48 protein-coding genes and 2 pseudogenes (1 of these 50 running past the window's edge) are annotated in these 57,671 nt (G+C 65.8%); 22 read left to right on the top strand and 28 right to left on the bottom strand.

Annotation, left to right across the window (positions count from 1 at the left end; translation table 11 throughout):
- Both DIE16_RS22065 and DIE16_RS22060 read left to right on the top strand, forming a co-directional pair.
- Window positions 1-399, top strand: the end of a protein-coding gene (locus DIE16_RS22065; protein ID WP_260434424.1) for a hypothetical protein. The gene continues 594 nt to the left of window position 1, outside the view; only the last 399 of its 993 coding nucleotides appear in the window; the start codon falls outside the window, past its left edge; its stop codon occupies window positions 397-399.
- An 85-nt stretch (window positions 400-484) separates the two neighbouring features.
- Window positions 485-751 (top strand): hypothetical protein, encoded by a 267-nt coding sequence (locus DIE16_RS22060; RefSeq protein WP_124487036.1) that lies wholly within the window; start codon window positions 485-487, stop codon window positions 749-751.
- Between the two features lie 85 nt (window positions 752-836).
- Here DIE16_RS22060 and DIE16_RS22055 read toward each other — a convergent pair whose 3' ends face one another.
- Complete coding sequence (locus DIE16_RS22055; RefSeq protein ID WP_124893394.1) at window positions 837-1,712, bottom strand: LysR family transcriptional regulator; 876 nt, start codon at window positions 1,710-1,712, stop codon at window positions 837-839.
- 226 nt (window positions 1,713-1,938) lie between these two features.
- On the opposite strand from DIE16_RS22055, the gene DIE16_RS22050 reads away from it, so the two are divergent.
- From DIE16_RS22050 to DIE16_RS22030, 5 genes are all read left to right on the top strand, one after another.
- Window positions 1,939-2,877 carry a LysR substrate-binding domain-containing protein gene (locus tag DIE16_RS22050; RefSeq protein WP_011356424.1) on the top strand — a complete coding sequence of 313 codons (939 nt, stop codon included), beginning with the start codon at window positions 1,939-1,941 and terminating at the stop codon, window positions 2,875-2,877.
- A 336-nt stretch (window positions 2,878-3,213) separates the two neighbouring features.
- Window positions 3,214-4,638, top strand: a complete 1,425-nt coding sequence (gene aldA / locus DIE16_RS22045; RefSeq protein ID WP_124893393.1) for an aldehyde dehydrogenase — start codon at window positions 3,214-3,216, stop codon at window positions 4,636-4,638.
- A 128-nt stretch (window positions 4,639-4,766) separates the two neighbouring features.
- A complete protein-coding gene (locus DIE16_RS22040; protein ID WP_185735499.1) occupies window positions 4,767-6,098 on the top strand; it encodes a nitrate/nitrite transporter in 1,332 nt (443 codons plus the stop codon).
- Complete coding sequence (locus DIE16_RS22035) at window positions 6,095-7,312, top strand: mandelate racemase/muconate lactonizing enzyme family protein (protein ID WP_124893391.1); 1,218 nt, start codon at window positions 6,095-6,097, stop codon at window positions 7,310-7,312. The genes DIE16_RS22040 and DIE16_RS22035 overlap by 4 nt, the downstream gene beginning before the upstream one ends.
- Before the next feature lie 15 nt (window positions 7,313-7,327).
- Window positions 7,328-8,995 carry a GMC family oxidoreductase gene (locus tag DIE16_RS22030; RefSeq protein ID WP_124893390.1) on the top strand — a complete coding sequence of 556 codons (1,668 nt, stop codon included), beginning with the start codon at window positions 7,328-7,330 and terminating at the stop codon, window positions 8,993-8,995.
- A gap of 109 nt (window positions 8,996-9,104) precedes the next feature.
- Here the strand turns inward: DIE16_RS22030 and DIE16_RS22025 are convergent, their stop codons facing one another.
- Both DIE16_RS22025 and DIE16_RS22020 read right to left on the bottom strand, forming a co-directional pair.
- Window positions 9,105-9,404: a barstar family protein gene (locus DIE16_RS22025; protein WP_124893389.1), complete on the bottom strand. Its 300-nt coding sequence runs from the start codon at window positions 9,402-9,404 to the stop codon at window positions 9,105-9,107.
- A gap of 149 nt (window positions 9,405-9,553) precedes the next feature.
- Window positions 9,554-10,453, bottom strand: coding sequence for a LysR family transcriptional regulator (locus DIE16_RS22020; RefSeq protein ID WP_124893388.1), 900 nt, complete (start codon window positions 10,451-10,453; stop codon window positions 9,554-9,556).
- Window positions 10,454-10,573: 120 nt separating this feature from the next.
- Between DIE16_RS22020 and DIE16_RS22015 the strand changes: the two genes are divergently transcribed.
- Complete coding sequence (locus DIE16_RS22015; protein WP_124893387.1) at window positions 10,574-11,605, top strand: NAD(P)H-quinone oxidoreductase; 1,032 nt, start codon at window positions 10,574-10,576, stop codon at window positions 11,603-11,605.
- A gap of 14 nt (window positions 11,606-11,619) precedes the next feature.
- Here the strand turns inward: DIE16_RS22015 and DIE16_RS22010 are convergent, their stop codons facing one another.
- From DIE16_RS22010 to DIE16_RS22000, 3 genes are all read right to left on the bottom strand, one after another.
- Window positions 11,620-12,441, bottom strand: coding sequence for a glycine betaine/L-proline ABC transporter ATP-binding protein (locus tag DIE16_RS22010; protein WP_124487045.1), 822 nt, complete (start codon window positions 12,439-12,441; stop codon window positions 11,620-11,622).
- A 14-nt stretch (window positions 12,442-12,455) separates the two neighbouring features.
- Window positions 12,456-13,421: a proline/glycine betaine ABC transporter permease gene (locus DIE16_RS22005; RefSeq protein ID WP_044848041.1), complete on the bottom strand. Its 966-nt coding sequence runs from the start codon at window positions 13,419-13,421 to the stop codon at window positions 12,456-12,458.
- 70 nt (window positions 13,422-13,491) lie between these two features.
- On the bottom strand, window positions 13,492-14,529 hold the full coding sequence (locus tag DIE16_RS22000; RefSeq protein ID WP_124893386.1) for an ABC transporter substrate-binding protein: 1,038 nt from the start codon (window positions 14,527-14,529) through the stop codon (window positions 13,492-13,494).
- Between the two features lie 573 nt (window positions 14,530-15,102).
- Between DIE16_RS22000 and DIE16_RS21995 the strand changes: the two genes are divergently transcribed.
- Window positions 15,103-16,254 (top strand): porin, encoded by a 1,152-nt coding sequence (locus tag DIE16_RS21995; protein ID WP_124893385.1) that lies wholly within the window; start codon window positions 15,103-15,105, stop codon window positions 16,252-16,254.
- Window positions 16,255-17,139: 885 nt separating this feature from the next.
- Window positions 17,140-18,516 carry an acetate kinase gene (locus DIE16_RS21990; RefSeq protein WP_124570822.1) on the top strand — a complete coding sequence of 459 codons (1,377 nt, stop codon included), beginning with the start codon at window positions 17,140-17,142 and terminating at the stop codon, window positions 18,514-18,516.
- A gap of 96 nt (window positions 18,517-18,612) precedes the next feature.
- Here the strand turns inward: DIE16_RS21990 and DIE16_RS21985 are convergent, their stop codons facing one another.
- The 8 genes and pseudogenes from DIE16_RS21985 to DIE16_RS21950 form a co-directional block, all read right to left on the bottom strand.
- A complete protein-coding gene (locus DIE16_RS21985) occupies window positions 18,613-19,323 on the bottom strand; it encodes a hypothetical protein (protein WP_124893384.1) in 711 nt (236 codons plus the stop codon).
- A gap of 8 nt (window positions 19,324-19,331) precedes the next feature.
- Window positions 19,332-20,024 (bottom strand): C39 family peptidase, encoded by a 693-nt coding sequence (locus DIE16_RS21980; protein WP_124487050.1) that lies wholly within the window; start codon window positions 20,022-20,024, stop codon window positions 19,332-19,334.
- A gap of 3 nt (window positions 20,025-20,027) precedes the next feature.
- Complete coding sequence (locus DIE16_RS37180; protein WP_124520865.1) at window positions 20,028-20,516, bottom strand: hypothetical protein; 489 nt, start codon at window positions 20,514-20,516, stop codon at window positions 20,028-20,030.
- A gap of 230 nt (window positions 20,517-20,746) precedes the next feature.
- Entirely contained in the window at window positions 20,747-21,991 is a 1,245-nt protein-coding gene (locus DIE16_RS21970; protein WP_124487052.1) for a hypothetical protein, read from the bottom strand.
- 713 nt (window positions 21,992-22,704) lie between these two features.
- Window positions 22,705-22,824: pseudogene (locus DIE16_RS37175) on the bottom strand (glycine betaine/L-proline ABC transporter ATP-binding protein); the annotation flags it as partial.
- Window positions 22,825-22,964: 140 nt separating this feature from the next.
- A complete protein-coding gene (locus DIE16_RS21960) occupies window positions 22,965-23,555 on the bottom strand; it encodes a class I SAM-dependent methyltransferase (protein WP_124893383.1) in 591 nt (196 codons plus the stop codon).
- Between the two features lie 344 nt (window positions 23,556-23,899).
- Window positions 23,900-25,621, bottom strand: coding sequence for a ubiquinone-dependent pyruvate dehydrogenase (gene poxB, locus DIE16_RS21955; protein WP_124893422.1), 1,722 nt, complete (start codon window positions 25,619-25,621; stop codon window positions 23,900-23,902).
- A gap of 257 nt (window positions 25,622-25,878) precedes the next feature.
- Window positions 25,879-26,406, bottom strand: coding sequence for an Lrp/AsnC family transcriptional regulator (locus DIE16_RS21950; RefSeq protein WP_124487053.1), 528 nt, complete (start codon window positions 26,404-26,406; stop codon window positions 25,879-25,881).
- Window positions 26,407-26,571: 165 nt separating this feature from the next.
- Between DIE16_RS21950 and mdeB the strand changes: the two genes are divergently transcribed.
- On the top strand, window positions 26,572-29,304 hold the full coding sequence (gene mdeB, locus DIE16_RS21945) for an alpha-ketoglutarate dehydrogenase (RefSeq protein WP_124893382.1): 2,733 nt from the start codon (window positions 26,572-26,574) through the stop codon (window positions 29,302-29,304).
- Window positions 29,305-29,555: 251 nt separating this feature from the next.
- A complete protein-coding gene (locus DIE16_RS21940) occupies window positions 29,556-29,759 on the top strand; it encodes a hypothetical protein (protein ID WP_124487056.1) in 204 nt (67 codons plus the stop codon).
- Window positions 29,760-29,800: 41 nt separating this feature from the next.
- Here the strand turns inward: DIE16_RS21940 and DIE16_RS21935 are convergent, their stop codons facing one another.
- Window positions 29,801-30,301 (bottom strand): Lrp/AsnC family transcriptional regulator, encoded by a 501-nt coding sequence (locus tag DIE16_RS21935; RefSeq protein ID WP_124893381.1) that lies wholly within the window; start codon window positions 30,299-30,301, stop codon window positions 29,801-29,803.
- A gap of 191 nt (window positions 30,302-30,492) precedes the next feature.
- On the opposite strand from DIE16_RS21935, the gene DIE16_RS21930 reads away from it, so the two are divergent.
- The 4 genes from DIE16_RS21930 to atsR all read left to right on the top strand — a co-directional run bounded on the left by DIE16_RS21930 (window position 30,493) and on the right by atsR (window position 35,374).
- Window positions 30,493-31,509 carry a 1-aminocyclopropane-1-carboxylate deaminase gene (locus DIE16_RS21930; RefSeq protein ID WP_124487058.1) on the top strand — a complete coding sequence of 339 codons (1,017 nt, stop codon included), beginning with the start codon at window positions 30,493-30,495 and terminating at the stop codon, window positions 31,507-31,509.
- Between the two features lie 613 nt (window positions 31,510-32,122).
- Window positions 32,123-33,004 carry a helix-turn-helix domain-containing protein gene (locus DIE16_RS21925; protein ID WP_124487059.1) on the top strand — a complete coding sequence of 294 codons (882 nt, stop codon included), beginning with the start codon at window positions 32,123-32,125 and terminating at the stop codon, window positions 33,002-33,004.
- A gap of 48 nt (window positions 33,005-33,052) precedes the next feature.
- Window positions 33,053-33,553, top strand: coding sequence for a molybdopterin-dependent oxidoreductase (locus DIE16_RS21920; protein WP_124487060.1), 501 nt, complete (start codon window positions 33,053-33,055; stop codon window positions 33,551-33,553).
- A 9-nt stretch (window positions 33,554-33,562) separates the two neighbouring features.
- Window positions 33,563-35,374, top strand: a complete 1,812-nt coding sequence (gene atsR, locus DIE16_RS21915; RefSeq protein ID WP_124893380.1) for a hybrid sensor histidine kinase/response regulator AtsR — start codon at window positions 33,563-33,565, stop codon at window positions 35,372-35,374.
- A 58-nt stretch (window positions 35,375-35,432) separates the two neighbouring features.
- Here the strand turns inward: atsR and DIE16_RS21910 are convergent, their stop codons facing one another.
- Complete coding sequence (locus DIE16_RS21910) at window positions 35,433-35,852, bottom strand: secondary thiamine-phosphate synthase enzyme YjbQ (RefSeq protein WP_124520877.1); 420 nt, start codon at window positions 35,850-35,852, stop codon at window positions 35,433-35,435.
- Window positions 35,853-35,862: 10 nt separating this feature from the next.
- Window positions 35,863-36,189, bottom strand: coding sequence for a thioredoxin family protein (locus DIE16_RS21905; protein WP_124487063.1), 327 nt, complete (start codon window positions 36,187-36,189; stop codon window positions 35,863-35,865).
- A 286-nt stretch (window positions 36,190-36,475) separates the two neighbouring features.
- Here DIE16_RS21905 and DIE16_RS21900 point away from each other — a divergent pair, with 286 nt between their 5' ends.
- The 3 genes from DIE16_RS21900 (at window position 36,476) to DIE16_RS21890 (ending at window position 39,058) form a co-directional block, all read left to right on the top strand.
- Window positions 36,476-37,204 (top strand): flavin reductase family protein, encoded by a 729-nt coding sequence (locus DIE16_RS21900; protein ID WP_124893379.1) that lies wholly within the window; start codon window positions 36,476-36,478, stop codon window positions 37,202-37,204.
- Window positions 37,205-37,257: 53 nt separating this feature from the next.
- On the top strand, window positions 37,258-37,590 hold the full coding sequence (locus DIE16_RS21895) for a DUF2322 family protein (protein WP_124893378.1): 333 nt from the start codon (window positions 37,258-37,260) through the stop codon (window positions 37,588-37,590).
- A 424-nt stretch (window positions 37,591-38,014) separates the two neighbouring features.
- Complete coding sequence (locus tag DIE16_RS21890; RefSeq protein WP_124893377.1) at window positions 38,015-39,058, top strand: acyltransferase; 1,044 nt, start codon at window positions 38,015-38,017, stop codon at window positions 39,056-39,058.
- 354 nt (window positions 39,059-39,412) lie between these two features.
- Here the strand turns inward: DIE16_RS21890 and DIE16_RS21885 are convergent, their stop codons facing one another.
- The 7 genes from DIE16_RS21885 to DIE16_RS21850 form a co-directional block, all read right to left on the bottom strand.
- Window positions 39,413-39,991, bottom strand: coding sequence for a hypothetical protein (locus tag DIE16_RS21885; protein WP_311769726.1), 579 nt, complete (start codon window positions 39,989-39,991; stop codon window positions 39,413-39,415).
- 145 nt (window positions 39,992-40,136) lie between these two features.
- Window positions 40,137-40,685, bottom strand: a complete 549-nt coding sequence (locus DIE16_RS21880) for a hypothetical protein (protein WP_124893376.1) — start codon at window positions 40,683-40,685, stop codon at window positions 40,137-40,139.
- 8 nt (window positions 40,686-40,693) lie between these two features.
- Window positions 40,694-41,692 carry a hypothetical protein gene (locus tag DIE16_RS21875; RefSeq protein ID WP_124893375.1) on the bottom strand — a complete coding sequence of 333 codons (999 nt, stop codon included), beginning with the start codon at window positions 41,690-41,692 and terminating at the stop codon, window positions 40,694-40,696.
- A gap of 427 nt (window positions 41,693-42,119) precedes the next feature.
- Complete coding sequence (locus tag DIE16_RS21865) at window positions 42,120-42,599, bottom strand: hypothetical protein (protein WP_124893373.1); 480 nt, start codon at window positions 42,597-42,599, stop codon at window positions 42,120-42,122.
- Complete coding sequence (locus DIE16_RS21860) at window positions 42,590-43,276, bottom strand: pilus assembly protein (protein WP_185735498.1); 687 nt, start codon at window positions 43,274-43,276, stop codon at window positions 42,590-42,592. Before DIE16_RS21860 ends, DIE16_RS21865 begins: the two co-directional genes overlap by 10 nt.
- Entirely contained in the window at window positions 43,273-45,441 is a 2,169-nt protein-coding gene (locus DIE16_RS21855) for a TcfC E-set like domain-containing protein (protein ID WP_124893419.1), read from the bottom strand. The genes DIE16_RS21860 and DIE16_RS21855 overlap by 4 nt, the downstream gene beginning before the upstream one ends.
- Window positions 45,442-45,675: 234 nt before the next feature.
- Window positions 45,676-46,203 carry a CS1 type fimbrial major subunit gene (locus tag DIE16_RS21850; RefSeq protein ID WP_124893372.1) on the bottom strand — a complete coding sequence of 176 codons (528 nt, stop codon included), beginning with the start codon at window positions 46,201-46,203 and terminating at the stop codon, window positions 45,676-45,678.
- Between the two features lie 415 nt (window positions 46,204-46,618).
- On the opposite strand from DIE16_RS21850, the pseudogene DIE16_RS37565 reads away from it, so the two are divergent.
- Window positions 46,619-46,882 (top strand): annotated as a pseudogene (locus tag DIE16_RS37565) (ISAs1 family transposase); the annotation flags it as partial.
- Window positions 46,883-47,001: 119 nt separating this feature from the next.
- Here DIE16_RS37565 and DIE16_RS21840 read toward each other — a convergent pair.
- Window positions 47,002-50,121, bottom strand: coding sequence for an ATP-binding protein (locus DIE16_RS21840; RefSeq protein WP_124893371.1), 3,120 nt, complete (start codon window positions 50,119-50,121; stop codon window positions 47,002-47,004).
- 177 nt (window positions 50,122-50,298) lie between these two features.
- Window positions 50,299-50,967 (bottom strand): response regulator, encoded by a 669-nt coding sequence (locus DIE16_RS21835; protein WP_124893370.1) that lies wholly within the window; start codon window positions 50,965-50,967, stop codon window positions 50,299-50,301.
- Window positions 50,968-51,140: 173 nt separating this feature from the next.
- Here DIE16_RS21835 and DIE16_RS37560 point away from each other — a divergent pair, with 173 nt between their 5' ends.
- Entirely contained in the window at window positions 51,141-51,470 is a 330-nt protein-coding gene (locus DIE16_RS37560) for a hypothetical protein (protein ID WP_185735497.1), read from the top strand.
- Window positions 51,471-51,550: 80 nt separating this feature from the next.
- On the opposite strand, the gene DIE16_RS21825 is transcribed toward DIE16_RS37560, so the two are convergent.
- The gene (locus DIE16_RS21825; RefSeq protein ID WP_124893368.1) at window positions 51,551-54,655 is read right to left on the bottom strand and encodes an ATP-binding protein; all 3,105 of its coding nucleotides are present in this window, start codon (window positions 54,653-54,655) and stop codon (window positions 51,551-51,553) included.
- Window positions 54,656-55,238: 583 nt separating this feature from the next.
- Window positions 55,239-57,308 carry a GLUG motif-containing protein gene (locus tag DIE16_RS21820; RefSeq protein ID WP_260434423.1) on the bottom strand — a complete coding sequence of 690 codons (2,070 nt, stop codon included), beginning with the start codon at window positions 57,306-57,308 and terminating at the stop codon, window positions 55,239-55,241.
- Between the two features lie 40 nt (window positions 57,309-57,348).
- Between DIE16_RS21820 and DIE16_RS37165 the strand changes: the two genes are divergently transcribed.
- Window positions 57,349-57,671, top strand: a 323-nt coding sequence (locus tag DIE16_RS37165; protein WP_260434422.1) for a hypothetical protein, incomplete at its 3' end; no start/stop codon positions are given.

The raw sequence follows: 57,671 nt of genomic DNA, 5'->3' as shown, positions 1-57,671 counted from the left end.
GCTATGCTCTGGAGAATCGTTCGAGCATGTGATACGTTGGGCATCGCCCGGATCACCGCCTTCGCGATCGGCGGCCGCAAAGCGCCGCCGGAGTCGGGCGGCCAGCGGCTCTACGGATACTACGCGTGGCCGAGGTTCGGCTTCGACGCTTCCATTCCTGGCGCGCACGCAGACGAAGCCGCGCTGTTCCAGTTCTTTCGGGGATACCCGGTCGGGCTGGCCGATGGCTCGCTTCGATCACTACGCATGCTTTATACGACTCGAATCGGACGAGACTTCTGGCGAGCCGCCGGATCACATCGGTGGATGACATTCGACGTTGCATCGCATGGCGCATCCGTGCTGGCGCTACGCGATTACTTGATCAAGAAGGGGATTTACGATGCCAGAAAAGCATAGCCCGATAACCCGATTCCGGATTGCGCGGCCGTCAGCGGCACGCAGGCGCACGACGAACGGGAATCGTGTCGTCCGGCGCGCGGAAATGCGACGACTCCTTGAAGAGTTCCTCGCATACGAACTCCGTCGCAATCTCGCGCGTGCGTCCTCCGCCGAACTGGCCGCACCGCCGATCAGCACGCCCGCCGCGCCGCTGCCGAGAACCGTCTTCAACGTGGGACGCATCGATCCGTCGAAGTGCAAGTTACCCATCATTTCGGAAGCCGAGGCCAGAGCCATCGGGGGCCGCGAAACGTTCATGCACTTCGGCCTGGACCCCGATTTGTATTCCTCGGCTGGTGACACTCTCTGACAGAATCGACGACAGCGACCGGGGCGATCCGCACGACCTCGTGACAACGGGTATCGGCACACGATCATGTCGCCCCGACCACGCCCTACCCCCGCCGCCCCGCCTGCCCCCGCAACCACGCGGCAAACGCAACCACGTGCTCGACCGCGATACTCTCCGGCTCGACATCGAGCCAATAGCCGAACGGTCCGATCGGCTGCACCGGCGACAGCCGCACGAGGCTGCCCTCGGCCATCTCCTCCTCGATCATGTTCAGGTCGACCACCGCGAGCCCCGCGCCCTTGCGCGCCGCGCGGATCGCCTGTTCGAGCGTGGAAAACTCGATGCCGTCGGCGATCCGCGCCACCGGCACGCCGGCCTGCTCGCACCAGTCGGCCCATAGCGTCAGGCGCTTGCCTTCGTGCAGCACATGCAGCGACGGCAGCCGGCCGAGCAGCACGTCGAGCGCATCGCCGCGATAACGCGGCGCGCCGACGAGCGCATGCCGTTCCATCATCAGCAGCTCCGACTGCATCCCCGCGCGCGCCGCGCGCCCGAAGCGGATGTGGCAATGGCAGTCGTCGGCCGGCTCGGTGCGGATCGACAGCTCGACGTCGGGCAGCGCCTGCGCGAGCGTGCCGAGCCGCGGCGAAAACCACTGCGTCGCGAACGTCGGCGGCAGCGACACCGTCAGGCGCCGCTTCGCACCCGGCCGCGTGGCGGCGACTTCGTCGACGCCGCGTTCGATCGTATCGAACGCCTGCCCGATGAACGGCAGCAACCGCTGGCCGGCATCGGTCAGGCGCACGCCCTTGTGATCGCGCTCGAACAGCCGCGCGCCGAGCGCCTCCTCGAGCAGCCGGATCTGCCGGCTCACCGCCCCCTGCGTCACGCACAGCGAAACCGCCGCACGGTTGAAGCTCAGGTGACGCGCGGTCTCCTCGAAAAATCGCAGCGCGATCAACGATGGCAGGCGTCGCATGATGTGTGTCCCTTTCGTTCGTATCGTTCGTATCGTTCGTGCTGTTGCGGGCCGGCGCCGCCGACCATCCTGCGGGCAGGTCGCAACGAGGCGCGCCAACCGCCGCGCCGTAAAAGCCCCGGAGACCCGCGCGCTCCGTCGCATCCATTGATCGTCCCCGCGCCCGCGCCGCCCGCCTACAATAAGCATCCCGCACCAGACACGACACCGCCCCGTGAGACGCAAGATGCCGGCGCTGAACGCGCTGAAAGCCTTCGAGATGGCCGGCCGCACCGGCAGCTTCACACGCGCGGCCGAGCTGCTCAACGTGACGCAGAGCGCGGTGAGCCGTCAGGTTCGCCAACTCGAGGGCCAGCTCGGCGAAACCCTGCTCGAGCGCCGCCATCACCAGCTCGAACTGACGGCGGCCGGCCGCGTGTTGCTGCGCGCGCTGCAGCAATCGTTCGACAAGATCGAGCTGACCGTTCGCAGCCTGCAGGAAAAAACCCACCTGAACCGCCTGCGCGCGAACGTGCCGCCCACCTTCGCCGCGCGCTGGCTGATGCCGCGGCTCGGCCGGCTGCGCGACGCGCATCCCGAATTCGAGCTGAGCCTCACGACCCGCATCCACGACAGTCTCGGCGAATCGCGCGTGCTCGACTGCGCGATCCGCTTCGGCGACGGCGAATGGGACGGTTTCGACAACGCACTGCTGATGCAGGAGCAGCATATCGCCGTCTGCGCGCCCGCGCTGTATGCGCGGCTGCGACAGGACGGCGCGCCGATCGACCTGAACCGCTTCACGCTGCTGCACGTGCTCGCCACCGACGACCAGCGCTACCTGACCTGGCAGCACTGGCTGAAGGCCGCCGGCATCGCCGACGTCGACACGCGCGGCGGCTACGAATTCGACCTGCTCGACCACGCGATCCGCGCGGCGATCGACGGCCTCGGGATCACGATCGCCGATCGCCACATGGTCGCGCGCGAACTGGCGACCGGGCAGCTGATGCAGGTGCTCAACGTACACGTCGACGGCCACCAGTCGTACTGGTTCGTCACGCGGCCCGAGCAGACGAACCTGCCGCACATCGTCCAGTTCCGCGACTGGCTGCAGCAGGAAGTGTGGCTCGCGAAGCGCCATCTCGAACCGTCGTCGCCGCTGCCGCAAGTGCCGCTGGCCTAGCACACGATCCGCGCCCCAAGCGTAGCCGACCGCCCCGCGCCGCGCCGAAGCGTCAACCGCGGCCGACACCTTACCGGCTCCCGCTCGCGCGCGCATCCGGATCAGTCGAAAAATGCGGCCCCGCCGCCGCCCGTCCCGCTCCCGGCCCCCGCCACGGCAGCCTTGCCGGACGCGCGATTCCGGCCGATCGAACGAGTAACGTGCGTTTTTCTCATGCTCGACGCGAAAATAAGTCGTTTGTCGTGCGCTAAACGCATGAAGAGAATGGCCTCTGTCCCGTACCGCGCGTGTCGCCACCCGAAGCGATCCGCCCGCATTCATCGGAGGAGTCACTTCATGCGCACCGAACGCAACTACGTGAACGGCCGTTTCGTCGCCCCGGAAAGCGACGCGTTCATCGTGGTCCACAATCCCGCCACCGAAGCGCCGTTCGCGCACGTGCCGGCCGCGACGCCGGCCGACGCGCTCGCCGCCGTCGACGCCGCGGCCGCCGCGCAGAAGGCGTGGCGCAAGCTGCCGAGCGCCGAGCGCGCCGTGTACCTGCACCGCTTAGCCGACGCGCTGAACGCGCGCGCTCCGGAGATCGGCGCGGCGCTCGCGCAGGAATCCGGCAAGAGCATCGAGGACGCGTCGAACGAAGCCGTCTACGCGGGCCAGATCACGCGCTATCACGCCGAGTGGGCGCGCCGGATCGAGGGCGAGATCATCCCGAGCGACACGCCCGACGAGAACCTGTTCCTGCAGCGCGAGCCGATCGGCGTCGTCGCATGCCTGATCCCGTTCAACTATCCCGTCTACACGCTGCTGCGCAAGGTCGCGCCCGCGCTGATCGCCGGCAATACCGTGGTCGTGCGGCCGAGCAACCACACGCCGGTGTCCGCGTTCGAGATCGCGAAGGCGGCCGACGAAGCGGGCTTCCCGCCGGGCGTCTTCAACATCCTGACGATGGATCACGCGACGGCCGAAGCGCTGTGCACGCACCCGGCAGTCGGGATGATCACGCTGACCGGCAGCGTGAACGCGGGCCGCAAGGTGCTCGATTACTGCAAGGCGAACATCGCGAAGCCGTCGCTCGAACTCGGCGGCAAGACGCCCGCGATCATCGAGCCCGACGCCGACCTCGAACGCGCGGCCGCCGCGCTCGTCGCGTCGAAGACGACCCATTGCGGCCAGCTCTGCACGGCGATCGAGCGCGTGTACGTGCACGACAGCGTGCACGACCGTTTCGTCGCGCTGCTGAAGGAGAAGATGGCCGCCGTGCGCATCGGCGACCGTGCGCAGGACGCCACGCGGATGGGCCCGCTCGTCAGCGCATCGGCGCGCGCGCACATCCACGGGATGGTCGAACGTGCGATCGCGGCGGGTGCGACGCTCGAAACCGGCGGCGCGATCCCCGCCGGCCCCGGCTTCTTCTACCCGGCCACGCTGCTCACCGGCGTGCGGCAGGACATGGAGATCGTGCAGGAGGAAACCTTCGGCCCGATCATGCCCGTGCTGCGCTACACGACGATCGACGAAGCGATCGCGCAGGCGAACGCCCACCAGTTCGGCCTGTCGTCGGTGCTCTATACCGAGCGCTACCGCACCGCGATGACCGTCGCGAACGCGATCGAGGCCGGCGAGCTGTACGTGAACCGCACGCCGGCCGATCCGTACCAGGGCTTCCACGCCGGCTGGAAGCGCTCGGGCCTCGGCGGCGACGACGGCAAGCACGGGATGCTCGAATTCACGCAGACGCGCCTCGTCGTCATGAAGTACTGACACCGCCACACGCAAGCACCGTTTCCGGCGCGCGCGCGACGACACCCCGCCGCGCGCCGCCCTGACCCACCAGAACATAAAAAACCTGCAGACGTCCGCCTCAAGGATGCCTGATGGAGGAAGACATCATGCCGACTCAACCGTCGACGCCCGCCGCGTCGCTCGTGCTGCACGACGACGCTCACGCGTCGCAGCATTCCCGCGCGCAACGCTACCTGCAACTGCTGCTGCTCGTGATTGCCGCCGGCGCGATCTACCCGATGCTGTATCTGCGGCAGGTGTACCAGCCGACGATGCTGCAGTTTTTCCATATCGACGACGTGCAGCTCGGTTACCTGTATTCGTCGCTCGGCACGATCTTCCTCGTCAGCTACCTGCCGAGCGGCTGGCTGGCCGACCGCCTGTCGCCGCGCTGGCTGATCTGCTTCTCGCTGCTCGCGACGGGCGCGCTCGGGCTCGTCTACGCGACCGGGCCGTCGTTCGACACGCTCGTGCTGATCTTCGGCGGCTGGGGGCTGACCACCGGCCTCACGTTCTGGGCCGCCGTGATCAAGCGCGTGAACATGATCGCGGGCCCCGACGAACAGGGCCGTTTCTTCGGGCTGCTCGACGGCGGCCGCGGGCTCGTCGAGGCGCTGCTCGCGACGATCGCGATCACGCTGTTCGCCTACGTGACGCAGGCGCGCGGCGGCACCGAAGCGGCCGGCTTCACGCTCGTCGTGCATCTGTACGCGTTCTTCTGCATCGCGCTCGGCGTGCTGCTCGCGCTGGTGAAGGATCCGGCGGGCGCGGGCGATCGCAAGGCCGTGACGGAACGCCGAAAAGGCAGCGTGCTGACCGACCTGAAGACGCTCGCGGCGATCCCCGAGCTGTGGCTCGTCGCCGCGATCGTGTTCTGCGGCTACCAGGTGTTCTGGGCGACCTACAGCTTCTCGGCCTACCTGCACGAAGGCAATTTCGGGCTCAGCGCGACGGCGGCCGGCTTCATCACGACGCTCAAGCTGTGGATGCGCCCCGTCGGCGGCATCGGCGGCGGCTTCCTCGGCGACCGCGTCTCGAAGGTGTCGGTGCTGTTCTGGGCGCTGGTGCTCGCCGCGCTGTCGCTCGTCGGGCTGATCGCCGCGCCCGCGCACAGCCCGCAGTCGATGCTCGTCGTGCTCGTGCTGTTCATCGGCATCCTCACCTATGCGATCCGCGGCCTGTACTGGTCGCTGCTCGACGACTGCAAGGTGCCGACCCATTGCGCGGGCCTCGCGATCGGCCTGATCTCGGTGCTCGGCTATTCGCCCGACGTGTTCGTGCCGCTGATCAACGGCTACGTGACGCATACCTGGCCGGGCGCGCACGGCTACCAGCTCTATTTCGGCTACATCGCTGCGATCGCGCTCTGCGGCGCGGGCGCGGCCGCGTTCCTCAAATACCGCCTCAACCGCCTTTCCCGTATCCAGGAGTCCGCATGAAGATCGTTTCGCTCGAAACCCATATCGTCGCCGTGCCGCCGCCGCATGTCGGCGGGATGTACTGGATCTTCGTGAAGCTGAAGACCGACGACGGCATCGAAGGCGTCGGCGAGATCTACTCGGCGACGTTCGGCCCGAAGGCGATGGCGCCGATCATCGACGACGTGTTCGAACGCCACCTGCTGAACCGCGACCCGCATCACGTCGAACGGCTGTTCCGCCAGGCCTATTCGAGCGGCTTCACGCAGCGACCGGATCTCACGATGATGGGTGTCGTCAGCGGCCTTGAAATGGCGTGCTGGGACATCATCGGCAAGGCCGCCGGCAAGCCCGTGTACGAACTGCTCGGCGGGAAGATCCACGAGCGGCTGCGCTCGTACACGTACCTGTACCCGAAGAACGCGAAAGGCGAATACGACTACGACGATCCCGACCTCGCGGCCGAATGCGCGGCGCAGAACGTGAAGCTCGGCTTCACGGCCGTCAAGTTCGACCCGGCCGGCCCGTACACGGCCTACTCGGGCCACCAGCTGTCGCTCGAAGTGCTCGACCGCTGCGAGACGTTCTGCCGCAAGGTGCGCGAAGCCGTCGGCAGCAAGGCCGACCTGCTGTTCGGCACGCACGGGCAGATGGTGCCGTCGTCGGCGATCCGGCTCGCGAAGCGGCTCGAGAAATACGATCCGCTGTGGTTCGAGGAGCCGGTGCCCCCCGGCCAGGAAGAGGCGATCGCGCAAGTCGCGAAGCACACGTCGATTCCGATCGCGACCGGCGAGCGCCTGACCACCAAGTACGAATTCCACAAGCTGCTGCAGGCGGGCGGCGCATCGATCCTGCAGTTGAACGTCGCGCGTGTGGGCGGCCTGCTCGAAGCGAAGAAGATCGCGACGCTCGCCGAAGTGCACTACGCGCAGATCGCACCGCACCTGTACAACGGGCCGGTGGGCGCGGCCGCGAGCATCCAGCTCGCGACCTGCACGCCGAACTTCCTGATCCAGGAAAGCATCATGACGTGGGGCGGTTTCCACGCCGAAGTCGTGAAGACGCCGATCCGCTGGGAAGACGGCTACATCGTCCCGTCCAACGAGCCGGGCCTCGGCATCGAACTCGACATGGACGTCGTGAGGCGCCACACGCCGTACACCGGCGAACGGCTGCACCTGCAGATGGGCGAACGCCCCGTCGACGTGAAGGATCTCGCTCCCGCGAAGGGCTGAGCGCAAAGGACAGACATGAGCTACGACTACATCATCGTCGGCGCGGGCTCGGCCGGCTGCATCCTCGCGAACCGCCTGAGCGAATCGGGCCGGCACTCGGTGCTGCTGCTCGAAGCGGGCGAGCGCGACGCGTCGTTCTGGTTCAAGGTGCCCGTCGGCTTCACGAAGACCTACTACAACCGCCGCTACAACTGGATGTACTACAGCGAGCCCGAGGCGCAGCTCGCCGATCGCAAGCTGTACTGCCCGCGCGGCAAGGTGGTCGGCGGCTCGGGCTCGATCAACGCGATGGTCTACGTGCGCGGCCAGCGCAGCGACTACGACGACTGGGCGGCCGCCGGCAATCCGGGCTGGGCGTACGACGACGTGCTGCCGTACTTCCGCAAGCTCGAAACCCACGCGGCCGGCGCGACCGATCCGCAGCATCACGGCGCGACGGGGCCGATCCACATCACGTCGATGAAGGTCGACGTGCATCCGATCGTCCACGAGTTCCTGAAGGGCTGCGGCGAACTGAACCTGCCGCGCACCGACGATTTCAACGGCGCGCAGTTCGAGGGCGCGGGCATCTACGACCTGAACACGAAGCACGGCGAACGCTGTTCAAGCAGCTTCGCGTACCTGCGTCCCGCGCTGGGCCGCGCGAACCTCACGCTGCGCTCGGGCGTGCTCGTGCGGCGCGTGACGTTCGACGGCACGCGCGCGACCGGCGTGGTCATCGCGGGCGGGCACGGCGACGAAACGCTCGTCGCCGCGCGCGAGGTGATCCTCGCGGCCGGCGCGGTCGATACGCCGAAGCTGCTGCAACTGTCGGGCGTCGGCGATCCGGCGCTGCTCGCGCGCCGGCGCGTGCCGCTCGTGCATGCGCTGCCGGCCGTCGGCCGCAACCTGCAGGACCACCTGTGCGTGAGCTTCTATTTCAAGGCGAACCGGCCGACGCTGAACGACGAGATGGGCACGCTGCTCGGCAAGATGAAGATCGGCTTGCGCTACCTGCTGACGAAGCGCGGCCCGCTCGCGATGAGCGTGAACCAGGCGGGCGGCTTCTTCCGCGGCACGGCCGATGCGCAGGAGCCGAACATCCAGCTTTACTTCAACCCGCTGTCGTACCGGATCCCGAAGAGCGACCGCGCGAGCATCAAGCCCGAGCCTTACTCCGGATTCCTGATCGCGTTCAACCCGTGCCGGCCGACGAGCCGCGGCACGATCGAGATCGCCTCGAACCGCGCGGAAGATGCCGCGAAGATCCACATCAATGCGCTGACCACGCAGAAGGATCTCGACGAGGCCGTGCAGGGCAGCAAGGTGATTCGTGCGCTGATGCGCGCGCCGGCGCTGAAGTCGATGACCGTCGAGGAAATCTCGCCGGGGCCGCAGGTCGATTCCGACGAAGCGATGCTGCAGTATTTCCGCGAGCAGTCGGGTTCGATCTACCACCTGTGCGGCTCGTGCGCGATGGGGCCGGACGCCGCGACGTCGGTGGTCGATGCGTCGTTGCGCGTGCACGGGCTGCAGGCGCTGCGGATCGTCGATGCATCGGTGTTCCCGAACATCACGTCGGGCAACATCAACGCGCCGACGATGATGGTCGCGGAGAAAGGCGCGGATCTGGTTCTGGCGGATGCGGGGCGTGGCGACGCGGCTGCCGTGAGAGCAAGCGAACGGGAAACGGTCACGCATTAAGGCGGCTGCGTTCTCGACGATGCGGGCAGGCGCGCGCGATGCGGTTGCGTGCCGGCCCGGCGATCGGCTTCACGATGCGACTCAACTCAACGCAACGTCAACGCCACGACTACGCCCAATAGGACAACACGATCAACGGGTCGCCCCCTTCCTTCGTTGCTCGCCAGTTGATGAACGCGCTGCACTCGACGAGCGCGGCGAATATCTCCGGATTGCGATCCTTCAACGCTCCCACATCGTCGATCCGCAGCGACACTATGCCGTGCTCGTAGCAATAGTCGCTCATGCAATCGTTCCATGCATCCATGTTCCGGCCGTAGTAACCCGGAAATCCGAATTCACTCGCGAAGTAGTCGTGAAACTTCGCCCAATCGCCAAGCGCTTTTCCGTCCACGCTGAATCGGTTCATCGAGCCCTCTCGTTCATCGGAAAATCACTACCGCCGTTCGTTTTTCACGCCCCGAAGGCCGGTTCGCCGGCATCGAACAGGTCACACCCGCCCGGGCCGATCCCGCAGATCGTCGACACACTACAGTGAACCGCATCTCGTACTTCAATTCACCTCCAATCCCGCGCCCCGCTCCGCACGCCCACCTCGTCGAACACCCGCACGATGTGATCGATCATCGCGCTCATCCGCGCGGTATGCCGCAAGTCCTTGTGCGTCACCATCCAGACTTCGTAAGGACGCGCCGACGTACGCGCCGGCCACACGCGCACCAGCGCGTCGCGCTCCGCGATCGGCACCGGGAGCTCGGCGAGCCCGAGCCCGGCGCGCGCCGCCGCGCGCAACATCAGATTCGAATTCAGCCCCGACACGATCCGCCCCGCGCGCACCGGCTCGCCGACCACCGTGAGCGGGCCGCGTGCATTCAGGTGCGGCAGGAAGCACACGAGGTCATGTCCTTCGAAGCCGGTGCCGGGCACCGGTTCGCCATGCCGCTCCAGGTATTCCTCCGACGCGTACAACCCCGTCGGCCACGCGGCAAGCCGGCGCGTGAGCAGATCGGGATTGTCGGGCTTGATCGTGCGGATCGCGATGTCCGCCTCGCGCTTGGCGAGGTTCTCCACCTGCGTCGACGTATTGAGCAGCACGCGCACGTCCGGATGCTCGTCGTGCAGGTCGCGCATCGCGCGCATCACGAATTCGAGCCCGATCGTATCGGTCGTCGTCACGCGCACGTCGCCGGCAAGACGCCGGTCGACGCCCTGGGTCTGCCGCACCAGGTCGATCGCCGATTGCTCCATCTTCTCCACGTTGCGCAGCGCGACCTCGCCCACCGCGGTCGGCACGTACCCGGCCGACGTGCGCAGGAACAGCGTCGCGCCGAGCGCGCGCTCGAGCGCCGCGAGCCGCCTGCCGACCGTCGCCTGGTCGAGCCCGACCGCCCGCGCGGCGCCGCGCAGGCTGCGTTCGCGGTAGATCGCGAGAAAAATGCGTGCGTCGTCCCAGTTCAAGCGGTTTCTCCGGTGTGATGCAAATTTGCATCTGTGGTCGTGAAAATCGCTGCGCGAATTCATCAAGGCCCAAGCCTATACTTTTTTCACCGACCACTCACCAGTCTTTTCGAGGCAAACATGTCCGATACGCTCTCCCCCGTTCCCGCCGACATGGCGGCAGTCGAAATCACGCGCCCCGGCGGCCCCGAAGTCCTGGCGACCGCACGTCGCCCCGTGCCGCGGCCGAAGGCCGACGAAGTGCTGATCCGGGTTCACGCCGCCGGCGTGAACGGCCCGGACGTGCTGCAACGCAAGGGGCACTACAACCCGCCGCCCGGCGCATCCGACATCCCGGGCCTGGAAATCGCGGGCGAAGTCGTCGCGACCGGCGCAGCCGTGCACGGCTTCGCGCCGGGCGACCGGGTCAGCGCGCTGGTGACGGGCGGTGGTTATGCGGAATACGCGGTCGCCCATCACCTCACGACGATGAAGCTGCCGCCCGGCCTCGACATGATCGAAGCCGCGGCGCTGCCGGAAACGTTCCTGACGGTCTGGCTGAACCTGATCCAGCGCGGGCGGCTGCAGGCGGGCGAATCGGTGCTGATCCACGGCGGCGCGTCGGGCATCGGCACCACCGCGACGATGATCGCGAAGGCGATGGGCGCGTCGACCGTCATCACGACGGTCGGCTCGGAAGCGCATCGCGCCGCGAGCCTGCGGCTCGGCGCGGATCACGCGGTGCATTACCGGGAAGAAGATTTCGTCGCCGAAGTCGACAGGATCACCGCCGGCAAGGGCGTGGACGTGATCCTCGACATCATCGCGGGCGACTACGTCGCGCACAATTACCGGGCCGCGGCGATGAACGGGCGGATCCTGCAGGTCAGCGCGCTGAACGGGCCGGCGAAGGAACTCGACGTGTGGCCGATGATGACCAAGCGCCTCACGCACATCGGTTCGACGCTGCGCTCGCGCACGCCGGAGGAGAAAGGCGCGCTCATCGCCGAACTCGAACGGCACCTGTGGCCGCACGTCGAAGCCGGCACGGTCAGGCCGCAGGTGTTCCGCACCTTCCCGCTCGACGACGCGCGCGGCGCGCACGTGCTGATCGACTCCGGTGTGCACGTCGGCAAGATCGTGCTGACGACGGCCGCGCACCGCGCGGCCTGACCGGGCACGACGCGTCAGTTCACGCTCGTGCGCTTCTCGACGAACCGCTTCACGTAATCGTCCGCCGGACGCGACAGGATGTCGTCCGGCGTGCCGACCTGCACGAGCGTGCCGTCGCGCAGGATCGCGATCCGGTCGCCGATGCGCAGCGCCTCGTCGAGATCGTGCGTGATGAACACGATCGTCTTCGACAGCGTCGCCTGCAGTTCGAGCAGCTGATCCTGCATCTCGGTGCGGATCAGCGGATCGAGCGCGGAGAACGCCTCGTCCATCAGCAGCACGTCGGTATCGGCCGCCAGCGCGCGCGCCAGCCCGACACGCTGCCGCATCCCGCCCGACAGCTCGTCCGGATAATGATCGCCGTAGCCGTCGAGCCCGACCTTCGTCAGCCAGTTGCGCGCGGCCTCGGCCGCGTCGTGGCGCTTCTCGCCGCGCGTGCGCAGTGCATACGCGGCGTTGTCGAGCACGGTCTGGTGCGGCAGCAGCCCGAAGTTCTGGAACACCATGCTGACCTTGAAGCGGCGCAGCTCGCGCAGGCCGTGCGCGTCGAGCTTGATCACGTCGCTGCCGTCGATCACGATCTCGCCGGCCGTCGGCTCGATCAGCCGGTTGAAGTGCCGCACGAGCGTCGATTTCCCGGAACCCGACAGCCCCATGATCACGAAGATCTCGCCCGACTCGATGCCGAGGCTCACGTCGTTGAGCCCGACGTTGCAGCCCGTTTCGGCCAGCACGTCGGCCTTGCGCTTGCCCGAGCGCAGCAGGTCGAGCACGCGCGCATGCGCGGCCTGCGGCCCGAACAGCTTGTACACGTGTTTGACGTCGATGGTCGCCATGTCTGGCTCCGTTCCTATGCGCGCGACGATTGCGTCGCCTGATTCGAATCGACGCCCGCCGACTCCGCCTTGCGCGGCAGCCGGTACGGCACGCGTGACGCGCCCTTCTGCCGGCGCTGCTGTGCGAGCCGGCGGCGCGCGCGCCGCTCCTGGCCGAAACCCTGGCTGATCCGGTCGATCACGATCGCGAGGATCACGATCGCGAGGCCGGCCTGCGTGCCCTTGCCGACGTCGAGCGTCTGGATGCCCGCGAGCACGTCCTCGCCGAGCCCGCGCGAGCCGATCATCGACGCGATCACGACCATCGACAGCGCCATCATCGTCGTCTGGTTGATGCCGGCCATGATGCTCGGCCGCGCGAGCGGCAGCTGCACGTTGACGAGCAATTGCCAGCGCGTCGTGCCGAACGCACGCGCGGCTTCCGTCACGTCCGGATCGACCTGGCGGATGCCGAGATCGGTCAGGCGGATCAGCGGCGGCAGCGCGTAGATGATCGTCGCGAGGATCGCGGGCACCTTGCCGAGGCCGAACAGCATCAGCACCGGGATCAGGTACACGAAGCTCGGCAGCGTCTGCATCACGTCGAGCACGGGCAGCAGCATCCGGCGCAGCCATGCGCTGCGCGACGCGAGGATGCCGGCCGGCACGCCGATCGCAACCGACAGCACCGTCGCGACGAGCATCAGCGCGAGCGTCTGCATCAGCTTGTCCCACAGGCCGAAGCAGCCGATCGCGTAGAGCAGCAGCATGAAGAGCGCGCCGAGGCCGATGCGGCGCGTCGCGTTCCACGCGATCGCGCCGACGACCAGCAGCACGAGCCACGGCGGCGCGACGCGCAGCGCGCCTTCGAGCGGCACGAGCAGGTAGCGCAACACGAGCGCGCTGAAGTGATGGAAGCTGTCGCCGTATTGCGCGACGAACGTCTCGAGCGCGCTGTTCACCCAGTCGGCGATCGACAGGTGCAGAAAGAAGCCGTTCATGTTGATTCTCCGTCGCGCCGCGAAGGCGCGTGACGGCGGCGGCGGGCGCGGGCCCGCCGCCGCGCGCAGGTTACGCGCCCTTCAGGCTGCCGGCGATCTTCTGCGCGACGTCGGCCGGCACCCACTGCTTCCACATGTCCTGGCGGGTCTTCAGGAACTGCGTGGCCATCGCCGCGCCGTCGATCTTCCTCGTCGTCATCTCGAGGATCGTCTGGTTCAGGAAGTCCATCGGGAAACGCACCTTCCCGAATACGCCGACGAGATCGGGATTCGCATCGGCGAACGGCTTCGACACGCCGACCGTCAGCCGCGACACCATGTACGACGACGCGCACTGGTGCGTGCTGCTCTCGTCGCGCAACGTCTTCCAGCATGCTTCGTTATAGGCCGGCATCTTCAGCGCGGTGAACTTGTATTTCGCCATCAGCGCGGCCGGGCCCCAGTAATAGAACACGATCGGCGCGCCGCGCTGGTACGCGGACGCGATCGCCGCGTCGAGCGCCGCACCGGTGCCCGGGTGGAAGTTCGTGTACGACTGGTCGAGCTTCAGCACCTTCAGCAGGCGCGTGTTCACGCGCTCGCAGTCCCAGCCCGTCGGGCAGTTCAGGAAGCGGCCCTTGTCCGGCTCCTCCTCGTCGGCGAACACCTGCCTGAACTTCGGCAGATCGTCGACCGACACGAGCCCGGGCGCGACCGGCTTGATGTTGCGCGCCGGATCGCCCTTCACCACGTAGTCGGGCACGAACCAGCCTTCGGTCGTGCCGCCCGGCAGCGTGTCGCCGATCAGCTTCACGGCGCCCGACGAAACGGCCTTCGCGGTGATCTCGCTGCGGCCCGTCCACTGCTCGGCCCAGATCTGCAGGTCGTTGCGCGCGAGCGCCGTTTCGGTGGCCGCCGTGCTGCCCGGCACGACGTCCGTCTTGCAGCCGTAGCCCTTCTCCATGATCTGCCGCAGCACTTCGGTCGCAAACGACCCGCTCTCCCACGTGATGCCCGCGAAATGGACCGTCTTGCCGTCGGCGCACGCGCCGCCGGCCGCATGGGCCGCGGGCGCGGACAGGATCGCCGCGGCGGCGAGAAGGACCGTTTTCAGTCGTCGAATCTGCATGGTGGGTCGTCTCCAAATCGAATCTGTTGTTTGTGCGTCGCGGCATGCGCGGCGACCGGCAAATCGCGAAGCCAGCCACGTCCGGTCAGGCTGCATGGTCGAGCCACCAATATGTTTAGGGAAACGAGTAATTCCGATCATTGCAATCGGCAGCGCCAATCGATCGTCGGGTGCCTCGCATGGCCCGCCGGACGGGCCTCTCAGCCGATTCACCGGGCCCGCGCGCGGCCCGGAACGGGCTGCGTCGAGCCTTGTTCGGGCACCGCTCGCCCCGCGTTGAAGCGCGGCGCCGCGCACACCGTTTCGACCGTCGAAACGACCCGCCGCGCCCCATTGGCGAACCCGATCCCATCCATCGAAATTACTCGCTTTCGAATCCGTTTCGGCTTGGGAAGAATGCGCGGTGTCATCGGAGGAGACACGACCCGACCCAGCCGGTCGCCGCGCCGCCGCGCATCGCGCGCTTCCGGCGCCGCGCGCGCTGCGCCGGGTCGCCCCGGATGACGGGGCGCGCCTCGCCGGACGCGCTCACGACAACCGATACAAGAAGCTGGATATCCCGGAGATCTCTCAATGAAAAAGACCCTGACGGCGCTCGCCGTAACGGCAACCTTCGCAGCCCCCGCGTTCGCGCAAAGCAGCGTCACGCTGTACGGCGTGATCGACGAAGGCCTGAACTACACGAACAACGTCGGCACCGGCCACGTCTACGAGATGGCGAGCGGCTACGCGCAAGGCAGCCGCTGGGGCCTGAAGGGCAGCGAGGATCTCGGCGGCGGCATGAAGGCGATCTTCCAGCTCGAGAACGGCTTCGACGTGAACACCGGCCGGCTCAACCAGGGCGGCCGCATGTTCGGCCGCCAGGCATACGTCGGCCTGAGCCAGACGCAGTACGGCACGCTGACGTTCGGCCGCCAGTACGACTCCGTCGTCGACTATCTCGCGCCGACCACGGCCAACGGCAACTGGGGCGGCTACCTGCTCGCGCACCCGTTCGACAACGACAACACCGACAACTCGTTCCGCCTCGACAACACGGTGAAGTACGCGAGCCCGAACTTCGGCGGCTTCCAGTTCGGCGGTGCATACAGCTTCAGCAACAGCACGAACTTCTCGGACAACCGCGCGTACAGCTTCGGCGCGCAATACCAGAACAACGGCCTGCTGATCGGCGCCGCCTACCTGCAGGCGAACCGTCCGGGCGACGGCTCGGCCGGTGCGATCACCGCGAACGACGCGAGCTACATCGCCGAGCGCATGCGCGTGTTCGGCGCGGGCATCAACTACACGTTCGGACCCGCGACGGTCGGCTTCGCGTACACGAACTCGAACTACAAGAACCCGACCGGCAACGGCTACCTCGGCACGCCGGGCGCGATCATCGCACCGGGTGCGACGGTCAGCGCGATCAAGTACCAGAACTTCGAGGTGAACGGTTCGTACCAGATCACGCCGGCGTTCATGGTCGGCGCGCAGTACGTGTTGTCGCTCGAGAAGTACGACGCATCGACCGGCGACGCGAAGCCGAAGGTCCACTCGGTCGGACTGATGGCCGACTACAACCTGTCGAAGCGTACCGACGTGTACGTGCAGGCCGCGTACCAGCACATCGCCGGCGACAAGACGAACTCGATCCTCGACAATGCGTTCATCCCCGGCACCGACGCGCCGTCGTCGACGTCGAACCAGGTGGCCGTGCGTCTCGCGCTGCGCCACAAGTTCTGACGCAACCCGGTTCTCCGTTCTTCACGCGACACCCGCGCCGCTCGGCCCGAGGTGTCTTCGCCCGCCCGCAAGCACCAGCCTGCCGGCGGGTTTTTTGTTTCGCGCCGCGACGACGCGAGGCAACGTGATTCGGCGCAGGTCGTGCGTGTGCCCGGTCAACGCTGACAGGACAACCGCCCACGATTCGCCGGTACGCTGCGTGCCACCTCGACGTCCGGCACCGCCCATGCCGCACGACGAGCGCGACGTATCGCGCGGCCATCAAGCCCGAGCCGTATTCCCGATACCTGATCGCGTTCAACCCGTGCGGGCCGACGAGCCGCGGCACGATCGCGCTCGCGTCGAATCGTTTCCCGCGCAACCGACGCGCCCCACGGATGGAAGGGAACGCGCGACTTCCGCGCGATCGCCTCTCCGGCAACGGCGGTCGGCCCCTTGCATCGTCTGGTCGGAACAACGCCCGCCGGAACACGGGAAAACACTGCCATGAATCCGCCGCGCAGCCTGCGCGCACGGGCTCGAAACGTGCATTCGGTTTTGACGCAAGCCCCCGTGAAACAGGGAGAACCGTGACGTCCGTCGTCCACCGTACGCGGGCAAGGGTTTGTCTGGTTGGCTTTCGATGCCCGCCTGCACTAGCCTCGTGAGGTCTGCCCCCGCGTCGTTCGGCCGGCGGGACGTGACGTCGTGCACATTGACAATCGAGTGTCGGCGCGCGGCCTCGCTGCCGAAGTTTCATTGCGTTCGATCACGCATGTCGTTGCCGCCGGAGAAACATCCTCTGGCTCGCGTGCGATGTGACGCGAGGCGATCCGGGGCAACACGCGCGCCGGCCAGCCGTCGGTGTGCACCGGGGAACCGCAGGCCCGATCGTGGAGACGCACCGTGAAGCGCATGCCATTTCGCTGCATCCATGCCATCAGCTATGCAAGCGTGCTGCTCTTTCAGGCCCAGGCGCAGGCGCAGTCGCTGGACGCCCAATCGACGCAGGAGAACATTTCCGCGCTGCGCCAGGAAGTCGATCGCCATCTGCAGGAACTGAGTGCACTCAAGCGCAAACTGGCCGACGAGGAAGCCAATCTCTCGCGCCTGAGCCGGGCGCTGGACAACCGCGAACTCGCGGCCCGGCGTGGCGCGGGCACCGGCGATGCCGGCGGCTCCGGCGACGCGGCGACGCAGGCCGATACCGGCTCCCCGGGCGGCGCGCCCGGCGCGGCCGGCAACGCCCCCGGCAACGTGCAATCGTCGGCCGGGTCCGCCGCGCCGCCGAGCCGGCCAGTCGGCCAGGCGCCGGTGGCGGAAACCGCACCGCCGCCTGTCGCGCCGATCTTCGATCAGCCCGGCGTGCTGACGCCGAAGAACAAGTTCGTCGTCGAGCCGTCGTTCCAGTTCAGCTATTCGTCGTCGAACCGCGTCGCACTCGTCGGCTACACGATCATCCCGGCGCTGCTGATCGGCCTGGTCGACGTGCGGGAAGTCAAGACGACCACGCTGACGGGCGCGGTCGCGGTGCGCTACGGGATCACCAACCGGATGGAAGTCGAAGTCCGCGTCCCCTATGTGTACTCGACGAACGACACGATCAGCCGCGAGATCTTCACCGGCACCGCCCAGGACAACGCGTTCAACAGCCACGGCAAGGGCCTCGGCGACGTCGAAATGACGCTGCGCTACCAGTTCAATACCGGCGGCCCCGACAAGTTCTATTACATCGGCTGGCTGCGCTTCAAGAGCGCCACCGGCAAGAGCCCGTTCGACGTCGTCACCGACTGCGTCACGCGCTGCGTCGGCAATGCCACCGGCACCGGCCTGCCGCTCGAGCAGCCGACGGGCTCCGGCTTCTACGCGATCCAGCCTGGCCTCACGTGGCTCTTTCCGTCCGACCCGGTGGTGTTCTTCGGCAACCTGAGCTATCTGCACAGCTTCAGCCGCGACAATCTCAGCCTCACGATTCGCGATGGACAGAAGGACTTCATCGGCAAGGTGCAGCCCGGCGACATCTGGGGTTTCAATATCGGCATGGGCCTCGCGCTGAACGAGAAAGCGTCGGTGAGCCTCGGCTACGACCAGAGCATCGTACTGCCGACGAAACAGAACGGCCAGACGGTGCCCAGTTCGGTGCGCGTGATCCTCGGCTCACTGCTCCTCGGTTACTCGTACCGGTTGTCGCCGAAGACCACGCTGAATCTCTCGATCGGCGCCGGCCTCACACGCGACACGCCGGACGTGGTCATGACGCTGCGCGTGCCGATTGCATTCTGATCGCCAGCGTGCGCGTGCGGCGGGCCGCGCGCCGCACGCGGGCCCCGGCGCGCCAGTGCGCGCTCATCTGCCATTCATCGGTCGCTCACCGAGCCTTCATCGCCCCGGCAACACGCCGATCAACGCATTGTTCAGCGTCGACATCACGTTCAGGTTCTTGAACGTCGACAGTGTGTTGACGGTCGTGTTGATCGTCGTCACCGCCTGGATCTGCTGGTTGTTCAACGTGTTCTGGATCACCGCGCCGGTCAGCGCCGGCAGCGCGGCGGGCTGCGCGGCGTTGCCGGCGCCGACCTGGATCAGCGCGCCCGCGTTCGCGGCCGCCAGCGCCTGCGCCTGTTGCGCGGTGATATGACTGATGTCCGGGATGTTGAAGCTGGTCGTCGTGACCAGATTGCCGTTCACGAACGCGACACGCGACACGCCGAACGAAACCTTCAGACCGCTCGGCATATCGAAGCCGCCGCGCATCGCATCGAGGCGCGCGTCGCTGAGCGCGATCGCGCCGGCTGCCGGCCAGTTCCGTTCCTGCGCGCCGCCCGCCTCCACGGCCGGCGGCCATGCCGCGCACTCCGCCATCGCGAGCGGCGCGGCACGCAGGATCGGCACCTCGCCGGCCCGCGACTCCACAGGCGCCATATCGACGCCCGCGTTCGCGGCGGATGCCTCGACGACGCCGCTCGTCTGCGCGACCGGCGCGTCGGCCGCGGTCAGCGCGTCGTCCTGCATCGCCGCCGCACTCACGGACGTCACCCCGCCGCACACCATCACGGCGATGCCGGCGATGTTCCTGGTCTGGGATCTCATGACGGTCCTCAAAAGTCGTTCGGGCCGTGCTTCGGCATCACGACGTTGTACAGGCCGTCGCGCGCGATACCGGTGTAGAGCGGCGCGCTGGGCGCGACGCGCCAGTCACGCGGGTCGTTGAACACCGCCAGCTCGGGCCGGTTGTGAATCACGAAAATCACATGGTCTTCCCACTTCTGCTCGAAGCTCGCCAGCGACATCGGGCGCGTGCCGGTGGCAGGATCGCCGACGAGCACACGCCCGTCACGCAGCCCCTTCACGACCACGAAATGGTGATAGCCGTGCTCGGTGATCAACACGATCGCCGGCGTGTGCGTCCTGGCGAGCGTCTGCAACGGCAGCTCGAACCCGTCCGCGACGAAGCCGTGCGCGTCGAGAAACCGCCGGATGTCGAGCAGCGAGAAGCCCTGCTGGCGAATCTTCTCCTGATTGCCGTTCTCCCACATCTGGGCGAAGGCGGTCTGCTCGGTCATCGGATAGTCGTACTGATAAGTCAGCAGCGTCGCGACGGCAGCCGACCCGCAACTGAAATCGAACTGCTGCTTGACGGTGCGCTTGAAGCGGGCCTCCTTGAGACTCGTGACGTGCATCGCATAGCCGGCGCCCGCCGGATCGACGACCGTCATCTCGTCCGCCCATGCAACCGGGACGGACAGCGCGTAAGCGAGCGCCGCGATGCATGCTGCGGCAACCGGTCTCATCGCTCAGTTCCCGAAGCGCACGTTGAGCACCGTCGCGTTCTGAATCAGCACGTTGGCGCCGGTATTCTGGATGACCGTAGGCAGGCCGCTCGCATTGGCGAACGAGCCGTCGGCGATCGAATTCGAGCCGGTCGACACGCGGTTCGCCACGTTGTCGGTCACCGCGCCGGTCAGATAGTTTTGGCCGATCAGCGCATCGCCGCCCCGATGCTCGTCGAGCTGGTCAGGCGTCATCGCGACACCGAAGCTGCCCGCTTGAGCGGTCGCGGTGTCGGTCGCAGCGGGTATGGCTGCCGCAGGGGGCGCGACGGCCGCGGCCGGATCGGCGTGATCCGCGCGCGCGGCGGGTGGGGAAGCTGCGGCTGCCGGCGCAACATCGGCGGTGGCCTCCGCCGCAACGGTTCGCGACCCGTCAGCCGTGGCATGGGCCGTCAGGCCCGGCAGCAGCGCCGCAGGCAATATCACCAGCAAAAGTGCCGTTCGGATTCGCATGGCTGTCTCCTTGGTCCCTGCGCGAGCCGGCCCGAAACCGGCGCACAGGGAGCGGAATCCGCGTGACCGTCGATCGACGGAAATCAGCCCGGCCTGCGCCAGCGAGAGCGAGACGGCCGTTCAGCCATCCCGCCCTCGCCGGCGGTCCTGTCCATCGGCGATGGAACGCAAGTCGCGGGCTCCCCTGCGCCCGCGTCAATGCATCCGGCTCGCCAGGACCGGCCGGCCGGCTAACGTCCTACGGACAGGTTCGCCTGCACGGTCACAGCCTGCTGAACCAACGACGCCATGCCGCTGTTCTGGTTGGCGACCATGATGCCCGCGGCGGTCTGGCCGACGCTCGCCATCGCGTTGGACATGTTGAACGTCCCCGCGTTGACCGCATTGGCTCCGCCTGCGCCACCCGCGCCGCCGACCGCGCCGTTACCGACACCGCCGTTGCCGGTGCCGCCTGCGCCGCCCGCGCCGCCCATCGCGCCCACCGCGCCGCTACCTGCGGTTGCGCCGCCGTTGCTGGCCGTCGTCGTCGCGCCGCCGTTCGTCGCGCCGCCGCCCGTGCCCGCGCCGCCGGCACCGCCGTTGCCCGCCGTGGCCGCCGCCGCGCCGCCGGTGCCGCCCGCGGCCGCACCCGCGCCGCCGATGCCTGCGCCCGATCCGCCCGAAGCGGTCGACGTACCCGCCGACCCTGCGCCGCCTGAGCCACTGCCCGAGCCGGTGCCGGTACCCGTGCCGGTGCCGGTGCCGCTGCCGGCCGATGCCGACGCGCTTCCGCTGCCATGATTCCTGGCCCATGCGGAGCCGGGATTGGCTGTGCCGGTGCCGCCGCCCCAGCCTGTGCCGCTGCCCTTGCCGGAACCGCCTACGCCGACCGAGGCCGCGATCGCGCCGCCGCCCGTGCCGGAGCCGGAGCCGCCGCTCGCAGTGGCATTGCCGCCGCCCCCGCCGCTGGCGTCAGGCGAGCCGCCGGCTCCGCCGCCGCCGCCGTTGCCGGTGCCGGCCGTCGCGCTGCCGTTGCTGGCGTTGCCCGCCGTGGCGCTGCCGTTATGCGCGCTGCCGCCTTTGCCGCCGGCGCCGCCTGCACCGCCGCTTCCGCCATTACCACCGATGCCGCCGTAGCCATACCCGTTGCCGCCCTTGCCGCCGCTTCCGCCGGCCGCGCTGCCCGAGTTGGTCGCGTTGTTGCCGATGCCCCAGACCTGGACATTGCTCACGTACCCGTCGAGTTTGCTGATCGCGACGATCTTGGTGCTGTTGTACGAATCCTGGTAGACACTCGCGCCAGGCGAAACTTCATTCGCATTGGACCCGGTGGAGCTGGTCTGGGTTGAGCTGACTGCGTTGCTGAGAGTGTTCGATCCGTCATCGGCTTTCTGACTGCATGTCGAACTGGTATCGCTGCTGCATGGATTCGCCATTGCGTAGCCGCTGCATCCCAAGGCGAGAAGCGCAGCAGACGCCAATAGAGTTTTGCGCATGAAATCCTCCTGAAGTAACGAGGAACGGCTTGGCCAACTGCACCAATCCGGAGGACAACACGCATCGGCGATGCCAATCCCAGCCAGCTGCCTGACGACAGGGAGCCGGTTGGGTGCTTTGCGCGACATAACCCGCCTCGCCCGATTCCGGCATGCGATTTATGTTTCAGGTCTGAAACGTGTCGATCGGCACGGGGCCGGGACACCCTCGACCCGCGGATGGATTTCTCTCTGTATTCAAACGCTTGTCCGCTCTTCCGAAGAAGGACCTTGCGAGCGCGGAATGTTTCACTTTTGAACGGCCGCGGCCGGCCCATACGGGTATGCCCGTAGCACCGGATATTCAGTCCCAATCGCAAACGCAGGCCCGGCAAGGACGCCCGCCGAATTCATTCCGATGAGGCATCAAAATCACGCATGGAGCGCCATTTAGAAATGTTTCGACTATGATTCGGCGCTTTTTCCTCGGATCCTGTCTGCGGCGAGCGCGGGCGCGCGCGAGTCCGGTTATCGGCCGGAACGAGGATTCCTGATGGCAAGGGCCGTGGAATGGCGACGCACATCCCCCCGAGGTGCGCCGCACGTGACCCACGGGCTGCCTGCGGTGCAACCGCGTGCGGGTACCGGCAGGCTGCCGCTCAAAACGCAGGCGAAACGCCCCCGTGCTTCGCTGGCCCGCTCCCGCCAGATCGGTTCGCATTCCTCTGCTTCTCGACGAACCGCCGCACATCATCGTCCGCCGGACGCGACAGGATGTCGTCCGGCGTGCCGTCGCGCAGGATCGCGATCCGGTCGCCGATCCGCGATGCGTCGTCGAGATCGTGCGTGATGAAGCGGCTACGCGACGCCGCCCGACCGCTTCATCCGGCAGGCCGCATCGCGGCCTGCGGCGCGCGTGCCGGACGCCGCAACATGAGCCGTGACCGACGGCCTCCGCAGGGTCGATGAAAGGAAGCGTGTCAGGATGCGGGCATCACGCCACCTGTCCGATGGCGGCCCTGCGCATCGTGACGATGCGCGCGGGCGGAATATTTGCCCACACGATCCGGCTGGCATCGGCAACGAATGCCGGATCGCGCAGCGGGTGACGCTCGGGCACGCGCAGGTCGTAGGTGAACTGGATCATCACGCCGTCGACCGACAGCACGCGCTCGCACTGACCGACGATCGCCGTCACGTCCTCGCGCGGCAACGTGCGCAGCGGCAGGCAGGACACGATCGCGTCGACACGCGCATCGGGCGGCAGCAGCCGCTCGAGCTGCCGCGCGTCGCCCGATACGATCGAAATCCCGGGAAAGCGCCGCCGCAGGTGCTGCACGAACGCCGGCGCCCGCTCGACCACGACGAGGCGCCCCGGCGCGACGCCGCGTTCGAGCAACGCGGCGGTGATCGCACCGGTGCCGCCGCCGAGCTCGACGACGAGCCCGTCGCCGTCCGGCACCGCATCGGCCATCACGCGCGCCAGATGCCGCGAACTCGGGCACAACGCGCCCACCGCGGCCGGGCGGCCGACCCACTCTCGCACGAACAGTGCCGAGACACGCAACGCGTTCGGCCAGATCATCGGCCAACCTTGCGCGGTTGCGCCATCAGCTTCGGCGTGCCAATGACTGCCTGTAACAGGGCTACGACGCCACGGGGCTCTTTCACGTGCATCCTCCTGAACAAATCGGTCCGCCACGCACCCGCGGCGCTCCATCGATTCTAGGAAATGCAAACTTAAGGCGACGTGAAGATTGTCCCTGATTGCGCCGCCACTGCCGGCCGTGCAATCGACGGCTTCCCGCTCGGCGGTCGACGCGCCGCCGAAGCTGCGCGGGATACCGCGCGCCGACGATCGTGACCTGCCGCAGGGCCGTCTCGATCGCCGACGGTTCGCCGCTCGACGGTTCGCGCCGCCCCGCCGCCTCACCGCAGATTGGTCCGCGCCAGCTCGACGATCTCGTCGCCGCGCCCGCTGAGGATCGCGCGCAGCATGAACAGGCTGAAGCCCTTCGCATGCGCGAACTCGATCTTCGGCGGCATCGCCAGTTCGTACTTCGACGTCACGACGTCGACGACCGCCGGCCCGTCGTGCGCGAATGCGGTGCGCAGCGCGTGCTCGACGTTCTCCGAATGCTCGACGCGCACGCTGAAGATCCCCGCGCCCTTCGCGATCGCCGCGAAGTCGGTCGGGCTCAGGTCGACGTTCGTGTCGAGATAGCCGGCCGCCTTCAGCTCCATCGACACGAAGCCGAGCAAGCTGTTGTTGTAGACGACGATCTTGATCGGCAGGTCGAGCTGGCGCGCGGTCAGAAGATCGCCGAGCAGCATCGACAGCCCGCCGTCGCCCGACAGCGACACGACCTGCCGCCCAGGGTGCGCGCCCTGCGCGCCGAGCGCCTGCGGCATCGCGTTCGCCATCGAGCCGTGATTGAACGAACCGTGCAGCTGGCGCTTGCCGTTCATCGTCAGGTAGCGCGCGGCCCACAGCGTCGGCGTGCCGACGTCGGCCGTGAAGATCGCGTCTTCCGCCGCGACTTCGTCGACGATCTTCGTCAGGTATTGCGGATGGATCGCGCGGCCCGGCGGCTCGGCCACCGCGAGATCGTCGAGGCCGTTGCGCGCGGCCGCGTAGTGCTTCAGCGCGTTCTCGAGGAAGCGCCGCTGCGTCTTGCGCGTGAGGCGCGGCAGCAGCGCGGCGATCGTTTCCTTCACGGTGCCGACGAGCCCGAGCGCGAGCGGCGCGCGATGGCCGAGCTGCGAGCCCTTCCAGTCGATCTGCGCGACCTTCGCATTCGTCGGATAGAACGGCCGGTACGGGAAGTCCGTGCCGAGCATCAGCAGCGTGTCGCACGATTCCATCGCGTGATAGCCGGAGCTGAAGCCGATCAGCCCGGTCATCCCGACGTCGAACGGGTTGTCCCATTCGACGAACGGCTTGCCGCGCAGCGCATGCACGACCGGCGCGCCGAGCGTGTCGGCCAGCGCGACCACTTCGTCGTGCGCGCCCTGCGTGCCGCTGCCGCACAGCAGCGTGACCGCGTCCGACCCATTGAGCAGCGCCGCGAGCCGGTCGAGATCGGCGTCCGCCGGCAGGATCGACGGCGGCGCCGAGTCGCTCCACGCGGGCGCTTCTTCCGGGCCGTCGCCGAGCGCGATGTCGCCCGGCAGCACGATCACCGCGACGCCGCGCTCCTCGATCGCGGTGCGCATCGCGCGCGCGAGCACGCGCGGGAACTGCGACGCGTTCGTCACGAGTTCCGCGAAATGGCTGCATTCGCGGAACAGGTCCTGCGGATGGGTTTCCTGGAAGTAGCCGAGGCCGATCTCGGTCGACGGAATGTGCGCGGCGATCGCGAGCACCGGCTGGTGATTGCGGTGGCAGTCGTACAGCCCGTTGATCAGGTGCAGGTTGCCGGGGCCGCAGCTGCCCGCGCACACCGCGAGCCGTCCGGTCGACGCCGCATCCGCGCCCGCGGCGAACGCCGCGCTTTCCTCGTGCCGCGTATGCATCCAGCGGATCGAGCCGATCTGACCCAGGCTGAACGACAGGCCGTTCAGGCTGTCTCCCGTCACGCCCCAGATGCGCTCGACGCCCGCTGCCGCCAGCGTCTTCGCCAGGTATTCCGCCATCGTCTGTCTAGCCATCATGCCCTCGCTCGTTGATCGGTCGTCACACGATTGAATCGACTCCGGCAGCCGCCTTCGCCGCTGACCGAACGAGCATACGCGATCGTGCCGCGCGGCGTCGTGAAGACGCGGGCGCCCCGCGCGGCAAGGCGCAGCGACGCGCAGCGACCGGATCTGCGGCAGTCCGCCCCTTTCAACGGCGTCGGGCAATCGTCGGCGCGTTGTCGCCGTTTCGTCTGAAACCTGAAACCGGACGGGGCACCGGCGCCCCGCGCTCAGCCCCAGTCGGACGCCGACTCGTCCGGATCGACGAGCGTCAGCCCGGCCGCCGGCAGCGGCAGCGCGGTCTTGTAGCGCACCTGCTTCAGCGCGAAGCTCGACCGGATGTTCGACACGCCGGGAATCGTTGTCAGCCGCTCGATGATGAAGCGCTCCAGCGTGCGCATGTCGGGCATCACGACGCGCAGCAGATAGTCGGCGTCGCCCGACATCAGGTAACACTCCATCACCTCGGGCCGCTGCGAGATCGCCTCCTCGAAACGCTGCAGCGCATCCTCGACCTGCTTCTCGAGGCTGACCTGGATGAACACGTTGATCCGCAGCCCGAGCGGCTCGGGATCGAGCAGCGTGACCTGCTGGCGGAACAACCCGAGCTTCTCCAGCGCGCGCACGCGATTGAAGCACGGCGTGGCGGACAGGTTCACCGCGCGCGCGAGCTCCGCGTTCGTGATGCGCGCGTTCTGCTGCAGCTGGTTCAGGATGCCGATGTCGATGCGGTCGAGCCGACGCGGGTTTGCGCTCATGGTCGAAATATTCCGGAAGAGTGGCCACAACCGGAATATTTACACTATCCGTGAGCGAAATCCCAATGAAATCAGACGCATATTTTGCGGATCGGCGGGTAGCATGATCCGACCGATTGCCACTGATTGCGCGCCGCTCCGAACCGGCGCGCGGGGAGACCTGCGATGACGGACCTGTCGAACGGAATCGACGCCACACGGCGCGCGGGCGCGGCTCACGCCGACGCCGACCCGGAAGAAACCGCCGAATGGCTGGAAGCGCTCGACGCCGTCGTCGCGCACGTCGGCAAGGAACGCGCGCAGTACCTGCTCGGCCGGCTCGCCGCGCATGCGCACACCCGCGGGCTCGCGGCGCCGCGCGGCCCCGTCACGCCGTACCTGAACACGATCGCCGCGCACGAACAGCCGCCGTATCCGGGCGACGCCGAGCTCGAGGAACGGCTGTCCGCCGCGCTGCGCTGGAACGCGCTCGCGATGGTCGTGCGCGCGAACCGCGCATACGGCGAACTCGGCGGCCACATCGCGAGCTACGCGTCGGCGTCGGACCTGTTCGAAGTCGGCTTCAACCATTTCTTCCGTGCGGCGCCGGCCGACGCAGGCCATGAAAGCGGCCCGGGCGGCGACCTCGTGTACTTCCAGCCGCATTCGTCGCCGGGCGTGTATGCGCGCGCGTATCTCGAAGGCTTCCTCACCGAAGATCACCTGAAGCACTACCGTCGTGAAATCGCCGGGCCCGGGCTGTGTTCGTATCCGCACCCGTGGCTGATGCCTGATTTCTGGCAGTTCCCGACCGGCTCGATGGGCATCGGCCCGATCAACGCGATCTACCAGGCGCGCTTCATGCGCTACCTGCAGCATCGCGGGCTCGCGAACACCGCCGGCCGCACCGTGTGGGGCTTCTTCGGCGACGGCGAGATGGACGAGCCCGAATCGCTCGGCGCGCTGTCGCTCGCCGCGCGCGAAGGGCTCGACAACCTCGTGTTCGTGATCAACTGCAACCTGCAGCGGCTCGACGGCCCGGTGCGCGGCAACGGCCGCGTGATCGACGAGCTCGAAGCGCTGTTCGCCGGCGCCGGCTGGAACACGATCAAGGTGCTGTGGGGCTCCGACTGGGATCCGCTGTTCGCGCGCGATCACGCGGGCGCCCTCGCGCGCGCGTTCGCCGACACCGTCGACGGCCAGTTCCAGACCTTCTCCGCGAACGACGGCGCGTACAACCGCGCGCGCTTCTTCAGCGGCGACCCGGCGCTCGAAGCGCTCGCCGCCCAGCTCACCGACGCGGAAATCGACCGCCTGCGCCGCGGCGGTCACGATGCGCGCAAGCTGCACGCCGCGTATGCGCGCGCGCTCGCCCATCGCGGCCAGCCGACCGTGATCCTCGCGAAAACGATGAAGGGTTATGGAATGGGCACGGCCGGCCAGGGGCGGATGACCACTCACCAGCAGAAGAAGCTCGACGTCGACGACCTGAAGGCGTTCCGCGACCGTTTCCGGTTGCCGCTGTCGGACCACGACGTCGAGCATTTGAAGTTTTACAAGCCAGCGGAAGACAGCCCGGAAATGCGTTACCTGCATGCCCGCCGGGCTGCCCTGGGAGGCTATCTGCCCAGAAGGCGGATGGCGGCATCGAAGGGGCTGACCGTCCCTTCGATGCCGGCCTGGGGTGCGTTCGCGCTGGAGGCGGCCGGCCGCGAGATGTCGACGACGATGGCGCTCGTGCGGATGCTCGCCGCGTTGATCAAGGATCGCGACATCGGTCCGCACGTGGTGCCGATCGTGGCCGACGAGGCGCGCACGTTCGGCATGGCGAGCCTGTTCCGGCAGGTCGGCATCTACTCGCCGCTCGGCCAGCGCTACGAACCGGAGGATCTCGGCTCGATGCTCTACTACCGCGAGGACACGCGCGGCCAGATTCTCGAGGAAGGGATTTCGGAAGCCGGCGCGGTGTCGTCGTGGATCGCCGCCGCGACCGCGTACAGCGTGCACGACTTGCCGATGCTGCCGTTCTACATCTACTACTCGATGTTCGGCTTCCAGCGGATCGGTGACCTGATCTGGGCCGCTGCCGACCAGCGCTCGCGCGGCTTCCTCGTCGGCGCGACGTCGGGCCGCACGACGCTCGGCGGCGAGGGCCTGCAGCACCAGGACGGCAGCAGCCATCTCACGGCGTCGACGATTCCGAACTGCCGCGCTTACGACCCGGCGTTCGCGTACGAAGTCGCAACGATCATCGATGCCGGCATGCGCGAGATGGTCGAACAGCAGCGCGACGTGTTCTATTACGTGACCGTCATGAACGAGAACTATGCGCAGCCGTCGATGCCCGACGACGATCCGGCCGCACGACGCGAAGGCATCCTGAAGGGCATGCATCGGCTGCCGTCCGCAGTGAACGCGACCGCGCGCGTGCAGTTGTTCGGCGCGGGCGCGATTCTCGGCGAGGTGCTCGCCGCGCAGCGGATGCTGAAGGACGACTGGAATATCGATGCAGCCGTGTGGAGCGTCACGAGTTTCAGCGAGTTGCAGCGCGACGGGATGGAAGCCGAACGGCTGTCTCGGCTCGGCGACGGATCGGCATCGTCGTATGTCATGCGGATGCTTGATGGAACGCAGGGCCCGGTAATCGCCGCGACCGATTACGTGCGTGCGGTGCCCGAACTGATCCGCGCGTACGTGCCGCGCCGCTACGTGACGCTCGGCACCGACGGGTTCGGCCGCAGCGACACGCGCGACGCGCTGCGCGCGTTCTTCGAAGTCGATCGCGCGAGCATCGTGCTCGCCGCGCTGAAGGCGCTGGCTGATGACGGGGAACTCGATGCGGCGGCGCTGGATACTGCGCGCGAACGGCTCGGCAAGACGGTGCGGCAGCAGCCGGGCGCGGCGCCGTGGCAACGCTGAGCGCGCCATGTAGCGGGGCGATCCTCGGCAGCGTCTATCTGGGCGCGGTCATTGGTAGCCTGATGGTCGCGACAGATGCTGCATCGGCAAACGGGGAACCGACCTGTCCTTGGCGGTTGCGCAATGGGGCGCGCGCCATCGCCTTGCGGTTCATCCATTGATCATGGCGCAAATCCTGCGGCATCCTGAAGTTCTCGCGCCCGGCCGCATAGGCTCGGGTTGAAGGCAAACACTGCAATCCGGAGTACACGATGAAGTGGATTGTGGATCATTTGCTTCTCATCGTCACGGCGCTGATTTGCACCGCCGTAGGATGGACCATCATCGCCGCGACCGGCGAATGGTTTCCCACCCTGATGATAGTGATCGCGTTCGCAACGTTGTGGGGCGATAACGCACGACTGCGAAAGCTACTCGAGCAAAACGGCATCGACCCCAGACAGCGCAAGCGATAGGAGTCGAAGCGAAGTGAGTACGCCATCCACATCCCGCTGCACTAAACCGGCAGCGCATGCGTCGACAAAATCTCCTTGAGCACCATGAACGAGCGCACCTGCCGCACGCCGGGCAGGTACAGCAGCTGTTCGGCGTGCAAGCGATTGAAGCTCTCGTTGTCGCGCGTGCGGACCAGCATGAAGTAGTCGAATTCGCCGGTCACCACGTGGCACTCGACGCACCCTGACACCTTCTGCGCGGCCTTCTCGAATTCGGCGAACGCCTCCGGCGTCGAACGATCGAGCACGAAGCCGATCACGACCAGCATCCCGGCACCGAGCGGCTTCGGATCGAGCAACGCGACGATGCCGCGGATCAACCCCATATCCTTCAGCCGCTCGACGCGCCGCAGGCATGCCGGCGCGCTCAGCTTCACCTTCGCGGCGAGGCTCACGTTCGAGATCGACGCGTCCTGCTGCAGCTGCCGCAGGATCGCGCGGTCGATGCGATCGAGCGCCGGCGCGGCATCGGCGGGGGCGGCGCTGCTGCGATCTAATTTCATTGCGTCTCCGATTGATTCTGCGAACCAAAATTATCTGCTTCTGCTTTTCTACATCGATAACGTAGGCGTTCATCATTTATTTCGCAAGCTCATTTCCCGGCGTCCTGCCTATCATCTTTGCATCGGGACACGGCGCACCGGCCGCACGCGACCGATCCGATTTCCTGCCCACCGTCTTTCGGAGACTGTCGATGAACCTGCAACGTTTCCCCCGTTATCCGCTCACGTTCGGCCCGACGCCGATCCAGCCGCTCAAGCGCCTGAGCGCGCATCTCGGCGGCAAGGTCGAGCTGTACGCGAAGCGCGAGGACTGCAACAGCGGCCTCGCGTTCGGCGGCAACAAGACGCGCAAGCTCGAATACCTGATCCCCGACGCGCTTGCGCAAGGCGCCGACACGCTCGTGTCGATCGGCGGCGTGCAGTCGAACCAGACACGCCAGGTCGCGGCCGTCGCCGCGCATCTCGGGATGAAGTGCGTGCTCGTGCAGGAACATTGGGTCAACTACGAGGATCCGGTGTACGACCGCGTCGGAAACATCCAGCTGTCACGAATGATGGGCGCCGATGTGCGGCTCGTCGCCGACGGTTTCGACATCGGCATTCGCCGCAGCTGGGAAGAAGCGATGGAGAGCGTGCGGCAGGCGGGCGGCAAGCCGTATCCGATTCCGGCCGGGTGTTCCGAGCATCCGCTCGGCGGACTCGGGTTCGTCGGCTTCGCGGAAGAAGTGCGCGAGCAGGAAGCACAGCTTGGCTTCAAGTTCGATTACATCGTGGTCTGCTCGGTCACGGGCAGCACGCAGGCGGGGATGGTCGTCGGCTTCGCGGCCGACGGGCGCGCGGATCGCGTGATCGGCATCGATGCGTCGGCGAAGCCGGAGCAGACGCGCGAACAGATCACGCGCATCGCGCGGCATACGGCCGAACTGGTCGGCCTGGGACGCGATATCGAAGAGAAGGACGTCGTGCTCGACACGCGCTATGCCGGGCCGGAATACGGACTGCCGAACGATGGCACGCTGGACGCGATTCGTCTGTGTGCGCGACTGGAAGGCGTGCTGACCGATCCCGTCTATGAAGGGAAATCGATGCACGGAATGATCGACAAGGTGCGGCGCGGGGAATTCGAGCCAGGGTCGAAGGTGCTGTATGCGCACCTTGGCGGGGTACCGGCATTGAGCGCGTATAGCGGGATTTTTCGGGAAGGCTGATCTGGCGACGCAGCAGACCGGCGAGGCCTGCGTGAGGTCGGCACTGCCTCGCAGGTGGGCCGCCTCCTGTCGATTCCCACTGGAAAGCCGCCTCGATCCGAGCTGAATCGCGACCGACCGGTACGTGAAGGTCGACGACTGCGTCTGGTCCTTCACGTGGATCCACGACATCGTGCTGCCAATGACGGACAGCCCCTGCGCGCACGCGGCCGACAGCAGCAGCCGCGGCGCCGGCAAACGGCGAACCGTTTCCACTTTCCTCATGTTTTATTTGCGCCGCACTGCTTCGCGCTATCCCGCCCGCGCGGGCGCGTACCCGGCTTGCGCGCGGCGAGGCGAATACAATTCACCCACGCCGACACGCAGTCCAAGGCTCTCTCAGGCTCTCTGTGGCTCTCTTCGAATCGTTCAGTCACGCGCTGGCTGCCGCGTTTCGCCGGGCCGAATGTGTCGACACCGGCCCCCAAACCTGACGCGACAAACAATAGTGACGCGGTGAGCAATAATAATGGAGAAAAATGGCATGTCAAGGTGATTCGCATTTTCAAAGTTTGCGTATTGCGTCACTTTTGAATATGCTCTTCGTCGCTCAAACCCAGGAGACCCCATCGAGATGCCCAATAGCGAGCAGGCCAACGTCGATCTCATCACCGCCACCAAGGTGCACGATCTGCTGACGCGCAACGGCATTCCGCCGCGCAGTCACAACACCACGATCGCGAACGTGCTCGGCCTCAGTTTCTCGGTCGTCACGCGCAAGATGAAAGGCCTGATCCCGTGGAACCTGTCGCAGTTGCAGGACATCGCGACGCACTTCGGCGTGCCGCCCGCGATCCTGCTCGACGACAAGGGCACGCAACCGGCCGCCGCCGAGATGATCGATGCGACGCTCGTGATCGAGTCGCGCCGCTTTCGCTGCCGTGCGGCGATCTCGGCGAAGGCCAGCAGCCAGATCGACACGGATTTCGTCGCGCTGCAGTGGCAGGGAGAATGGATCGTCACCGAACGCCAGCACGCGCGCGAAGGCCGCCTCTATCCGGTCGACGTGATCGAACTGCGCTCGAGCCAGCCGACCGTCTACGCGGCGCGGATCGCGGTGGTCGACGATTCGCAGGACGTCGCCGAAACCGTATGCGAATACTTCCTCGAAAAAGGCGTGAACGCGATTCCGTACTACGACGGCGCGTCGTTCCGCAAGGCGCTGGAGCTCGAGGATTTCGACGCCTACATCCTCGACTGGATGCTCGGCGACGAGACCGCGGCCGAGCTCGTGCGCGGCATCCGGTCGAGCGAAAACGGCGGCGCGCCGATCTTCCTGCTGACCGGCAAGATCTCCACCGGCGAGGCGAGCGAGGACGAAATCGCGCACATCGTGTCGCACTACAACGCGCGCTGCGAGGAGAAGCCGGTGCGCCTGCCGATCCTGTTCGCCGAAGTCGCCCGCGAACTGAAGCTCACGCAGCCGGCGCCGGCCGCGGTCGCCGCCGCGAATTGAGAGCCCCCGAAAACCCATCACCACGCGCACACGAACGAAGGGACCGACATGCGAATTTCGACCATCTGGATCAAGAGCCTGCTCACCGCCGGCCTGCTCGGCATCGCCGCCGCGAGCTGGGCCGCGTCGTTCACGTTCACCGTCGACGGCAAGATCGGCCGCAGCAACCAGCCCGGCAAGACGGTGTTCGTCTTTACCGAGCAGGCGCTGATGGCGCTGCCGCAGCACACGATCGTCACGTCGACGAGCTGGACACCGAAGGCGACCTTCACCGGCCCGCGCCTGTCCGACGTGCTGAAGACCGTCGACGCGCACGGCACGCAGATCGAGTTCCGCTGCATCGACGAATACACGTTCACGATCCCCGTGTCCGATGCCGACAAGTACGGCGTGATCCTCGCGCGCACGATGAACGGCAAGGTGCTCGGCAACGACAACTACGGCCCGCTGTGGATCATGTATCCGCGCGACCAGTACCCCGACGAGCTGAAGACGCCGCTCGGCGAAGCCAAGTTCGCGTGGCAGATCATCGGCCTGACCGTGAAGTAAGCGCACGGCATGATGCGCGGGCGGTGGAAGAACAGAAAAATCATCCTGGTCCTGGGATCGCTGTGGATCCTGGGATTCGCCGCGTGGGCATTCCTGCTGTGGGACCTGCTCGCGACGTCGGTCAACGAGGGTGTGCTCGAGGGGCCGCGCGAAGGCGTGTTCTGGACCGCCGCGCAATACCGGAACGCGTATGCGCGCTTCGACCGGCAACTGATCCTCTACTCGACGCACGTGGACGACGACTTCGACCACGTTCAGATGCAGCTCGACAGCCTGTCGGTGTCGTTCGGGTTCCTGCAGCGGCCGTCCGAAGTGTCCGAATACTGGCTGCGCATCCCGCGCGCGCGTGCCGAAATCGCGGTGCTCGGCGCATTCATGGCGCGCCTGAAGCACGACGTGCCGCTGCTGCGCGATGCGCGGAACGATGCGCCACACGTGATCGACGACGTCAACGCGTACTGGCCGAAGGTCAACGGCCTCGCGAACTACTTCCGCGCGATCGAGATGGCGCAGCGCGACTTCACGTTCCATCAGCTGAAGGAAAAGCAGCGGGCGATCCTGTCGCTCGGCATCATCCTCGGCGTGATCCTGTGCGCGCTGTTCCTGCTGCTGTTCTATACGATGCGCACGCGCGAAGACCTGCTCGAACGACAGGACGCGGCGCTCGATGCGGAGCGCAAGGCATCGGATCGCGCGTTCGAGATGATCGAGGCGAAGAACGCGTTCCTCGGGATGGTCAGCCATGAACTGCGCACACCGCTGCAGGCGATCTGCGGATCGATCGAGATCCTGCTCGCGCGGCCGCAATCCGACGCGAACCTGAAGACGATCCGGCGGCTGCAAAATTCCGCGTCGTCGCTCGAAGCGCTGGTCAAGGATCTGACCGACTACATCAAGCTGCGCTCGACCAAGCGCCTCGCCGAAACCGAAACGGTCGACATGGCGTCGCTGCTCGCCGAGGTGCTCGATCCGCTGCGCGAGAAGATCGCGGCCAAGCGGATCGCCGTCGCACAGCGCGTCGAGCCTCGCGACCTCGCGATCCGCTCCGATCGCAAGCTGTTGCGTCAGGTGTTGTCGAACCTGATCGAGAATTCGGTGAAGTACACGGTCGACGGATCGATCGACGTGTCGATCGCGCTCGTCGACGCGCCGGCCGGGCGGCAGTTGAAACTCGTCGTGCGCGATACCGGCGCCGGCATCGCGAAGCAGCATCTGTCGAAGATCTTCGAGCCGTTCTACCGCGCGAACGACGCGGTCGGCCTGCATGTGGACGGCATCGGGATGGGGCTCGCCGTCGTGCGCGAGATCGTGACGACGCTGCGCGGCCACGTGGACGTGCGCAGCGTCGTCGGCGAGGGCAGCGAGTTCGTCGTGACGCTGCCTGTCGAGGTGCCGGATGCCGGCGAAACGGCCGGCGACGCGCCGGCGTGGCCGGCCGCCGCCACGCACCGCAACCGCCGCGCGCTCGTGGTCGACGACAACGACAACGCGCGCGAAACGCTCGGCGCGATGCTGTCGGCGCTCGGCCTCGACGCCGATCTGTGCGGCACCGGCCAGGAAGGCGTCGCCCGTTTCGGCGACACGCATTACGACCTCGTCGTGCTCGATCTCGAGTTGCCCGACCTGAGCGGCTTCGAAGTCGCGCACCGCATCCGGATGGTCGCGCAACCGGACGACGACGGAAAGTTTCCGTCCATTGTCGGTGTCAGCGCATATGAATCGGCCGCGCTGCGCGAGAACCAGCGGGTGTTCGACGAATTCCTGCCGAAGCCTGTTCACCTGCGCGAACTTGGCGCGCTGGTCGAGAAGCTGCTCGGCTGAGCGTGGCCGCGACGCGTGACGGGCGGACCCTCTGACCGCCCGTGGCGCGGTTCCGCGCCTACTCGCCGATCAGATGCAGCACGATATCGCGACGATGCGGGGCGCGACGATGCTCGAACAGATAGATGCCCTGCCACGTGCCGAGCACCATGCGTCCGTGCTCGACCGGGATCGACAGCTGCACCTGCGTGAGTGCCGTACGCAAATGGGCGGGCATGTCGTCGGCGCCTTCGGTGTCGTGCTCGTAACGCGTGTCGTCCTCGGGCGCGAGCGTCGCGAAGTAGCGTTCGAGATCGCGCTGCACCGACGGATCCGCGTTCTCCTGGATCAGCAGCGAGGCGGACGTATGGCGGCAGAACACGGTGAGCAGGCCGGTGCGAATCGACTGCTGGTCGACGAACGCGCGCACCTGCGGCGTGAATTCGACGAGGCCGCTGCCGCGCGTGTCGACGGCGATGTGCGTGATGGCCTGTTGCATGGCGATGCCTTCAGGCCAGCGCGGCGAAGCCGTCGGCTTCGATCTGCCGTGCATCGGCGGGGCGCACGACGCGTGCGACCTCGACGCCGTCGCGCAGGAACACCAGGGTCGGCCACAGCTTCACGCGGAACGAACGGCCGAGCGGGCGGCCCGGGCCGTCCTCGATCTTCAGGTGGCGCACGGCGGGGTGCGCCGCGAACGACGCCACGATCGCGGGTTGCGCGCCCGCGCAGATCCCGCACCAGTTCGCGCCGAATTCGATGACGGTCGCGCCGGCGAGTGCGTCGACTTCCGCGCGCGTGGGCGCTTCTTCGGAATAGCGTTGCGGGGTGTGCATCGGTGCCCTCATGTGCGATTCTGGAACGTGATCGCGCCGGGTCGGCGGGTGCGATCGGCGATGTCCTACTGTAGCGGAAAAGCCGGCGCGATGCCGGCGCGCGGACGCGCAAACCCTCCGTCGCAATGGCCGACGCCTTCCGCCCGCCGCCTGCGCATGACGCGCAATTCCCGTTCCTCCATCGCGCCGCCGCCCCTGCTGATGACACGACAAGAATCGGAGCGCCGCGCGGCCGCGACGGGATCAGCATGCGGACTGACCCCTCAACGAAACGAAGGCCTCGACCATGAACGCTCCGCATCGCGTCACCGAACCGAACATCCTCTATTTCGGCACGCCCGTCGTGCTGATCAGCACGCTGAACGAGGACGGCACAGCAAATCTTGCGCCGATCTCGTCCGCGTTCTGGCTCGGCTGGCGCGGCGTGATCGGCATCGCCGCCAGCTCGCAGACCACCCGCAACCTGCTGCGCACCGGCGAATGCGTGCTGAACCTGCCGTCGCCGGCGCAGGCGCACGCGGTCGACCGGATCGCGCGCACGACAGGCACCTGTCCGGTGCCCGACGGAAAGCGGGCCAAGGGTTATGTTTACGAACCCGACAAGTTCGGCACGGCCGGGCTTACCGAGGCGGCATCGCAAACCGTGTCGCCGCCGCGCGCGCTCGAATGCCCGGTTCACCTGGAAGCGGTCGTCGCGGCCGCGCACGGCCTCGCAGACGAAACACCCGACCTGCGCGGCAAGATCACGCTGTTCGAGCTGCGCATCCAGCGCGTGCACGTGCATCCCGACCTGCTGATGGACGGCCATCCGGACCGCATCGATCCCGACAAATGGTCGCCGCTGATCATGAGCTTCCAGAAGTTCTATGGACTCGCGCCGCATCAGGTACACGCGTCGCGGCTCGCCGAGATTCCCGAGCGCGCGTATCGCAGCCCCGACATCGAGCGCTCGCGCGACGCGGCCGCGCCGGCCGCGCCGGCCGCGCCGGCCGGTACGCCACAGCCGATCGGATAAGATACGGCCGGCCACCCTCATTGGCCCATGACCGAACCGACGGAGTGTTTTCAGTGATTCAAGCTACCCCAGTATTCAAGGACAACCTCGCGCAATTGCCGGCCATCGACGGCATCGCACGCATCGATCTCGTCGGCGCGAACGGCGACGTGGTCGCCACCATCGAGAACCAGCCCGGCAAACAGGGTTCGCTCGCCGTGTACCACTACCTGAAGCAGGCATTCGGCACGCTCGACGCGAAGGCGGCCGAGCATGGCCTGGCCGTGTTCGCCGAGCACACCGCCGATGCGCGCAACCGCCCCGGCGCACACCCGAACGTCGATCGCCTGCTCGGGATCGCCGCCGGCGGCGAAGCGCTGCGCATCGACGTCGTCGCGAAGGGCTGAGCGACAGACGGGGCAATGATGCCGCGCCTCGATGCGCGGCACGCACATGCATCTCGCCAATGAGCGCGGGTGTATGCAGGATCGCCGTCCCGCCCGCACCGGCCGGGACACCCGTGCCCGCGTTCAACGCGATCGATGACGGCCTCGCCCCCCGTCATTTTCACGATTTGCTGTCCTGATTCAAACCCTCCTCCGCGAAAATCGCCGGCCATCTCGACGGCAAATCACGTCGACCGTCATTCGAAGACGCCGAAGCGCTCGCGACACATCCCACCGCCCGCCAAGCATGTAGGCCCATCGCGGCACGCAGGGCAGGTCGGTCGGCGTTCGTGCCGGGCGCCGATAACGGCGCCGCAAGCGGTGACGAAGCGCACGTGCCTCCGTCCGCCATCTCGCCTTCGCGGCGCACGGTCCGGAGGTACAGATGAGCGCAAACATCCGGCGCCAGCCCATCTACCTGAACATCCAGTCCGCACGGGCGCTCGCCGCGCTCGCGGTGGTCGCCTATCACTTGCACGTGCTGCCGTCCGGGCAGGCCGGCGTCGACGTCTTCTTCGTGATCAGCGGCTTCATCATGTCGTGCGTCGCGCCATACGAGGGGCGCGACTTTCTCGTCAAGCGCCTGATCCGGATCGTGCCGCTCTACTGGGTGACGACGCTCGGCATCTACGCGATCGCGCTGCTGCGTCCTCACTGGCTGAACACGACGACGGCGGCGCCCGACTATCTCGTCAAGTCGCTGCTGTTCATCCCGTACGTAAAGGAAAACGGCCATTGGGGGCCGCTGAATCTCAACGGCTGGACACTCGAGTACGAGATGCTGTTCTATCTCGTCGTCGCGGCCGCGCTCGGATGCATGCGCGCACGTCGTGCGACCGCGTTCGCCGCGCTGACGCTCACGTTGCTGTGCGCATGCGTAGCGGCTGTCGACCCACGCGGCGCGACCGTCGTCGGCCATCTCGGTCAACCATTCGTGCTGGAGTTCGGTCTTGGCGTCGTGGCGCACGGCGTGCTGCAAACCGGCATCGTGAAGCGGATCGCCGCGCCCCTATGGGCTGCCGTCGCCGTTGCCGCCATCGCGGCAATCCCGCTGCTGCAGATGCGCTATGGCACGCCCGAAGGGTTCGCGCGGGTCATGCTGTGGGGCGGCCCCGCGTTCGTGCTGAACGTCGCGCTGGTCGCGCTCGACAAGTGGGGTTGGACGATCGCGAACCGCACCGTGGTGGCGCTCGGTTCTGCCAGCTATTCGATCTATCTGATTCACCCCTATGTCATCGGCACGGCGGGCAAGCTCATCGGGCTGCGCGCCGATCTCCACACGTGGGCGGGCTTTGCCGCCACGTGCGCCGTGCTAGGCGTGGTCTGCCTGTCGGGCTATGTCTGCCATGTCTGGATCGAAAAGCCGATGCTGACGGTGCTGAACCGGAGGCTCCGGCGTGCACGCGGGCCGGTTGAGCCGTCAGCGTAATCGCTGGCCGGAGGTGGCATGCATGGTGCGAGAGGGATGGGTCGCGCGCGAATCGCTGTACTGCGTATCGCAAGAACCGGGATGCGTGTCGCCGGCGAGGTCACGCCGGCGCGAGATCACACGCGGGCAACATCGAGGGATTCAGCGGCTACCGCAGGAGAAAGGGGAAACTCATGGAAGCGTCACCAGGTTTCCGAACCATCAGGAAACCTGGCCTCCATATCACGCTCGGCAACGATTGCGAGCCTGTCGGTCGGCTCGTGCATCAGCGTCCAGGGGTACACGCCATGTCATTCGGGGAATGCAGGCGATATGCGAATGGAGCGGTTGTCCATTTCGCATCGAAACGCCGAATTATCCCGCGTGGCCTTCACACGCCGGATACCCCGGAATCTTCACGACGCGCCCGTGCACGGGCAGCGGCACGCCCGGATAGACATTGAAATCGTCGAGTTTATGGCCGTCCGCCTCGGCGCCCGTTACGGCGTAGCGCACGGTACCTGTCGCGGTTACGCGCGCGCCGTCGGCTTCGCACGTGACGGAAAGCGTCTGGCGCTCCTTCTCGGGCAACTGGCGAACCAATCCGCTGAATCCGAGATTGACGACGATATTGGCAGTCGCCGCCTTTTTCTCGGTCGCCAGCACCTTGACGACCGGCTTGACGTCGAGCCGGTAAACGGTCTCCGTCTCGACCGCGCGCAATGGCTTGAGCGTGATCGTCTTCGTCTGGCCAGGCGAAAGCGTCATGCGGAACGGATACGCATAGATGGACGGATGCGTCGATTCGCCAACCGGTTCGAGCCGCTCGTCTTCCAGCGGCACGCCCGGGTTCAGCAGTCGCGACAGCGAAATGCTCACGTACTCGGGCCGATCGCTGTTGTTGACCACTTGCACGGTCGTCGCCTTCGCGTCGACCTTCACTTCTTTCGGCATCAGGTCAATTGCGGCGAACGATGGCGCGGCCATGGACAGGCAGCCCGCCGCGCAAACGCCGAAGAATACGGAAGAAAGCTGCTTCATGTGCATGTGTCTGTCATTCAGTAAAAGATTGGGGCGTGCCGGCCGTGACGATCGCTCGTCAAGGCGCCTTGACGACCGGCTCGAATGTCATCGACAACACACCGGTGTATGTACCCACCGTGCTCTTGAAATCGCCTTCCGGCGGATAGGCCGAAATGGCGAGACCGTAGTAGCCCACCGAGTCCGTACCGGCCACGGGTGGCGCCGGGTTCTGGAACTGCACGTTCTGGCCGACCGACAGCGCCTTCGGTTCCGCACCTTCGTTGCCGAGAAGCACCTTCGGCGACCGGAACACCTGGGTGGCGTTGGACTGGTTGCGAATCGTCAGCGGGTCGTCCATGCGAACCTGGAACGTACCGCTCGTCGATACGACTTTCAACCGCGCCTGCACTTCATACGGCGTCGTCCAGCCACCGAGCTGCTGCATTTCCAGACCGTTATCGAACCAGCCGCCCTTGTCGTCGGTCACGGTCAGCAAGTCTGGTTTGACCACTTTCGCCGTGATCTTGCTCGTGGTCTTTCCCGAGAGGTTCACGGTCTGCGGCAGCGCGACGGCGGGCACGAACAGCAGCGCAATCAGCGCGTTACAGAGTGTGGACGTTTTCACGAGGTCTCCTACGATTTGGTGATGACAGTGAACGTCAGTACATCACTGTAATCGCCGCTTTTCACGGACGGGTCGACCGTGGTCTTGAAGGTCGGAACAAAGCAGGTTCTGCCCGAGCTATTGAGCGATAGCGCCTTGTTGCTCGCATTCGGCAACGACACATTCGACGTGCCGCTATCCAGCGTCAAGCTATAGGGTATGAGTTGCGTTGCGTCCTTCAGGTTTTTGAGGCGATAGCGGTTGTTGACAACGCCATTGGCACTGCCGGCGTTGATGACGAACTGCTTGCCGCTCACCGCCGCACCCGAATAGGTAAAACAAAGCTGATCCGAACTGTTCGGGAAAACCTTCTCTCCATTCCCCTCGGGCAGCTCACCCAGATTCCAGTCCGGAGCCGACATGGTCATCGCAATCGGCATGGGTGGCGCCGTGCCCGGATCCTTGATGACCCGGCAGCTTCCGCCTTGGTCACCACGCGCTATATAGGCAGCCCCAGTGATTTCCGCAAAATCATCCCCGTTCGTGTAATGCCCAGCCCAAACGGCAATAGCCGGCCAGCTAGCAACCTGGTCGTTATTGATCCGGATCCTAACTCTCGCGATAAAGGGATTGCGGTTATACCATCCCCCATAGTACATAGAATAAGACGGGTTGTTGTAAACTTGTGTGGCTGCGCTCCCCCCCATGGTGACTTTGCTTTTATCGATAATGTTGGTACTCGGACCAGCAACCCCATTTTTATCATACCAAGAAATCAGTAACGCTCGCGAAGTAAAACTCCACTGCCCCACATGCCCACTAACAGACTTATAGTCGATGTTCACATCAATAATGCTTGTCCCATCCCCTTGGTCAATCCAATAACAATTACTATAGCCATTACTTAAATCGGTTAATAGCAAAGCAGCAGTCGCGAGTTTAGAAATAGCCGTCAGACACAACGCCACTCCGACCCTGGATAGATTGCGCCACCCACCGATCTTTACGCCTCTAATCATCCCGTTCATATCATCACTCGTGTTATTCGATCTTTCGTTAGCTTCATAGAAGCACGACCGCCTGATACATCCCTGTCACGGCGCCTTGACTACCGGTTCGAACCTCATCGACAACACGCCACCATAGGTACCGGCTGTGCTCTTGAAATTCTCTTCGGATACTCTGCATAAGCTCGAATCAAGAGTGGTTGCCGTTTTAACAGGGAGCCATGCGATGCGACGTCAGCCGATCAGAGCAAAGAGAACCTCGCCGGCCTCACCGAACCACATTCGCAGGTCGAGCCCAAGGCATAAGCGCCTGTCAGGAACGCGGTCGGCCCCAGCAGCGAACAGCTTGCCGCCCGCTATCCACGGATTGGACAACGCAAACAACGTCACGAGTTGTGCGGTGCTCTTCCTCAACCCGCGATAGCGGACCACGACAATCCGGCTCCGGTTACCTCTGATGAGGCATCTGATAAATCACGACGCCATATCCAACGCTGATGACAAGCGGTGCCTGCGTCCCCGATATGTCAGCCGCATCTACAACAATCCGCTCTCTCGGCCGGAACGTCAGACGCCATACCTGCGCCCGCGTCGGTGTGCCGAGTTCTTTCAGCATCACTCGATATTTCTGCCCCGGCGCCAAGGCAAGACGGGTTGGGGATACCAGCAGCGTTGGGCTCGGCGCTTCAGAAACCGGCAACAGACGTTCCGGCATTTCTCCCGGATTCGTCACCAGCTGCTGCGTCACATCGAGGTATAACGGCGTATCCCCGACGTTTTCGGCCCACAATTCGGGCACCGGCTCGTCCGGCGACAGCGTCAGTTCCGTGCGGGACAACTTCAAAATCCCCGCCGCCATGCTGCTGGTACAGCACAGCGCGACGAGCATGCCCAGCACCCAACGCCGCATGTGTTTCATCACGGGCATTCCAGCGTCATCGGCTTTTCATCGACGCGCAACGACATCCGCTTGGTCTCAAAATGCTGCGGCGTGCCGGGGAACACTGCAACAGTCTGCGGGGAAGCCGACTGGCCGACCTTCACGTCGTTGAAAATCTGGCGAATATTGCCCGTGCTCTCCAGCGTCATCCCGCCACCCTCGCAGCGGTGCGTCCAGCCCGACTGCTGCTTGCCCGGCGGCGGCATATGCCGCACGAGCACGCCGTAACCGATCGCGACCGACATCGGCGCCGTGATCTTGTCTTGAGGCGCGTCATCGACCTTGAGCGACCGTACCGGCAAGATGTACAACCGGTAAAGCGCTTCCTGCTGCGGCTCCGCGAGCGACTTCAGGACGATCGCGCGCGTCTGCCCCGGGCCGAGCGTCAACTTGTCCGGGCTGGCCAGCAGGCCGGGATGCTCGAGATCGCCCAACGCGACCTTGTTTTCCGGCGTCTTGCCCGGGTTCGTGACCTTTTGCACCGACACGTTCAGATAGAGCGGCGCATCGCCCATGTTCTTCACCGTCACCTTCTGCTCGTGCGCGTTGAACACCTTGGTCGTCGCGGGCATCACCATCAGCTCGCCTTCGGCATGGGCCGGCTGGATCGTTGCCAGCAGCAGCCCGCACAGCGCGGGCAGCATGGTTCGCAAATTCATGTTCATTTCGTTTCCTCTCCTGCATTCGTATCGGTCGTGAGCTTGCAGCTGTAATTGCTGCCCTTCGCGTCCCTCAGGTCGCAGTTGTAGCGGCGATCGTCGCGCTGCACCGTGACCACGCTCAGCATCTTCTTGCTGACGATCGAGAACAGTCCGTTCCGGTGGACCGTATCGCCGGTTTCCACTACTTTCCCGTCGATGGGCTTGCCGTCGGCGTCCGTCAGGAAGCCGCTGTAGATCATGTTGATGTCGACCCGCGCCTTCGCCGAATACACCTGCCCCGGATGCGCGCGGACGACGTTTGCCGGCACCTCGATGTTCATGTCGAGATCCTGGCTGCTGCTCTGCACACGGGCGAACGCGACATCGTTGTATGCGTTCAGCGGCACCGCATAGGTACTGCCGCCCGCAACCGGGGCACCCTCGACGTTGAAGCCGTATTTCATGCCGTCGAGCTTCGGCGTCGTCAGCAGCATTGCGCTGCCGCTCGGGCTGTAGCGCCCGAGCGCGACGCCATCCTTGTTCGCCGCCACCATGCCGCGGTAGTTGAAGTCGACGTTGCTGCCTGCGCTGCTGTGGCCGAGGTTCAGCGACGCGTCGCCGCGCGTGCCGGAACGGCTGCCGTATACATTGACGCCGTAGTCGTTGCCGATGCGGTTCGCGTTCAACCCGATCGACGACGTGCCGAAGCTGTCCTGGAAATCCTTGCGGACGTCGCCGCTCAACTGCGTCTGCCCGCCGGAATGCGCGGCGCTGAAGCTCGCCTGCACCTTGTCCAGCATCATGGTCATGTTGAAGTACACGCCATAGCCGCCGTTGCCGCGCTGGAACCCGCCCTTCTGCACACCCAGTGCGAAGGTGCTCCACAGGCCGTTCGGGCGATAGTTCCAGCGCACTTCCGCCTGATGGGCCGAACCGGAATTCGACTGCTGGTAGTTGTAGCCGACGGTTGCCTTGCGGATGGTGCGGCTGTAAGACACCGCCGTGCTCGGCTGCCCCCGATAGAAGCGCGACACGTCGGTGTTCTGGTAACGGCTCACCATCAGGCTGCCGAACGCTTCGCTCGCCAGCGAAATGTTCGCGTAACCGCCGACGCCCCGCTCCCCGCTCAGCACGCCGAGCGTGGGTGCGACGTCGATGCCGGCGATTTGCGTCGGGCGCGTCACGTTCACTTCCGCGGCCCATTTCCCGTCGCGCCCCGCCAGCATCGACGCGTTCACATAGAACTGCTTCAGGTTTCGACTCAGGCCGGCCTCGACCAGAAACCCGCCTTCGTCCATGTCCTTGCCGGCCGTCACATGCCACGAATTGCCGCCGCCCGCTGCCCCGAAGTTGAGGTTGTTGATTTCGCGGGTTTCGCGGGCAACCACGTTGCCGTTTCGGTCGACGAGACGCACTTCCACCGAGTAGTAGCCGCCCGGAAGATCGGCGAAGCTGATCTCGTTGCGGCCGATCGCGGCCGGCCGCTTCATGATCAGGCGGCCGCCGCGGTAAAACTCGTAATTCCCTTCCGCGGTCGCATAGAGAATCAGCGACCCGGCATTGTTGTTGACCTGCAGGTGTGTCTGGCTGCCGACCGTCACGAACTGGTCGAAGCTCGGCGAAAGCAGCGTACTGACCGACCCCGACGCATAGTCGATGTTGTTCTGCTTGCCTGCCCGCACATACGTGCCGGCAAAGTTCTTCTGCAGGTAATACGACGATACGCCGCGCGTGCCGCCGCTACCGTAGCGCGACGACGTCTGGTTCGCGTACCAGCTCACGTAGCCGAAGCTCTGCGACGGCAGGCCGACCCAGGTGTTGCCGTTGAAGTTCACGGCCCGGTAGCCATCCGACGCGGCGCGCAAGTCCAGTGACTGATTGTTGACGATGCCAAGGCTCGTCTGCGGCGCGACATAATCTTCGCGCTTGTCGCGAATCGAAATCGACCGCTTCATCTTGTCGACGGTAACGTAGTAACCGTCGACCTCGACGTCGCAGCCCTTGCTGCAACGCTTGTAATCCAGTTTCGAAACGACGTTCGTTAAGGTGCGGACATCCTCCGCGGAAACGCCGTTTTCCTCATACTTGCCCGCATCGAACGTGAGGGCGCCATCCTCCGGCGAAAAACCGATGAACCCCGGTAGCGTCCGTCCTTTGAACGTCGCTACATAGTTCGCGCTGTCGTCCATCTCGGCCGCGCTGAACCCTTCAGGCACTCCGTACGAGACCTTAAGTTCTGCGAATGAGTGCGACGAAATAAAAAGAAACGCACCCAGCCACAGCTTGTTGAATCGGAAGGGAACTTGATCGGCGAACACGTTATCTCTTATGGCGGATTTGGAAGGATGGACACGCGATTTACTCTTGAAGCGGCGTAAAAAAGAAGCCCCTGGCGGGGCTTCTCGTCAGCCCGCTTACCTGGCTTACGGAGCCGCTGCCGCGACCGGCTCGAACACCATCACGAGGTCGCCGCTGTAGCTGCCGTTGGTGGTCTGGCTGCCGACTTGCGTCGGCGATTCGACGTTGATCTTCAGGTTGTGGATTTCGTCGAAGCCGCCGTTGCCCGCGGTCGTTTGCGTGATCTTCTGCTGCGCGCCGAACTTGACTTCGGCGTCGCCCGCCTGGCTGGTCAGTTGAACCTTGGCGTTCTTCATTTCGTAGTAGCCGCTCGACATCTTCAGCGGCTGCGCCAGCGAAATGTTGAATTCGGGGTTCTTCGTCCACACGCGAACCGGCAGCGTCTTCGAGAACTTCGTCTGCGTGTAGTCGTTGGCTTCGAGTTCTTCCGTGCTGTACCAGGTCGAGCCATCCGGCTTCGACACGAAGATGCCGTCGTTGATCTGTGCGGTCAGCGTGATTTTCTTCGACACAGGTTCGGCTTGTGCCGTATGTGCGATGCCGAACAGTGCGCCAGTTACGCCCAGTGCCAGAACGAGTTTGCTGAGTTTCATCGAATGATCTCTATTTGAAAATTGCGTTTAAGGAATCGAATTGCGATGAATTAATCGAAATTCGATGTGTGGAAGATCAATTCCACTGACGCTATTTTCTATGACTCGTGCGGGGCGTGATATAGGACGAATTTTAATCAACCAGTCAATTCGGTTCGTACTTGTACGAAAATCCAAAATCCATCTTTTTAGATCGTTGATTGTTAGACGGATCTGACAATTCGAGGCCGAAGTCACCCGCAAAACCCTTGCTTCGGTCGCTCACATGGCCAACTGCGCAAGCCTTGCGCCAATCACTTCCGTGCCCGAACTGCGACGTCTGCTTTAAACGACCGACGCCGCGCCGGCGTTCGTATGCCCGCTCCACACGCGCGGAATACGACGGTAGACACGTAACTGAAGCCGGACGCTGTCGGTGTCGGATGGCCGGGTCGCGATCCGGATCGGGGGCGAATCGAAGCTCGACTGGATACGCCGGTGCGTACCGCTGGAGCGCGGGATTCCATCGCGCGATACGTTCGGTCGGGTATTCGCGGCGCTCGATCCGCCGGAGTTCGAAGCCTGTTTCGTTCGCTGGATGCGAGGGGTCTGTCGGGTGCCGGCCGATGAAGCGGTCGCCATCGACGGCAAAAGCGCGCGCGGCTCGCTCAGCGTGAATCAGCGTGGCATCAACCTGGTTTCGGCACGGGCAGACCGAAGCGCATCTGCATCTGCGTCTGCGCGGCGTGTCTCGGGATGTTCAGCAGCGATGCACGGCACGGCGGCCGTGATCCGCGAACCGACGCTCAATACTTCGGATTATTTTCCCGCGACGCGCGAGCCCGGCTCGCCGTCTGCCGACAGCCGTCCGAGTGCCCGCCGGACGGCCTCCTCGGTCGAATTCCACACGCGTTTCAATGCTTCCGGGCCGCCATCCCGCATCGCGTGCTCCGCGCTTGCGCACGCGTCGCGAGCCTCGACATCGCCCGCCAACGCGAAACCGCCGCGCATCGAATGCAGTTCGATGCGCAACGTATCGGCGTCGCCGTTCGCAAGCGCGTCACGAATCGTCGCGAGCGACCGCAGCGTTGCATAGTGCAGCGTGCGCCGCACCTCGTCGGTCATCGCTGGCGCGACGGGCGCTTGCACTTGCCCGTGCGCAGGCGCGGGCGACACCGCATCGCGCCCTGCATGCCGCCGCAACGCCGCGTCGAGCGTCTCGATCGACAGCGGCTTGAGCACGACCTCCACCGCGCCGGCCTGTGCGCAACGCCGACGATCCTCGTCGGTCGCATGTGCCGTCATCGCGATCACCGGCACGCGGGCGCCCTGCTCGCGCAGGAAGTTCGCGAGCGCGAACCCGTCGAGTTCCGGCATGCCGAGATCTGTCAGCACGACGTCGTATGGCCGCTCGAAGAAGGCGCGCATCGCCTCGATGCCGTTGGAAACGATCGTCGCGTCGTAGCCCAGCGCATCGATCTGGTCGCGCAGCAACGCGCGGCTTGCCGGATGATCCTCGGCAACGAGCACTTGCAGCGGTTCGTGATCGTCGGACTCCGCAGGCGCTGCAGCCTCTATGCCCCCTTCGGATTCCACTTGCGCTTCGTACCCGCGCGCGGCATCCGCGAACGTCCCGGGTTCCGGCGCATCGTCCCGCCAGCCGGACGGCGCTTCGGGCAGCGGCAGTTCGGCCACGAATACCGTGCCTTCGCCGAGCCGGCTGTGGACACTCAACTCGCCGCCCATCAGCGTCACGATGCGCCGGCACAGCGGCAGCCCGAGCCCCGTGCCGCCAAAACGCCGGTAGATCGACGCATCGGTCTGGATATAGACGTCGAACAGGGTCGGCATGCTGTCTTCTGGAATGCCGATACCCGTGTCGCTGACGGCGATTTCGACGCCGCGGCCGGCCGAACCGGCCTGCGCGAGCCGCACGTCGATCGTCACGCCGCCGCGCTTCGTAAACTTGATCGCATTGCTGACGAGATTCGAAACCAGTTGTCGCAACCGGGTCGAATCTCCGATGTAGCCATCGGCGAGATCCGGGGCCAGGCGGCACGTCAGCTCGAGGTTTTTCGCATCCGCGAGCGGACGGAAGATCGCGGCCACGTCGTTCACGACGCGGCGCAGGTCGAACGGGATGCTTTCGAGCACCATCTGGTTCGACTCTGCCTTCGACAGGTCGAGCACGTCGTTGATCACGCTCAGCAGCGCATCGGACGACGACATGATGGTCTTCAGGCGCCGCCGTTCCTGTGACGGCAGTGCTGCACGCTCCATCAGCTCCAGGTTGCCGACGATCGCGTTGAGCGGTGTGCGGATCTCGTGGCTCATCGTCGCGAGGAACGTCGACTTCGCCTTGTTCGCGTGCTCGGCGGCCTCACGCGCCTCGCGCAACTTCTCCTCCGCCTGCTTGCGGGCCGTGATGTCTAGCAGCGTGCACAGCAGCACGTCGATGCCGCGATACTTGGTGCGCACGATGTGCGCGTCGAGATAGACGGTGCCGTGCCCCGCGCGCTCGACAGCCAGCTCCCGCGTCACACGCGCACGCGTGTTGCCGGCGGGCGCGCCGTCCCGGTACGCGCGCCACAACCGCTTGCCGAGCGGCTCGCCCGACACGTCCCGCTCGTAGGCGATCAGCGCGTCGTTGCGCATGATCGCTTCGCCGTCGACGAACGACAGCAGCACGAGCCCGGCCGGCGCCGTACGGATCAGCGTCCGGTTGAGCGCCTCGCTTTCGATCAGGCGAATCGCGCGTCGATTCGCCGGACGCAGCGCCCGCCTGTCGAACGCCACGATTGCCATCCACAACAGCGCGATCGCGAGCAGCGCGGGCGCGACGGTCAAGCTCGCGCGCATGGCAACGTCGCTCAGAACGGCACGCCATGAGATGGTCGCCATCACCACCTCGTCCGATCTCGGCACCCTGTCGCTCACGACGAAGTTCACGCCGACGCGATGGGCGGCCGCACGCTCGCCGGCGTCGTGGCGCGCAAGCTCGAGTGCACGGGTCACCATCGTGCCGTCGGGTTGCCCGCCGAGCAGGATATTTCCACCGGAATCAATGAGCGCGTATTCCCTGCCGGCGCCCGGCGAGCGCAGTATTCCCTCTATCAGCGGCAGGCTGTTGATGGCGAACCAGACGACCGGCTTGCCGTTTGCGCCACGCACCCATTGCACCATCCGCAGCACGGAGCGTCCGAGCACCGGATCGAATCGACGTTCCAGCGCTATCGCGTTTCGACGAACGGCGGGCGCAGTGGATACAGCCGCATCCGCCGTCGATACGGCCGTATCGTTCGTCGTCGGCAGCAGTTGCTTGACCAGTGCCCTCACATCGAAACCGGCCGGCAGCGCAAGCGCCCGCTTCACCAGCGGATGCCCCGCCGCCACGATGAAATCGCCGTCCGGATCGATCAGATAAGCGGAGCCGCCCGGATCGGCCGGTTGCGGCGGCGGCAGGACGCCCGTCACCTCGACACCGTCGAGGTAGCGCGCGAGGTAAGGCAAGTGACTGCTCCCCGATGCGGCCGGCGGAATGTCGGCGAACGCGGCAATCGCAATTCGTCCTTTCCGCCCGATGAACGTCTGCTTGCCGTGCTTGCCGGCGAGCAGCCCGGGCAGGCCCGACGAATTTTCAGAAACGCTGGCCCACTGCAGTTCCATGTCCTCGACATAGCGATTGCGCAGCGCGCGCATGATCTCCACCTCGGCAACGAGTTCGGCCCTGCGTGCCGTGAACTCGACGCGAAAACGCTCGAGGGACTCCTGCACGTCAAGCCGCAAGACCAGCGTCGCGCACACCAGGATGAACGCCGTGATCGCGGCCCCGCTTGCGTACAGCAGGAACTGCTGCTGCCGCCGGACACGGCCTGGCTCGAATGGCTTGCGAACGGCCTTCGTGCCGTGCGAAAAGAGTCTTTTCAGCTTTGCGGGCATGTCGTGTCGATCTCGTTACGCGTGGCCGGCATACCGCATCATTCGCCGATGTCGGTGCATCGGTTCGCCGGGAAACAGGGTAGTCGTGTCGAATGGGGTGCCTGCGCCCACACGCGATGCGTCACTTCGGCGACGTCTGCCCCGAAGCCGATCCGGGGCGGCAACCGGCTTCCCGCGTCACGTCGACGACGCATCGCCGTCGGACGCGCCGGCGAGCTTTTGCTCGTCGTTATAGCGAATCAGATCCGCGTCGCGGACGATCCCAAGCTTCTTCATCGCACTCGATTTTTGCGAACTGATGGTCTGCTTGCTGCGATGGAGCTGCGCGGCGATCTCTCCAACCGTGTAGCCCGCGCCGAACAACCGGACAACCTCGACCTCGCGCGTCGTCAGCGCGCGGGCGACGGGCTCGGACTCGAGGTCCTGCAGGAGCTGCTTGATGTACGGCGACATGTAGTTCGCACCGACATACGCGGCATGCACGGCGCCGATCAGGTGCGAGATCGCATCCGACTTGCTGAGGATGCAGCTCACGCCCTGGCCGTGAATCGCGCGCAGTACGCTCGGATTGTCGATCATCGTGATCGTCACGATATGCAGCGCCGGATAGCGGCGCTGCAGGAACGACAGCAGCACGAGCCCGTCGCCATACTTGCCACCCGGCATCACGTAGTCGAGGACGAGCACGTCGCTCTGCTGCGCGTCGAGCGCCGCGACCAGATCCGTCGAGTTCGAAACAGTGCCCACGAGCTTGATCGTGCTGTTGCCTTGCAGCGCCTGCGACATGCCGAGCGCGGATGCCGGATGATCGTCCGCTACCATCACGCGCACAAAGAATTCGTCCATGTTCCTGTTTCCCCGAGGCATTTAGTCACTCGTCCGGCCCCCGCAGCGACAGGAAGCACGCTCGTGCCATCGTGTCGATGGCTGGCGCATATTCGGCGCACCGGACGAAAGTGACTCAATTTTAAGATAAATCCCGGTTCGCCTTGCAATCGGCACGCGCCACGCGGCGGACGATGCTCACCCGCGACTGCGGCACGCACGACGCATCCGCACGGCCACACCGCGCGGATTTGCCGAAACTCACGACGACCCGGAGCCGTTACCGGATGCCGCGACACAGCGCGCTATCGGTGGTTCAAGTCGTCGGGCAGGTCATGCGAGTTGCCGTCCACCCTGCTTTTCCACTCGACCAGCGCACGACGCTTCTGCGCCGGCGACATCAGCAGAAACTCGTTCATCGTCATCAGGAATTCCCGACGCGATTTCTCAGACAGTGCGGCAAAATCGAGCAACAGTGGGAATATCTTCCCTACATGGCGCACGGTGTTCCCCTCCAGTATTGATTTGATATCTGCCGAGCGATGTACGTCGGCACCCTGCCTCTGTTATCCCGAATACTCGTCGATGTGTTCGATGCTGTTGGTTACTTGTCATGCAAAGCCGCTTCATGATTGGTTGACTCCAACGGGCACGCACCCGCGCACGGCTCTTTCGCCGAACGCGCGGCACGCCGCCGCCACGCATGCGCGAGCGCGCCGCGCAGGTGCCCGAGCGTCATGGGTTTCGTCAATACGCGTCGCACACCGGCCGTCGTGAAGCGGTACATGCCTTCTGGCGACAGATTCGACGTCACGACCAGCACATCACACGCAGGATCAATGCCGCGTGCCGCTTCAGCCAGTTGGTGCGCGCGCATGTCGGGCAGATCGTCGCCGATCAGCAACACGTCCCAGCCACCGCCGGCCAGCGATTCGAGCATCGCATGCCCCGATCCGACCTCGATCGCCGTGCAGCCTAGTGCGGACAATTGCTCGCTGAAAATCGAACCGTTGACGGTTTTGTCGTCTGCGACGAGGACGCGCAGTGCGTGACTGCCTTCCGCAGCCGCATCGAGCGATGCGGCGGCCGGCGCCGATTCCTGAACGGGAGAATCATCATGCCAAGGGTCGTCGCCCGATCCGGTATCGATCGTGCCTTTGTCGCCCGTTGCGGCGCCGAGCGCCAACGCGGCGCGCAAGCCGCGGAGCGAATAGCTCGATATGCGTACCGTGCCGCCGGCGCGATAAGGTTCGAGCGGGCCGTCGGGTATCGCCAGTATCAGCGGCGCGCAATCGCCCAGGCTGGCCAGATCCTCGTACGACCAGGCGTCGGAATCGCCGAACAGCACGACCGCGCCGTGTCGTGCAATGCCGGCCGGCAGACTCGACGGGCTGTCGTACACGCTGACGTCGAACCCCCATGCGCGCAGATGCGGCAACGCGAAATCACGCCATCCGGGATGGGCGGCGATCAGCGTCAGCCCTTGTCGGTGAGCCGTGCGCGGCCGATCGAGTGCGACGACGCCGACGCCGAGCGGCAGATGCACCGTGAAACGGCTGCCGGCGCCCGGTTCGCTCGCCACTTCGATGCGGCCGCCCATCGCGGCGACGAGCCTGTCGCACAACGCAAGCCCGAGCCCCGTGCCGCCGTAACGCCGCGTGATCGACGTGTCGACCTGCGAGAATGCGTTGAACAGCTTGCGGCGATGTTCGGCGCCGATGCCGATACCGGTATCCTCGACCTCGACCGACAGTTCCGGCGTATCGTGCCCTTCGGCAACGACCGCGACGCGCACGATTACGCGGCCTGCATCGGTAAACTTGAGCGCGTTGCTCAGCAGGTTGCGGAGCACTTGCGCGAACCGGGTCGGATCGCCGCGCATCCGTTGCGTACTGCTCGCGTGGATCTCGCAGAACAGCTGCACCCGTTTCGCCTTCGCGATCGTCGCGAACGCGTTCAACTCGCGTTCGACCGTCGCGATCACGTCGAACTCGATCGATTCGACCGACATCGCACCGGCCTCGATCTTCGAGAAATCGAGGATGTCGCTGACGAGCGCAAGCAGGCTCGTCGCCGACGTGCGCAACGTATGAACGCGATCATGCTGGGTCGCGTCGAGCGCCGAGCGCTCGAGCAGTTCGAGGTTGCCGAGAATCACGTTCAGCGGCGTACGGATCTCGTGGCTCATCGCCGCGAGAAACGACGATTTCGCCGCGTTGGCGGAATCGGCCGCGCGCACGGCCTCTTCCAGTTGCTGCACGAGTTGCCGCTTGGCGGTCATGTCCGCGACCGCGGCAATCAGCACGTCCGTGTCCTGGTAGCGCGCGCCGCACGCAATGAATTCGAGGTGCAGATGCGCGGCTTCCACGCCGCCCAGCATCAGGTCGTCGTGCAGTACGCCGCCTGCATCGCCGCGCGCCTGCCATGCATCGGCCACCTGGCTCGACAGCGCGTGATAGTCACCACCGATGCGCGCGACCATGTCGGTCAGCGCTGGGCTCACGAGCATGAAGCGCCCGTCGTCGCGCGCGATCAACCCGAGCCCGATCGGCGCCATCTCGATCACGCTGCGGCACAGTGCTTCGCTGTCGAACACGCGCTGCGAGCGCGCGTAGAGCGGAACGAACTCGCGCCGATGAAAGCGCAGCAGCAGGCCCCACATGACCACCAGTGCGAGCAGCGTCGCGACGCCGAGCGTGCCGGCCGGACGCGCGACGCCGGCCGCGATGTCGGTCCACGACAGCGCATAGGCAAGTGTCCAGCCCGTCGATTCCAGCTTGCCGTGAAACAACAGGAAACCGTCGCGGAACACGGGCGCGCCCGGCGACGACGCATCGCTCCACCGCGGATTCAGCTTCGACAGGCTTTCCATGCGACCGGTATCGCGCACCGACGGATCGATCGTGACAAGCCGGCCATCGGCCGTCTTGACATAGAACGTGCCTTCCGGGCGATAGTCGGCCAGCCATGAAAGCAGGTACTCGGGCGGATATTCGGTGACGAGCACGGCGAACGGCGTGCCGTTGTCGCGCGCCTCGGCAGCAATCCGGATGCGTGACTGGCCCGACACGGGATCGATGAACGGCTCCAGCCAGCGCACATGCGGACGCTTGTCGGCGATGTCCGAATACGGATGCTCGAAATCGACGCGCAGCGCATCCAGCACACTTGCGCGGCTTTCCGGCGAAACCAGCGCCGGATCGTCGCGGTCCCGGTGGGGAATCAGCGCGAACACACCCGTGCGCGTACTGTAGTGGTAGCCCTCGAGCGTGCGCCCGCGATTGATCGAACTGGCTGCGCAGATGCGCGACAGCAGCATCGACAGCGACAGATAGCGCGCGACTTCGGCCCGGTTGCCGGTTTGCGCCGGCACACCGACGATGAGCGACGGATACGGCCGGGTCTCGATGCGTTGGTCATCGATGAAGAATCCGTCGACGATCGCCGCCGGCGCATCGCTGGCCTCCTGCCAGATCAGTTGCGCGTTCGCGACGCCGTTACGGAACGACGTTTCGCTTACCTGGATTTCGTTGAGCGTCTGCTCCAGGCCGTTCAGGTAGTTGCGCCGCGCCCCTTCGACATAGCCCGAGACGATCGACACCATCCCGAGACCGCAGGCGATCAGGACAAGGATGGTAACGACGATTCCGCCGCCGAACACCGAAATGCTCTGATAGCGACGAAGGGATTGAAGGGGGCTCGGCGACATGACGCACGGCGACGATCGCGAACGCGGCCGGAACGAGGTCGCGCCGGCACCCGTGATCGTCTCGGAAAACACCTGAAAAGAAGGGATTTCCGATCATGCCAAAGGCTCGCAGGGGCGTCCTCATCGCATGAACCATTTCGTACATGTTGGGTCGCCCGACATCACATTTTCGGACTTGACCGAAATTTGATGCGACAAATCCGAGTCGTTTTTGAATGGCATCGATCGATGCGTTCGGCGGATCGACGGTTCGGACGATGCATTTTCAGGACGTTGGCTTGGGGAGAGGGTCCCGTTCGTGCCGCCGTCCTGCTGCGCGTTGACAGAGCGAATACGAACCGTTCCGACGATTGTCCGGCCGAGTCGGCAGAAGAGGGGAGGTTTCGCGGATCGGCGTGAAGCCTCATGAAAAGCTTCGCTTCGACGAAGGCCGAGCCGGCGATGGTGCACGAGACACCATCGCCGTTCGGCCGGCCCATCCGGCACACATGCCGAACGGGCCTCGGATCGACGTCGCGACAACACGACGTGCCCGGGAAGCGGATGTCGCTGCAACGACCGCCGCCTCCCTACGCGAGACCGATCAGTTCCGGATGGTGCCGAAATTGATACCCGCGAGCGGCACCTTGGCTGCGCCTCCGTTCACGCCATTGCCGCGCATCTGGCCGCCGTTGACACCGGCCAGCCCGCCGTAGAACTGGGTGTAGCCGGCCTTGTAGTCAACACTGCTTCCCGAGTTCGAATTATCGACGGAGCCGAAGTTTGCGCCTGTCAGGCCGCCCAGCCACGCATTCTGCCCGCCGGACACCCGCCCCGTGGACGACCCCGACGCGATCTTGCCGTCGTTTTTCCCGACGAGACCGCCGACCACACTGCGATCGCCGCCCTTCGCCGAACCGGATGCGCTGGATGCATTGATCGACGCGCCCATGTGGTTATGGCCGACCAGGCCGCCGACGTAGCTGTCGTCGCCCGCGACGACGTTACCCGACGCGCTCGACGCCTGCACCTCGCCTTCGTTGCGCCCGATCAGGCCGCCTGCGCTGCCCGACCCGGCAATGTCGACGTCCCCGCGCGCGCTGGAACTCGTCACCCGGCCGGTATTCCAGCCGACGAGCCCGCCTGCGATGCCGTCCCCGCCCATCGATACGCTGCCGGCCGCCGACGAAGCATTCACGCTGCCGATGTTGGCGCCGACCAGACCACCCACCAAGCTCCCCTTGCCGACCTTCACCTTGCCATCGGCCGACGAACCGTCGATCTTGCCGTCGTTCCAGCCGACGAGACCACCGGCCTTCGCGTTGTTGCGACCTTTCACCGTACCGTGCGCATTCGATGCGACCACCGTGCCCGTGCTGCGGTTGCGGCCGACGAGGCCGCCCAGCTGGCTGTCGTCGCCGGTCGAGACGTCGCTGTTCGCGGTGGACGACTTGATCGAGCCCGCGTTATCCCCGACGAGCCCGCCCGCCACCGCGCCATTGCCGGCCTGAACGCTGCCGCTGGCTCTCGACGCCAGGATCGTCGCCCGGTTGACGCCGACGAGACCGCCGACCACGCTCGACGCACCGGCAACGACCTTGCCGCCCGCCGTCGACGAATCGATCTTGCCGTCGTTTTCCCCGACCAGGCCACCCGCCTTGGCCTTGTCACCCACGGTGACGTCGCCGGTCGCGTCGGATGCCTCGATCGACGCGCGGTTGTAGCCGACGAGGCCGCCCGCCGTCGCATCATGGCCGGCACGCACGCTCGCAGACGACGAAGCAGCCCTGATTACCCCGCTGTCGTTGTAGCCGGCGACGCCGCCGACGCGCGCGCCGCGGGCCAGGGCGGTAACGCTGCCTGCTACCTTCACCGCCGAGATGTTGCCCCGGTTGATACCGACCAGGCCGCCCGTCACGCCTGCCGACTCGCTGCTGACCTGTACGTCGACCTGGCTGTTACTGATGCTCGCCTCCCCGATATACGGCCAGATGACGGTGAGGTTTTCGCCAGCCAGACCGCCGACGGCCAGCGCATCCTTGTCACCCTGGACACGGCCGGAAACGAATGCACGATCGATCTTTCCGCTCAGGTTGCTGCCGACCAGACCGCCGACAATCGCGCGGCCGCTGCCGCTGACCAGGACGTCCTTCGCCTTCACGTTCGTGATGACGCCCCCCATGTTGTAGCCGGTCAATGCGCCGACGATGGCAGGCCTGCCATCGACCGGTGCGGATGCCCGCACCTTGAATTTGTCGAGCGTGAGGTTGGCGATACGGCCCGAATTGCCCGCGAACAACCCGACGAGCGCAGCGCCCGGGTTCGAGACCGACAGGTCGCGAACGGTATTGCCCAGACCGTCGAACACACCGCTGAACCCGTACTTGTCGCCGCCGAGGCTGCGGAACTGCGCACCCTTGCCGTCGATCAGATTGCCCAGCACGTAGCGGCCGTCCATGTTGCTTTCGACATCGCGCAGCCCCGCGAGATCGTGAATCACCCGATACGCTTCGCCGTTCGCCGAGAACGACGCATTGCGCCCCGACAGCGTGACCACCGCGTCGTCGTTCGTCAGCGTGTGGCCGCTGCCCGAGTTCAGCTCGAGGTGCGCGTTTTCGCCCGTCAACGTCAGCTTGTCCGCGAGTCGAATCTCACGCGCCGCGTTCAACGTCACGCCCGCGTTCGCGCCGCTCGCGTTCAGTGCGCGGTTCAGGTTGACGTTGCCCTGGCGCGACGTCAGCGCCAGCGTGTTGTCGCTCGCCCACGTCACCGCGTCGCCCACCGTCAGGTCGCCCGACGTGTTGGTCAGCGCCACATTCGTCGTGCCCAGGTTGCGCGACAGCGTGTCGCCGTCGATCGCGGCGTCGGCGTTGCCGTTGCCGCTATTGCCATTGATCCCGCCTCCAATGACGAGACCGCGCTTGGTGGCCGAGCCGACCCCCGCATTGGCTGCCTCGATCGTCCACAGGCCGGCCTTGCCCGACGCCGCACGCGTATCCACCTGCACGTCGCGTGACACCGTCACCCGCTCGCCGCG

Source organism: Burkholderia sp. Bp9090 (assembly GCF_003857985.1).
Lineage (GTDB): Bacteria > Pseudomonadota > Gammaproteobacteria > Burkholderiales > Burkholderiaceae > Burkholderia.
This window is presented reverse-complemented; position numbering and strand designations above follow the sequence as displayed.

Excerpts from the sequence above, each read along its gene's own strand:
- poxB (WP_124893422.1), bottom strand. The coding sequence starts at position 25,621 with ATGGCTAGACAGACGATGGCGGAATACCTGGCGAAGACGCTGGCGGCA.
- DIE16_RS21875 (WP_124893375.1), bottom strand. The coding sequence starts at position 41,692 with ATGAACGGGATGATTAGAGGCGTAAAGATCGGTGGGTGGCGCAATCTA.
- DIE16_RS21960 (WP_124893383.1), bottom strand. The coding sequence starts at position 23,555 with ATGATCTGGCCGAACGCGTTGCGTGTCTCGGCACTGTTCGTGCGAGAG.
- DIE16_RS22015 (WP_124893387.1), top strand. The coding sequence starts at position 10,574 with ATGTCCGATACGCTCTCCCCCGTTCCCGCCGACATGGCGGCAGTCGAA.
- DIE16_RS22040 (WP_185735499.1), top strand. The coding sequence starts at position 4,767 with ATGCCGACTCAACCGTCGACGCCCGCCGCGTCGCTCGTGCTGCACGAC.
- DIE16_RS21930 (WP_124487058.1), top strand. The coding sequence starts at position 30,493 with ATGAACCTGCAACGTTTCCCCCGTTATCCGCTCACGTTCGGCCCGACG.
- DIE16_RS21920 (WP_124487060.1), top strand. The coding sequence starts at position 33,053 with ATGCGAATTTCGACCATCTGGATCAAGAGCCTGCTCACCGCCGGCCTG.
- DIE16_RS22060 (WP_124487036.1), top strand. The coding sequence starts at position 485 with ATGCGACGACTCCTTGAAGAGTTCCTCGCATACGAACTCCGTCGCAAT.
- DIE16_RS22055 (WP_124893394.1), bottom strand. The coding sequence starts at position 1,712 with ATGCGACGCCTGCCATCGTTGATCGCGCTGCGATTTTTCGAGGAGACC.
- DIE16_RS21905 (WP_124487063.1), bottom strand. The coding sequence starts at position 36,189 with ATGCACACCCCGCAACGCTATTCCGAAGAAGCGCCCACGCGCGCGGAA.
- DIE16_RS21825 (WP_124893368.1), bottom strand. The coding sequence starts at position 54,655 with ATGTCGCCGAGCCCCCTTCAATCCCTTCGTCGCTATCAGAGCATTTCG.
- atsR (WP_124893380.1), top strand. The coding sequence starts at position 33,563 with ATGATGCGCGGGCGGTGGAAGAACAGAAAAATCATCCTGGTCCTGGGA.
- DIE16_RS22050 (WP_011356424.1), top strand. The coding sequence starts at position 1,939 with ATGCCGGCGCTGAACGCGCTGAAAGCCTTCGAGATGGCCGGCCGCACC.
- DIE16_RS21985 (WP_124893384.1), bottom strand. The coding sequence starts at position 19,323 with ATGAGATCCCAGACCAGGAACATCGCCGGCATCGCCGTGATGGTGTGC.
- aldA (WP_124893393.1), top strand. The coding sequence starts at position 3,214 with ATGCGCACCGAACGCAACTACGTGAACGGCCGTTTCGTCGCCCCGGAA.
- DIE16_RS22010 (WP_124487045.1), bottom strand. The coding sequence starts at position 12,441 with ATGGCGACCATCGACGTCAAACACGTGTACAAGCTGTTCGGGCCGCAG.
- DIE16_RS21980 (WP_124487050.1), bottom strand. The coding sequence starts at position 20,024 with ATGAGACCGGTTGCCGCAGCATGCATCGCGGCGCTCGCTTACGCGCTG.
- DIE16_RS21860 (WP_185735498.1), bottom strand. The coding sequence starts at position 43,276 with ATGAACATGAATTTGCGAACCATGCTGCCCGCGCTGTGCGGGCTGCTG.
- DIE16_RS21865 (WP_124893373.1), bottom strand. The coding sequence starts at position 42,599 with ATGCCCGTGATGAAACACATGCGGCGTTGGGTGCTGGGCATGCTCGTC.
- DIE16_RS21940 (WP_124487056.1), top strand. The coding sequence starts at position 29,556 with ATGAAGTGGATTGTGGATCATTTGCTTCTCATCGTCACGGCGCTGATT.
- DIE16_RS37180 (WP_124520865.1), bottom strand. The coding sequence starts at position 20,516 with ATGCGAATCCGAACGGCACTTTTGCTGGTGATATTGCCTGCGGCGCTG.
- DIE16_RS21970 (WP_124487052.1), bottom strand. The coding sequence starts at position 21,991 with ATGCGCAAAACTCTATTGGCGTCTGCTGCGCTTCTCGCCTTGGGATGC.
- DIE16_RS21925 (WP_124487059.1), top strand. The coding sequence starts at position 32,123 with ATGCCCAATAGCGAGCAGGCCAACGTCGATCTCATCACCGCCACCAAG.
- DIE16_RS21950 (WP_124487053.1), bottom strand. The coding sequence starts at position 26,406 with ATGAGCGCAAACCCGCGTCGGCTCGACCGCATCGACATCGGCATCCTG.
- DIE16_RS21850 (WP_124893372.1), bottom strand. The coding sequence starts at position 46,203 with ATGAAACTCAGCAAACTCGTTCTGGCACTGGGCGTAACTGGCGCACTG.
- DIE16_RS21835 (WP_124893370.1), bottom strand. The coding sequence starts at position 50,967 with ATGGACGAATTCTTTGTGCGCGTGATGGTAGCGGACGATCATCCGGCA.
- DIE16_RS22035 (WP_124893391.1), top strand. The coding sequence starts at position 6,095 with ATGAAGATCGTTTCGCTCGAAACCCATATCGTCGCCGTGCCGCCGCCG.
- DIE16_RS22025 (WP_124893389.1), bottom strand. The coding sequence starts at position 9,404 with ATGAACCGATTCAGCGTGGACGGAAAAGCGCTTGGCGATTGGGCGAAG.
- DIE16_RS37560 (WP_185735497.1), top strand. The coding sequence starts at position 51,141 with ATGCTCACCCGCGACTGCGGCACGCACGACGCATCCGCACGGCCACAC.
- DIE16_RS21885 (WP_311769726.1), bottom strand. The coding sequence starts at position 39,991 with ATGCCGAAAGAAGTGAAGGTCGACGCGAAGGCGACGACCGTGCAAGTG.
- mdeB (WP_124893382.1), top strand. The coding sequence starts at position 26,572 with ATGACGGACCTGTCGAACGGAATCGACGCCACACGGCGCGCGGGCGCG.
- DIE16_RS22000 (WP_124893386.1), bottom strand. The coding sequence starts at position 14,529 with ATGCAGATTCGACGACTGAAAACGGTCCTTCTCGCCGCCGCGGCGATC.
- DIE16_RS21855 (WP_124893419.1), bottom strand. The coding sequence starts at position 45,441 with ATGGACGACAGCGCGAACTATGTAGCGACGTTCAAAGGACGGACGCTA.
- DIE16_RS22005 (WP_044848041.1), bottom strand. The coding sequence starts at position 13,421 with ATGAACGGCTTCTTTCTGCACCTGTCGATCGCCGACTGGGTGAACAGC.
- DIE16_RS21890 (WP_124893377.1), top strand. The coding sequence starts at position 38,015 with ATGAGCGCAAACATCCGGCGCCAGCCCATCTACCTGAACATCCAGTCC.
- DIE16_RS21900 (WP_124893379.1), top strand. The coding sequence starts at position 36,476 with ATGAACGCTCCGCATCGCGTCACCGAACCGAACATCCTCTATTTCGGC.
- DIE16_RS21995 (WP_124893385.1), top strand. The coding sequence starts at position 15,103 with ATGAAAAAGACCCTGACGGCGCTCGCCGTAACGGCAACCTTCGCAGCC.
- DIE16_RS21840 (WP_124893371.1), bottom strand. The coding sequence starts at position 50,121 with ATGCCCGCAAAGCTGAAAAGACTCTTTTCGCACGGCACGAAGGCCGTT.
- DIE16_RS22030 (WP_124893390.1), top strand. The coding sequence starts at position 7,328 with ATGAGCTACGACTACATCATCGTCGGCGCGGGCTCGGCCGGCTGCATC.
- DIE16_RS21935 (WP_124893381.1), bottom strand. The coding sequence starts at position 30,301 with ATGAAATTAGATCGCAGCAGCGCCGCCCCCGCCGATGCCGCGCCGGCG.
- DIE16_RS21910 (WP_124520877.1), bottom strand. The coding sequence starts at position 35,852 with ATGCAACAGGCCATCACGCACATCGCCGTCGACACGCGCGGCAGCGGC.